Raw genomic sequence first — 48,031 nt, 5'->3', positions numbered from 1 at the left:
CGATGTCGGCTCATCGCATCCTGGGGCTGTAGTCGGTCCCAAGGGTTGGGCTGTTCGCCCATTAAAGCGGTACGCGAGCTGGGTTCAGAACGTCGTGAGACAGTTCGGTCCCTATCCGTCGTGGGCGCTGGAAGTTTGAGAGGAGCTGTCCTTAGTACGAGAGGACCGGGATGGACACACCGCTGGTGCACCAGTTGTTCCGCCAGGAGCATGGCTGGGTAGCTACGTGTGGAAGGGATAAGTGCTGAAAGCATCTAAGCATGAAGCCCACCTCTAGATGAGACTTCCCATCATTTTAAATGAGTAAGATCCCTCAGAGACGATGAGGTTGATAGGTCCGAGGTGGAAGCGTGGTGACACGTGCAGCTGACGGATACTAATAGATCGAGGATTTAACTATATTGTTTAGGAAGCGGAGACGACCGGTTAGGTCCGACTGGATAAGTAAGGCGCCGTAATGTGTCATGATCTTGGACACATGAAGGTGAATTGCTTATAGCAGCGAGGACCTGGGAGTCGGAGCTAGACTGTTTTTAAATGTTTGATTGTCTTGAGACTTTCTTATCTAGTTTTGAAGGTACATATCTAATTAAATACACCATTGTTTAGTGGCAATAGCGAAGAGGTCACACCTGTTCCCATGCCGAACACAGTAGTTAAGCTCTTCAGCGCCGATGGTAGTTGGGGCTTTGCCCCTGCGAGAGTAGGACGCCGCTAAGCAAAAAAAACCTTAAAGATATTAATATCTTTAAGGTTTTTTTTGTGTAAAAAGTCAAATTCACAAAAATAAAAAAATTATGTTAGAGATAGGCAAATTTTTAAGAACTTGGATGAGTAAATAGGATAAATAACGTCCCACTAAATGGTTAGTTTTTGTTCTGTTTCTTGATTTTTTTCTATTTTGAAGTTTACTTTTTTATTATCACAAATAAGTTCGTATTCCCCTAGGAAGCCATCGAAAGTGACCATACCATCGGCATCTGTTTGACAGGTGATTGTTGTATTCCAGTCATCATTTATTAGTTTATTAAGTACGTCATAGGCAGGTTTAGGGCTATTATCTTCTCTTAAAAATCCAGCAGGAGCACCCAGCCATGCACCGTCATCGCTAAATGTCCAGGCTGTAATAGCCTCAACCTGAGGGTGTTTAAACAAAATTGAATACATTTCTTCCACTTCTCTTGCTTGACGTTCTTCAAATTCCGGCGTTGACGGCCAGTCTTCCACTTGATAATCATTTAAGTCTTCAATTTCAGGTGGCATTAGATGTCCGGAAGTCAGTGTGTTTTCTGAAAAGTGAAGAGGAAGGCCGAAGTGTGAGAAACGATCTAGTACTTCTTCCAATTTTTCACGCCCCCAATAGCCTTGGTGCTGATGGGACTGAATTCCAATTGCATCAATTGGAACACCTGCCTGCAAACAACCATCAATTAAAATTTCATAGTTAACCGATGTATTAAAATCATTGATTAATAAGGTTGAATTAGGATTAATTTCACGTGCTTTGGCAAACATTTCTTTGACGATCCCAACACGCCCTAGATCCTTCGCAATTCGGGTGATTCCATTATCATACTTATCAAAGATTGGCATGATCACAACTTCATTGATGACATCCCACATATCGATGATTCCTTTGAAATCTGTTAATTCGCGCTCAATTCTAGCAAACTGTGCGTCTAAGATTTCTTTATTGCTTAGATCCAATAGCCATGGAGCGGTTTCTGTGTGCCAGCAAAGCGGATGCCCTTTCACTTCTATATTTCTTTCTTTCAACCATTGTGCTGCGGTCAACAGTTCTTTTGTTTGAGGTTTACCTCGTTCAGGCTCGAAACCTCCCCAATAGAAGGGTAGTGTTCCAAAGTTAAATACATCTAAGAACTTATTTAGTTTATCTTCTAAATATGCAAGTCTATCTGATGATGATCCATTTTTGTTTGCGAGTTCGATGACATCAAAAATACCGCAACCAAATAAAAACTCATGGTTTATCTGTTTCAATGTAATGTTCTTTCCTGCAAGTGGATTTCCAGTTGCATCCACAAGTTTGATCGTTTTACAAGCCATACGATGAGCAAGTTCATTTGTTTGTCCCATTACAACAACCTCCATTAAGATTAGATTCACAACCAACAACTTAATCAGAAAGCGATTTCACGCTTTAAATAAATTTTAACAAACTTTGTTCATGCAGTAAACTATGTTGTGTCGGACAGTGTCCCCTTTCCCACTATTTCTCTTGTCTAGTTTTTCGTTTATAATAGGGGGAGAAGAAAGGTGGAACGATTGTATGAGTAATAAGAGTTTGGAAGAAATGATGATGAGAGCGATCAACGGATTAAAGGATTTAAAATATGAACAGGAGGAAAAGCTGTATCAAAAGCATTGGGCGGAAATAAGCGTTCCCTTTACTCTACAAGAGGGACTTAATAGATTTCCAAAATATGATCTTGATTTTATAAGGAAAAGGTTAGACGTGAAAAGGGCAAGTAATTTGAAAAAAGCAGACCTGATCATGGTGTTGCAGGATAGTATAATGAATCATGTTAAGAATATCCATCGTTTATGGGACAGTGAGCGATTTGAAATACTAACCAAGATTGCTAGTAATGGTGGACAGATGAAGGCATCAACTATCGATGATGGTCAAGTGACATATTTTCGTACGCAAGGGTTGATTTTTTCTGGAAAAATTGATGGGGAAAAGGTATTGACTATACCTACAGAACTTATTGAGCCAATCATGGAGCTAAATAATGATGTGAATGTCCGAGCTAAAATAAACAGAAATACAGAATGGATCAAACTGACGAACGGTCTATTGTATTATTATGGAACGCTAAAAAAATCGCAACTAATTCAAATGATAGAGAAGTATACCGAAGAAACGATCGACGAAATGGAATATTTTTCTGTCCTATATGATGCAAATACATACCATGAATTTTTTTATAAAGATGAAAATGGCTTCTCAAATAAGCGAGTGTTTGATCCAAAAAGGGTCATTCAAGAACAACAGTCACGAAGTAGTCTCGCCTATTATCCTTTTACAAAACAACAATTGCTTACAGCTGGTGCACATGATTATGTAGAAAAGAATGACAGCTATAAACAATTAGTGAGCTTCCTTACACAAAATTATGAAATAAACGAGCTAGATGCGGAAAGTCTTGTGGAAGAATGTGTCTATGCCACTAGGATTGGTCAGGGGCCTAATGAAGTGATGCAGTTTTTAAGTTATCAATTTGAATTTAATAATGCTGCGACGGTACAAGCTTTAATGGATCACGTTGTCCAATTGATGAATAACACGAGAGAATGGTTTCTTAAAGGATATATGTCAACAGAATTAAGAGAAAAGGAGACGAAACATTTACAACCATTATCAACTGCACAATCCAACCGCAATCTTAATGAACCAACAAAGGCTGTTAAAATTGGTAGAAATGAACCATGTCCGTGTGGAAGTGGGAAAAAATACAAAAAATGCTGTGGTAAATAAAGGATGCATGGGGGTGGTTCTTTTTTAGAGAAAAGAACTTGTTTCAGGTTTTTTCCTACGCGGTTGAGCGCTTTACCGATTCAACCGCGTAGAGAAGCCCCCCTATACTTCCAAGTAGGTTCAATTAATTTGCTTCTTGCCACTTATTATAATAGTCAACCCCAAATTGAGACCCCTCTGAAACCATTTTTGCATTTTCACTATGATCGATTTCTGGTACTCCTGCTTTTTTAATAGGTAGAGTGCTCACCGTTCTATCTGCTTTGTTTTCTTTGTTCTTGGGATTCAATGCTAGGAATGTAAGCGTACCAAAACCAACTGCACTTATTGTCGAAATAAAAAGCTCTTTCTTTTTTCGCATGTTATCTCTCCTTATTAGCTTGTCTTACTAGTTGCCTTCCCACTGTGAAGAAAAAGTAAACATATAATGGGACATGGGGACAGGTTTTCTGTCCCACCACTGGGACAAGTGCCCTGTCCCCATGTCCCGTGCGTATAGGTGATACAACCGCAACAATCCATTGTTTTACAGGCATTCTCACCCCTTCCCAACTACGTCACCGTATTAACCCTTTCCGAAACATTTCAGCGATTGCTTGGGGACGGTTGTTGACATTTAGTTTTTGTAGTGCGTATTTAACATATTGTTTAACAGTTACTTCACTAATTTTAAGTTGTGCGCTTATTGCTTTTGTTGTCTCACCCTCCGCAATTTTTTTCATAACTTGTAATTCACGTTTACTTAAGGTTGATGGATTGGTCATTCCATCTGACTGTCTTAACAGATCACCACATTCTTGACCAAACTGTGTCATGGCTAATAGTTTACTGGATGGAATGGTTTTTTCCATTTTTGTGCTATACATATAACCTAGCGTGTGGGATGAATAGGCGATTGGAACAATTAGAAACGAGTGAATGTCAGGATCAACCACGTAGAGACTACTTGTTTTTTCAAAAATCTCTCTTGTTTCATAAAATTTAGCCTCTCCCTTTTGAATAGCTGAATGAATCGTGGGTAGGGAACGAACATCATGCCGATCATTTATGTAATGAAGCTGGTGGTGCTCATTAATGGAAATAATTCCTTCTCCAAGGGAACCGATATGCGAGTAACGAAAAAGGAAGATATCAAGTACAGGGAAATGGGTTAAGAAGGTATCAAGAATGGCAATCTGCTGTTTTTCTTGAGATTGTAAAGACTTAATATGTTCGATTTGCTCTTGTACGGTATAGGTTAAGGCCATGTATATTACCTCCTTTTGGATATAGTATATCGAACTAAAAAAGGAATTATCACAATTTTATAAATAGTATAAAATTTAATCACAAGAAAGATTATTTGCAACTTTGTAACCGCTTTCCTTGTTTTTGTCTAAAATAAGAAAGAGGAGATGGTACTATGAAAGCATTGGTATTTGAAGGTGTTAAAAAGACGGTAGTAAAGAATGTTCCAGACCCAACCATTGATTATGACGGTATTATTATTAAAAATATGGCAAATGGCGTTTGTCGCAGTGACTGGCATATGTGGGCAGGAGACCAGGCGATACCACAGCCGATCATTGGTCATGAATTTGCTGGAATTGTTGAAGAGGTGGGGAGTAATGTCAAAAACTTCAAAAAGGGAGATCGAGTGATTGTTCCCTTTTCTGGAAGTGACGGAACTTGTCCACATTGTTTAAAAGGGGAGACTCATCTATGTGATTCCTTCTTAGTACCTGGAGTAGCGTATGAAGGTGGATATGGAGAGTATGTTGGGATTCCTCAGGGTGATCGAAATGTGGTCCATATTTCTGATTCAATTAGTTTTCGCGATGCAGCAGCGATGGGATGTCGGTTTATGACAAGTTATCACGGTGTCATTGATCGTGCACAAGTGTTGCCTGGTGAAAACGTGGTGGTATATGGTTGTGGTGGTGTTGGTCTGTCCGCCGTTCACATCGCTTCCTCAATGGGAGCCCGTGTGATAGGCGTGGATATCAATGATGCGAATTTAAAACTAGCAAAAGAAATGGGAGCAAGTGACATTATTAATAGTAAAAACATAGATCCTGTTGAGGCAGTGAAAGAATTAACGGATGGTGGTGCAGATGTATCTGTTGATGCATTGGGCATTGCTCAAACTTGTTTAAGCGGGATTAATAGCTTAAAGAAAGGTGGACGTCATTTACAAATTGGTGTGACAACGAAGAAAGAAGCTGGCTTTATCAGCGTTCCAGTTGATGAAATGGTCATGGCGGAGAAATCATTCATCACTACTTTAGGCATGCCAGCTCACCGTTTCTCCTCGATGTTAAGTATGGTAGGTCAAGGAAAGCTAAATCCAGGCAATATGGTCACAGGGGAGATTGCTTTATCAGAGGTGGAAGGTATCTTTCATGATATGAGTAATTTTAAAACAACAGGAACCTATGTCGTCACCGATTTTACTAACTAATCAAAAGGAAGCATGGGGATGATTCTCATGCTTCCTTCTTTTGCATGCATGGCATGGTGAAGTTTAGGCACCAGATAGATAGTCAATCGGTTGACCATAATAGAAAATTTGATTGTATTCAGGATAAATGGAATGGTAAAAAATATAAATGGGTTTATAGAGAAGAGAAGGATACATATATATAAATGTACGATCTCCGTTCATAATTCCTTTAAGAGCGGTAGCCATTTCTTTTTGGAAGATTTGAAAGCGGTATGTTGCTTCCTCTTTACTGTATTCCCCACTGTCAACATAAGCATACTCTACTAAAGAAATTTGATTGGTTGGATTGATTGACCACTCCGCTATCACTTCATCACGCATTTTCCAATTGATTGCTTGATCGTTATACCTATAACCAACGTCAAGAAATAATTCCCCGGTTTCATCAGAGTGGGTAAGTGTATATTTTCTGCCAATGACCGGTTTTGTGTGAGTGGCTGGAGTGATCAGATTTACGTATAACTTTTTGGGATCAAATGACATAAAATCCTCCTTATATAATCGGAAAACAATAATATAATGTACTATATGTAGGAAGCATGCTTTAGTGCTAAATTAAAATTCTTGCTTACCAGAATTCGAATAGGTATGATCAACGGAGTGACTTTAATAGGGAAAGGGACAGGTCATAAAAAAAGAATAGGTAGGTGGTTTGTATCATGAGAATACGTGATGCGAAGAAAGAAGAAATCCCATTGATACGCGATCAGCGTGTTGACGCTTATCGTGTATATGAAAATGTGATTAACGAGGAGCATTGGCAAGCACTTAAAGCCTCTATTTCATCGGATGCTGATAGTGAGCCAGGGGTAGAATTGATGGTTGCTGAAATCGAAGGGAAGATTGCCGGAAGTGTTGCTTTATTCCCAGCTCATGCAGTTGCGTACGATGGACTTGAGGAAGAAATTACATATCCAGAAATCAGAGTGTTAGCTGTAGATCCATATTCGCGCGGAAAAGGTGTTGCTACAGCCTTAATGGAAGAATGCTGTCGTCGAGCGAAAGCAAAGGGGTATAATTCAGTTGGATTACATACAGGAAGTTTTATGACAGGCGCCATCAAACTTTATGAACGACTAGGATTTCAACGATTGCCACAATATGATTTTAAACCAATAGATGACGATATTATTGTAAAAGCATTTCAACGAAACTTGTAATGGGAAGCACAGGGACTGATAAGCTCAGGGAGCGGTTCTTGTGCTTCCAATTTTATGAAAGGAGCAACAGAACCGACCCTGTACTTCGAGATATGTTAGTATATAGGCATTGAAGGTATTGGGGAGATTTTATGGGGATTAATGACGTTATTATTTTCATTGTGGTTGGCTTTTTGTGTTTGGGAGCCGTTGATAAATGTATCGGAAATAAATGGGGGGTAGGGCAACGTTTTACAGAGGGGTTTCAAACAATGGGATCCCTTACACTCTCGATGGTCGGGATAATTTCTTTAGCACCAGTGATTGCATCGATGTTGACGCCTGTCATTGCCCCTATTTATGGATTAATTGGAGCGGATCCAGCTGCATTTGCTAATACAATCTTAGCACTTGATATGGGTGGACATGCGTTAGCGACAGAAATGTCTGAAAGTAGAGAAGCAGAGTTATTTGCATGGGTCTTCTTAGGTACTATGATGGGACCAACAATTGCCTTTACGATCCCTGTTGGATTAGGCATCATTACCAAGGAAGATCACCCATATTTTGCTAAAGGGATTTTGTTAGGATTAATTACGGTTCCTGTTGGGTGTTTCGTTGGTGGGCTTGTAGCTAGTTTAGATATCATTATGATTATAAAAAACTTAATTCCATCCACTCTCTTGTCTGTTTTCATTGCATTCGGACTATGGAAATATACCGACAAAATGATTGCAGGCTTTTCTATTTTTGCAAAAGGGATAGAAATCATCGCGATTATTGGTCTAGCAGCAATAAGTGTTCAAACTCTCACAGGTTTCACCATTATCCCAAATTTAACCCCACTCATGGAGGGGATAGAAATTGTTGCAATGATCGCTTTGTTCCTTGCGGGTGCATTTCCAATGGTTGCTTTTCTATCATTTGCTTTTAAGAGCCCCTTGAAGAAACTAGGGGGACTTCTTGGAATTAGCGAAATGTCAACAGCTGGATTAACGGCAGCAATAGCACATGCCATTCCAATGTTTTCTCTTCTTAAAGAGATGGAACCAAGGGGAAAAACTATAAATGTAGCTTTTGCTGTAAGTGGTGCCTTTGTGTTTGGGGGGCATTTAGGTTTCGTTGCTGGTATCAACAAAGAGATTGTGATTGCGATGATCATCGGAAAACTTGTTGGTGGGATGAGTGCCATCCTATTAGCCATCATTGCAACCAAAACAGCTTAGGGAGGAAGCATGAGGACGTTTTTCTGCTTCCTTATGCATGGAAAGAAGCAGAAGAACCGTCCTCGCGCTTCCCATGTTAGAGAAGGGAGTAGTGGTAGTATGAAACTAAAAGGGATTGTGTTGGTGTTGCTAGGCGCTGCATGTTTTGGCTTTACACCAATTTTTGTTAAAACTGGATTTCAGTATGGCTATTCTCTGGGGCAATTGAATATTACTCAAATGGTGGTGGCTGTCTTATTTCTATGGGTATTGTGTCTTTTTAAAGGCTTACGTGTAAAAGGTTTAACAAAGCAGTCTTTGTTGAAGATTATGATGACAGGCACTTTTGTTGGTTTAACTAGCATTCTATACTATGCATCGATGCAATATCTATCAGCCTCTTTAGCTATTATTCTTCTTTTTCAATTTGTATGGATTGGGATGATCTATGAATGGGTTTTTAACAAGAGTAAACCTACAAAAGTGAACATCGTTGCTTTGGTCGTTACTTTAGCTGGTGTTGTGTTTGCATCCAATATCATTGGGCGAGATGTTTCTGAATTTTCAATTGCAGGATTAGTGCTAGGTTTTTTTGCTGGTGTTTCTTATGCTGGTTTTATCTTTTTTAGTGGCAAGGTAGAAACCGACACCCATCCTTTAGTCAGAAGTTCGATCATGGTAAGTGGTTCGTTGATTTTAGTAATGATTCTTTTTATCCAAGATGTTCCAACCATTGACTTGACTGATGGTCGATTATGGAGTATTGGTGCTGGTGTTGCATTAGTTGGAGCAGTCATTCCGCCTATGTTTTTCGCTGGGGGAGCACCGCTCATTTCATCCCGCCTCTCCAATGTGTTAACATCGATTGAATTACCTGTGACCATCATCGCAGCAATGATTTTTCTATCAGAACCTGTCAGTATTTCACAGTGGATAGGTATCCTATTGATTATTACAGCAATCATGATCAACCAACTCTATGGGAATACCGAAGAAGAGAAACAAAGGGACGATTCTCAAGCTTCCTTTGACATAGAAAAAGAAGTAATATGATGGGACATGGGGACAGGTTTACTGTCCCACCACTGGGACAAGTGCCCTGTCCCCATGTCCCACAGTTGATGGTATGCGTGTTTGCAAATTAAGAGAAAAGGAATGTTTTACTTGAACAACTTTCATGATTTAGAAGATGTTTATAAAAATGCTGAAAATCTGTTTAATCGTATTTCACAGGATAACGAGGTTTTACGTGTTTTTAAGTATCATTCCATACGAGTGATGCAGTTTTCAATTTTGTTGGCTAAATCCGTTAATTGTAATGATGCAGATATGAAAGTAGCAAGCTTATTACACGATATTGGCAAAATGGGGCTTTCTAAAGATATACTTTTAAAACCATCTAAATTAAATGCATTGAAGTTTCAAATCATACAGGCTCATAGCACCATTGGAAATAATATTTTAAGAAAAACACTCCATTCTCCACGAGCGGCTGTGTTTGTACGTGACCATCATGAACGGTGGGATGGGAATGGATATCCCAGAGGGTTAAAGGGAGAAGAAATTTCTGTCCAAGGTCGTATCATTTCCATTTGTGATGCTTTTGATACAATGACAATTGATCGGCGAAATTATAATAAAAGTCTACTTACCTATCGAGGTGCCTTTGCAGAACTAAAGCGATGTTCTTGGCCCCAATTTGATGGAGATCTAGTTGAAAGGTTTGAGAAACTGGTTGAAAAGATAAATTTTCCACCAATTGAAGAATGGGCTGAGAACAAAGAAATGATAGAAATAATATTTTCGGATAATTGAAAAAATGGGACATAGGGACAGGGCCACTGTCCCATCACTGGGACAAGCGCCCTGTCCCCATGTCCCACAAATTATGGTTTTCTTCTTCTTATGCGTCCGATTCCGAGTTGTCTTGCTTCTTGTCGTAAGGCTTTCATTAAACTTATGGCCATCATTGCGATAATGACGGAAAATGGTAAAGCGGCTATAATCATCATATTTTCTAAGGCTTGAAGACCGCCCGTGTATAAGAGGACGAGGGCTATTGTAGACAGCAAGATCCCCCATGTGAATTTTACTGCATTGCCAGGAGAGTGAGATCCATTTGTTGTCATCATACCTAATACATAGGTTCCTGAATCGGCAGATGTAATGAAAAAGGACCCAATAAGCACCATGGCAGTAATGGATGTTACTAGCGAAAATGGATAGTTCGAAAAGACACCAAATAACGATTCTTCTGCAGTTAACGTTGATATTTCAGCAATCCCATTATGTTCAAGTGAAATGGCAGCCCCTCCGAATATAGAGAACCATAAAAAGATCACGACAGAAGGTATTAATAGTACAAAAAACACAAATTCCCTAATACTTCTGCCCTTAGAAACTCGAGCAATAAAAATACCGACAAATGGTGACCAAGCAATCCACCATGCCCAATAAAAAATGGTCCACCCATTAATCCAACCACGAATATCTTCATTTAAAGGTGCAATTCTGAAACTCATCTCTGGTAGCGTTTGAATATAGGACCCCACCGTATCCGTAAATAAATTTAAAAGAAACAAGGTTGGCCCGGCTACAAACATTAGTAAAAATAGAGCACCGGCTAAAAACATATTCGCATTACTTAATATTTTTATCCCTTTACCTAATCCAGACCATGCTGATATTAAAAAAAGAACGGTAACGATGGCAATAATGATAAATTGCATCCAAACAGTTTTTGGTAGTTCAAATAGATAGGAAAGACCACCATTGATTTGAACTGCGCCAAAACCGAGAGATGTTGCAACACCAAGGACAGTTGCCAAAACAGAAAAGACGTCAATCGCTTTTCCTGTTTTGCCTTTCACTTTATCACCGAAAATGGGGTACAACGTTGCACTAATTAACCCTAATTTGTTATGTCTAAAGTGAAAATAGGCAATCGCAAGTGCAACGATCGCATAGACCCCCCAAGCGTGAATCCCCCAATGTAAAAACGTAAACCGAAGTGCATCCTTGATAGCTTGATCGGTACCAACTTCACCAGTAGGAGAGCTAATGGCATAATGACTGATGGGTTCTGACGTTCCGTAAAAGACAAGCCCTATCCCCATTCCAGCACTAAACAACATCGCAATCCAAGTAGGTCTGGAAAATTCCGGCTTTTCATCTTGATTTCCTAGTTTAATTCGACCAATAGGTGAAATGAGTAAATAGATACAGACCACAAGTATAATCGTGACGAGGAATAAATAATACCATCCAAATGCGTCAGAAAATATTGCCTGAATATTAGAAGTAATCGCCTCTAATGTATCAGGAATAATAATCCCAGTAATAACGAGCAAAGAAAGTATAAATAGTGAAATGTAAAATACTATATATCGTTGTTTCATCCCATTACCTCCAATACGTACTAACCTAGGTACTAGTATTTTCATTTTTTGTCCATTTCATGCACCGAAGCACAGGCACGGTTCTACTGCTTTCTAGGCATAGGGTTGCATAGGTTTTAGAAAACAAACTGTCACAAATAGTCCATAATCTAAATAGCCCGTCTACAAACCAAGCCTTTTTTTGCTTTATTACATGTATAATAGAAATGAATTGTCTCAAATGGCAAATAGCAAAAGTCTGTTGCAGTAAGGAGGATTGCCGATGGAATCAAGTAGTCGGAGAAAATTAAATGAAGGAATAGTAGAAGGCCATAAAATCAGAGAACAGTTTCTAAATGCAATTCAACTATGTGATAGGTCAATGTTGGACAAATACAAAGGTCAAATCTTAAACATAATGAAACACGATACACTAAATCTTTTTAAAAGAATCCCAGAGAATAGACTCCGGTCCTATAAAAATTTTCTTTTATCACATAACACTCTCTATAGTTATAGCGCAGAAAAAGGGGGACTACATGCTACAACATCTCATTTCATGTCTGAAAAATATGCGATTATGATCGAACATACGGATACAATAGCCAATCTGGACACGATTCATTCCAATATGATTGAAGAATATATGGATCCATCGATTCGATATAACCAAATCAATGATCCAACCATTGTCGATAAGGCTGTTGCTTATATTGAAATGAACTTTGCGGAAGAGTTTACCATCGAACAGATCGCTCATGACTTACATGTACATCCATCACATCTCATGCGTTCCTTTAAAAAGGAAAAAGGAATAACCATAAGCCATTATCGTAATCAAAAACGTGTGAAGGAAGCCAAAGAACTTATTATTCACACCAACCTTTCCATGACAGAAATAGCCGTTATGGTTGGATTTAATAACTCTCAATACTTTTCGAAAATTTTCAAAGGTGTAGAAGGGATGTCACCGGTAAAATTAAAGAAGAAGTATATGGAGCAGAATGAGCAAGAAAAATATAGGTAGTAGGCTGATTGATCGTGGTTGTGTTCCCTGTTTTAGGAAAATGCAATTTTAGTGTAAAAAATTGTAATATAATTAGAAAACAAGTGTAAGCGCTTGCGTTATGATAGAAGCAGAAGTCATAAACCATTTAAAAACTTATTGTTAATTTGTATAGTCAACAAATGGGTGGTTTGTTGTACTAGGAACAAAAGGTGGTTTATACACTTCTAAAACACTAAAGCGGCAGAAACAGGGGGAATCCAAATGGAACAAAGAAAATTTGGAGTTAGAGACCAATTTGGTTATATGTTAGGTGATGTTGGGGGAAGTTTCGTTAACCTTTATATTGGAAGTTTCTTTTTAGTATTTGCTACCTATGTCTTAGGCGTAAGCCCTTATTTTATGGGGACGTTGTTTCTAGTATCGAGGATATTTGATGCATTTACCGATGTGGCAATGGGAAGTATTCCAGACCGTTGGAAACTTGGAAAAAGTGGAGATAAATTCCTTCCATATATTAACGTTTCGAAATGGTTATTAGCAGGTTCTGTTTTGTTAGCGTTTGCAGATGTGTCGAGTTGGGGATCAACCGCGACACATGTTTGGGTAGTTGTGGTGTATTTATTCTACGGTATTGCATATACAGCAGATTCCATTCCTTACGGGTCGCTTGCGGCGGTTATTACACAAGATCCGATAGAACGTACTAAGCTATCTCGTGCACGTGCCATCGGCGGAATGATTGTTGGGATTGGCGCAATGTCAATCGTTCCGATGTTTATTTATGATAATACTGGTGCAGTTGTACCTGATGCGTTCTTTATCGTAGCCACTATTTTTGCTATTGGATCGTTACTCGCCTATACGGGTCTCGTTAGACTGACAACAGAACGTGTTCGAGATGATCAGCAACCTGGTGAAAAATCAGATTATAAGTTTAAAGATGCATTAATTGCCACATTTAAAAACAGACAGTTAATAGGTATGATGGTTGCTTCGGTCGGATCTTTAATTATGATTAATGGGGTAACACAATTAGCCTCAATTGTATTTGCTGAATATTATAATAATCCAGGTGCGTTTGCGATTAACTCATTTGTACAAATTGGTGTTAGCTTGGCGTTATTCCTGTTCGTACCGAAACTAGTGGCGAAGTTTGGCAAGCGTAATATCGTAATTGTGACATCATCATTTAGTATTATCGGCTCAGCACTTTTGACCATTTTTATTGTTGAAAATGTTTATGTATATATCGCCTTATACAATATTGCAACAATAGCTAATATGACGTTTGTCATGATTGTATGGGCATTAGTAACAGATTGTTTGGATTACACAGAACTTCAAACAGGAAAGCGTTATGATGGAACACTTTATTCGATTTATTCGTTCTCACGTAAAGTTGGAATGGGAATTGGATCCGCTTTAGGTAGTTATGCACTTGGTTGGGTTGGATTCCAGTCAGGTGTTGAATCACAATCGAAAGAGGTTGCTACTGGTGTATTACGTATGTATAACGGACTTCCGATTGTAGCATTTGCTCTAATGTTAATCGGATTATTATTTATTTTTAATTTAAATAATGATCGAACAAATGAAATGTATCAAGTATTAGAATCCAAACGAACAGCTTAATTTGAACATATTGAGAAAAATATTATTCATTAGATAGGAGAATGTAATATGCGTACAAGATTTTTATCAAAATTAACTAATGGTGAAGTAGAAGAGTATTTAGATAGAAACGATCTTATTTTTGTACCAGTAGGAGTAACTGAAACACATGGGGCGCTACCACTTGATTCAGAAACCGTACTTGCAGAAGCATTTGCTTTAAAAATGGCTGAAAAAACAGAAGGATTAGTACTCCATAATTTACCATATTTCTTTGCGGGAGCTACTCCTGTTGGTAGAGGTACTGTTCAGATGAGTACCAGAGATGGTGCTGCCTATTTAGACCGAATTGCTCAATCTTTACTAAATCAAGGATTCAGACGTCAAGTATATGTGACAATGCACGGTCCAGCCTATTTAACGGTCAGCCCAATGATCAGAGACTTTTTTGATCGAACGAAAGCTCCTATCCTCTATATGGATATGATCATGGCAATCAACTCTATCAAGAATTTATCGTTTGATTTCTTAGAGAAATTTAATGATATGGCTATCGGGGCATATTCCGTATTAGGTCGGTTAGAAGACGTTCCTTTAAACGTACCAGAATCTAACTCAGTTAGCTATGATCTAGAAAAGGTGATGAAAGCAAATGCAGACAATCCAGCAAGTCCACTGGGAAAATTTGCATATCAATCCGGTGCGGTGGGATATTATTTCGATCAACCTTCAGATCATTTATATACCCCGTTACTAAAAACGCCAGAAGAACGTGACCAATATGCTAAATCTGGTGTGGAAGCGATTGGTGAAATTGTTGCCAAATTAGAAATGTCAAGTGTAGTAAAGTCGCTGCGCGAGGTTGATGAATACACCAAAAGCAATAGCTTGAAAAAATATGGACAATGGCTTCCTAAATAAGGAAGCACAGGGGCGGTTTTCTGATTCTTAGACATGAAAAAGAAGCGCATGAACCGTCCCTTCGCTTCATGATAAAACAATTTTATTGGATATATTATTAATTAAATCTCCTCTGCTTAGAACCCCAATAACGCGTCCGACCCCGTTGACGACAGGGAGTTTTTTATAACGATGTTGCGACAATAATTGAATCGTCCTTTCAAACTCTTCATCAGGAGACACAGACAGGACTCTTCTTTTTGTCATGATGTCTTTTACCTGTGTATCAAGTTTTTCTCGTAAAACTTGCGTAAATTCTCCTCCCTCTAAAACATAAACAAGCCCAGCAAAACCAATTGGCTTAGGGGATAAGTAGCGTAGTACATCACCATCTGATACCATGCCGATTAAATGATCTTGATCGTCAACAACTGGCACACCACCAATCTGATTGGAATTAAGGATGTTGACTAATTCTTTCACAGTATTGGAAGGTTTTACTGTGTAAACCTTTGTAATCATGAAATCGCGTACTTTCATTTATTCTCCCACTCCCACTTATGAAACCGCATACATATTTATCTGTTTTATTTTAACATAAATCATCCCCCGTATCTAAGAAAAAGAGCGGAAGTTCGGGACGATCTACTGCTTCCTGGATTTTCCACGGTTGGAGAAGTGGGACAAGTGCCCTGTCCCCATGTCCCATAAAAGTTTATTGATTTACGATAAATTTATTGTTAGAATCAATAAGAAACTAAAAGGATGAGGTGCTTTTTATGAAACGTGGATCAACGTTGTTTTTAAAGATAGCTGTTTTTCTAATCGGTGCTCCAGTGCTTGGTTTGTGTCTGTTTTTGTTGCCTCAAATAGCAATGGAAGCAATCGAGCAAGCCCAAAAGGGGGGAGAGTTGGCTTATGTAGTATTTGGCATTTTAATTATTTTATATGGATCGGCGGTACCTTTTTACGTTGCATTGTACCAAGCGTTAAAGCTTTTAAGTTATATTGATAAAAGTGAAGCTTTCTCTCAAAATTCTGTTATAGCACTTAAAAAAATCAAACTCTGTGCGATCACAATTAGTGGTTTATATCTGGTGGCTCTACCATTGATCTATATTATAGCCGAATGGGATGACGCACCAGGCTTAATATTGATTGGATTGGTTGTGATGGGCGCTTCGATAGTAATTGCGGTCTTTGCTGCTGTTCTCCAAAGACTTCTGCAGGAAGCAATCCATATAAAATCTGAAAATGATTTAACGGTTTGAGGTGATTACAATGGCAATTATAATTAATATTGATGTAATGCTAGCTAAGAGGAAAATGAGTGTAACTGAACTTTCACAGAAAGTTGGAATCACAATGGCAAATCTCTCTATACTGAAAAATGGGAAGGCCAAAGCAGTTCGATTTTCAACTTTAGAAGCAATTTGTAAAGCATTGGATTGCCAACCAGGTGATATTTTGGAGTACAAAAATGATGATCATCCAATAGATTAGAAGCAGCGGGCAGGGGGGGTTCTTTTGCTTCCACGGATACGAAAAAGGAAGCAAAAGAACTGTCTCTGCGCTTTTTTCCTTTAATTATCTAAATAACTACAGGTTACATGTCCTACTGCTTTTGCTGCGACAAGTATGGCATCTTCATCAATATCAAATTTTGGATGGTGATTGAAGTATGGATCATCCACGTCTTTAGGTGTGCAGCCGATATAGAAATAGGAACCAGGAATTTTTTCTAAATAATAGGCGAAATCCTCGGAAGGAGATAGTTTAGGGAATTCTTTCACCTCTTTAATGTCTTTATCCTCTGCAGTTTTTAACGTTTCGGCGACAAAATCTGTTAATTCTGGATCATTGTATAATGGTGGATAGTCTGGTGTGTAAGTTAATTCACAGGTAACACCAAATAATGCTTCAATTCCTTTCACAATCCGATGAAATTCTTTTTCAATGACTTCTTGGACTTCTTTATTGGAATAGCGAATATCTCCTTCGATTTCAATACTGTCTTTGATCACATTGAAGGATCCCTTCCCATCAAATGAACCTATCGTCACCACACCAGCATGCAATGGATTGATTCTACGGCTAACAATGGTTTGAACCGCTGTGACAAAATGGCTCCCCGCAACAATCGAATCATTTGCTTTATCTGGTGAAGAACCATGGCCACCTTGCCCTTTAATGACTAATTTAAAATACGTTCTCCCATTAAAAGAATACCCTGCATGATAGCCGACTGTACCAGCTGGACCAAGTGGTAAAACGTGGATTCCAAAAATGGCTTCTAAATCGTCAAGCTTACCAGTTTCCATAATACTTTTTGCACCACCTGGAGGTTGTTCTTCTGCGTGTTGGTGAATCAATTTTATGGTACCTTGTAGTTGATCTTTCAACTGTATAAGACAATCCCCAAGCACAAGCAGATAAGCGGTGTGGGCATCATGTCCACAAGCATGCATGACACCTTCATTTTTAGATTTAAAAGGAACATCAGCTTCTTCTTTAATAGGCAGTGCATCAAAATCTGCACGAAGTCCGATTGTTTTTCCTGGTTTTGCCCCTTTGATGGTTACAATGATGCCGGGACCATTCCCTACATTTGTTTCAATCTCTACATCTTTATCTTTATAAAAGTCAGCGATATAGTTCGCCGTCTTTTCTTCTTTAAATGAAAGTTCTGGATTTTCGTGTAAGTGGCGGCGAATCTTAATCATTTCCTCTTCACGTGATTCAAGCAATTCCATTAACTTTTCTCTCATTTGATTAATCTCCTTTCTTTTTTTTCGCGTCTAACTATTTGGTTTCGCCAACATTCTTAGGGACAAGAGTCATAATCGAAATCAATGAGAGAACAGCAAAGATCACATTAGTAATGATCCCTGCTGTCGCTGCAACATGGACAGAACTATATGCTACGATTGCACTATACACCGTTGCAGAAATGGCAACACCAAATGCATTCCCTAATGAACTAGCCATTTTATAAATACCAGAAGCTTCCCCAACCTTACTATCTGGTGCAGCAGATACTGCTGTATCCGTTGATGGTGTGGCATACATTCCAAGGCCTAACCCAAATAGAATAAATCCACCAAAAACAGTTACGGTGTATATAAAACCTGGTAAGAAGGTTAATCCCATGACAGCAACTCCAACTAATGTTAACAATGTGCCCCAAATCATCGGATTTCTTGCACCAACACGTTGCATAATTTTTTCCCCAACACGAATTAAAGCTAGAACGGCTACCAAATAGCCAATTGATAACATCCCTGATTGAAACGCCGTGAATCCACGTCCAACTTGGACATACGTATTAGCAACAATCAATGTACCTGCTACCGCATTTAGTAAAAAGTTTGAAATGGTAGCACCTGTATAAGGTTTATTTTCAAATAATTTAAAATCAATCAGTGGCGTTGTTTCAACTCTTTTTTCATAGCGAACGAAAAGTATAACTCCTACAATCGCGACAATTGATAATACAATAGTTGTGATGCTTGTCCATCCCAAATCAGCCCCTTGTGTAATCACAATGTTGATGGCTAACATGGTGACAATGAAAATAGCTAATCCACCAAAGTCAAATTTAAAATCACCAGATGTCTCGGCTTTACTCTCTGGAACTTCTTTTATTAACCACATTGAAAGTATAGCGAAGATAATGGAAAAGATAAAAATCCATTCCCACCCCATGTAGGTAGCGATCGCACCACCTGCAAAAGATGTCACACCAGAACCACCCCAAGAACCGATGGACCAGTAACTTAATGCACGTTGACGTTCTTCTCCTTCAAAATATGCTTTCATCAATGCAATCGTTGCAGGCATGATACATGCAGCAGATATACCTTGTAATACCCGTCCAATAATTAAAAGGATGGCCCCTTGTGCAAGGACAAGTGCTAACGATCCAATAATACTAAGAATCAATCCAAGATAGGTGATTTTCTTTCTACCAATTCGATCTGCTAAGCCCCCTGCTACGACAATAAACATCCCCGAGAACAAGGACGTTAGACTGATGGCAATATTTAACGTAGTTAGGTTCACCCCTAAATCTTCTTGTACGGCAGGGACGATGTTGACCATGGCTTGAGCGAACAGCCAGAATGTGATTACACCAAACACAATCCCTGCAATCATGGTATTTGTACCTTTATAAGTGGTTTTATCTGTAGTCATGGTACCTCCTCCTATAATCTATTTTTCGGGAAAACGTATTTTCCTTTTCACTTACTGTTTGTTTTAAACGAAATAGTATACAATGATACCCCCGTACTATTGTTCTAAATTTTTGGAAAATAAAAGATATGTATTAGGGGAGGAAAAACGATCATTGAAGGCACTGTGCGCTTGTTATGTCGTCGAGAAAGGAAGAAAATGAAGTAAAGGTAATGGTGATACGTGTTGATTAATTGCCTATACATAATTCAAGTCAAGACAAAGAGAAGAGGGAAGAAAGCAAAAAAAGGGCGGTTCTTGTACTTCCTTCGATACCGATAGGAAGAATACAGAACCGCCCTACACTTCATGGTTATGTTAAGAAATCTATTTCGATTTCATTTTTTCGTGGTTCACGTTTAAAAAGATAGTCGCCATGACGAATGGATGCAAGTACTTCGGCGCGTTCGCGAATTGCTTCATAGGAGTCCATAGCATCTAAAACGATAAAGTTCGCTGGTTTCCCAGCTTCAATGCCGTACTCATCGTTAACGCGCATAATGTTTGCACCATGATAGGTGATCAAATCGAATGCCTTATTGATTTCATCAATGTGCGTATAATGTGCTAAATGGATCCCATTGTCTAGAATGTTCATCATATTCCCATTCCCTAATGGGTACCAGTAATCTGCAATTGAATCCTGTGCAAATGCGACACTATTCCCATTATGCAACAGCTCTTTTACTCGTGTTAAGCCACGTCGTTTCGGATAAGTATCGCCACGTCCTTGTAAATGCGCGTTTTCCGTCGGACAGGAAATGAAGTTAATCTGTGATTGTTTAAATAAACCTAACATTTTATTGGCGTAACTGTTTTCGACGGATCCAAAGCTACATGTGTGACTTGCGGTGGTGTATGGCCCATAGTTTTCTTCCATTACAAGTGCATTTAACACCTCTAAAAATCGGCTATTCGGATCGTCATTTTCATCACAGTGTATGTCAATCATCACGTTATGTTTGATCGCCATGTTGACGATTCGTTTTAATGATTCGACACCGTGTTCATAGGAAATCTCAAAGTGTGGAATCCCACCAGCAACGTCAGCCCCCATTGCAAGTGCTTGTTCCATTAATTGTTCTGCACCTTCATAGCGAAAAAATCCTTCTTGAGGAAAGGCGACTAGTTGTAAGGTCACGACATCCTTTAATTCTTCACGTAGTTTAAGTAATGCTTTCATCCCTGTTAAATGGGGATCGGTAATATCAACATGGGTCCGAATATATTGAACCCCTTTATTTAACTCTTTTCGAATCCCTTTGATCGCACGCTCACGCACCATTTCTTCTGTTAGAGATTTCTTATTGTCACTCCAACGTTGGATCCCTTCAAATAGCGTTCCGGATACATTGGCATTTCCTTCGCCAAGCCCTGAAAAAATATAATCTAAATGTAAATGTGGATCAACATAAGGCGGTAACACCAGACGTCCTTGTAAATCAATCACTTCATCCGCGTCACCTAAATCATTTCCAATTGCTTGAAAACGACCATTTTTCACCAAAATTTCATGCGAACCTACATCATTGTATATCGTTGCATTGATAAACTTTTTCATATATACATCACTCCTATTTATATGTAACTGTACTCCATTGTATCAAAGATGGGACATGGGGACAGGTTTACTGTCCCACCTCCTCACTCGTCGCTTGCCGTCCACGTCAAACTGTTTGGTTTTACGGGGAAAGTGGTCGTTTACGGGATTATCGTGTTTTTACGGAATTAATCGACCTTTTCGCGGAATTACTGTCATTTTCACGAAATAATAATACGGACATAAATGGGACAAATGCCCTGTCCCCATGTCCCACGATAGTGGACGCTTGTTTGTATAAATTCATCTTCAAAAGTAAAAATAAAGGTGAAATGAGGTGATATGCTTGAATCATGAAGTAGACTACGATCGAGATTTTGATCGTGAAGATCAGCTAAGTATTGATCAATTAAGGCATATTTTACAAAGTTCTCACGATAGGGAAGTAAAGCTTATGAGGGAATATTTGATTGCTTCTGATCGAATTCATCATCATCCTGAATTAAAGCAGCGATTACAAAATTTTGCAGAAGGAAACGCCAAACGCACGGATCAACTGTTGGATGAGTTGAAAAAATTGCAATAAGGTGGGACACGGGGACAGGTTTACTGTCCCACACAACACTGGGACAAGTGCCCTGTCCCCTTGTCCCTAATTATTAGGTTCTAAATCTTCTATGGAATCGATGTCCATATAGTCTGGAACAACAAAGCCAATTTTCGCACCAGTTAAATTTTCCCCTAAGTCCACAAAGTCTTCTTTGTATCGCTCATAATAGGAAGCATGTGTAGCGGGTAACCAAGGTGAGAGTGTTGCATCTGCTTCACTGTTAGCGATTGCCTGGAACATGACAGCTGGATCAACCGGTGTTATTTTTACATTAAAACCCTGTTGTTCTAAGATTGCTTGCATGACATGACTGGATGATCGTTCGGTATCCCATGGTGTAGAAACTAACTCAATCGATTTTCCATCAACCTGATCGACACCTTCCGTCCACTCTGCTACTAGATCTTCATTTTCATTCACCCAATTATCTGCTGCTTCTTTAAAGGAAACATCTTGAGCGGCAAGCATTACTTCTTGCATTTGCTCTGGTTCCCAGTAGAAACGATCAAGAATGGTAAAGGCATTTGGCATGTCTTCTTCTAAGCCTTTTCTCGTGATCGTATTAATATTCTCGGAACCACCAAACGTTTCTTTTGGATTGTCTAAAAACTTAAGATCGTACTGAGCGAACTTCCAATGTGGTGTCCAACCAGTTACAATCACTGGTTCCTCGTTATCAATTGCTTCACCTAAAGTTGTTAACATCCCAACAGTTGCTCCATCTAAAAGATTCCAACCTTCCAAGTTGTCATATTCCTCTAACGTCTTATTTGCTAAATCCATTGTACCCGATCCAGGTTCAATACCTATAATCGAGTATTCTACTTCTTCACTATAATTTACAGTATCTTCTTCCTCTGGTGGTGGCGCATCTTCATTCCCGCATCCAGCAAGTAGAAAGGAAAAAGATAAGCCAAGTGTGAGACAGATTGATTTTGTATTTATCACTTGTCCAACCTCCTTCGAAATGGAATAGGATTTCAATTTTATTATGGCCAATTAGTTCCATTTTAGTTAGAAATCATGAAAATAGTGGGACATGGGGACAGGTTTACTGTCCCATCAGCCCTGGGACAAGTGCCCTGTCCCCGTGTCCCGTAATGGTAGAAGGATAGAAAGCTCAGAAGGTAAGAAAATTACATCCTATAATGCAAGTAATGGAGAAAACTTGCTGAATTTATTGATCCAAGTTATGAAGATGTTGATGCTGCAGTAGATGCAGCCCAAGAAGCTTTTAAAACTTGGAAAAATGTAGGAGTGGGAGAAAGAAGCCAACTTTTAAGCTTTAGCAACTTTAAGTTCCACATTAGAGTTAGGGGATAGAGCAGTGCTGGTGGGGACAAGGGGACAGGTTTACTGTCCCACCAACCACTGGGACAAGTGCCCTGTCCCCATGTCCCAGTTTTACTTTTCGGTGCGTTTAGCTTCTTCAGATAGTTGTTCAAATGATTTTACTTTTCCGTGGGGGTCTTGTGATCTTTTTCTTGTTTCCCATTGTCGTTCTCGTTGACTTTTGGATTTAGACATCTGGCATCATGCTCCTTTTTGCTGTTAGCTATCAAGTTTATTTTATCTCAACTCATTTATCACTTCGAAGTTCTCTCTTCTTCTTGGCCTTTTCTTTGTGTGCACGATTGGCAGCGGCACTACCAAGTTCTTTAGAGAACTCTGTATCAGTCTTGCTAGCATCAAATCCCTGCTTATTCTTTTGTTGAGGGTCATTTTTCTTCGTTCGTTTAGCCATCTTTTATCCTCCTCCTTTTGTTTTAGTATTCAGTTTCCGAAAATAAATATGCAACAAACAACCAGGTCGCTCCCTGTGCTCCTGCCCATCCTAACAAAAGAAGTAAGAGAACCGTTCTGCAGCTTCACTTTTCTTGAGCCTTCAAAGCAGTTTGATTTATTTGAAGTTTAAAATACCAAGATATATAGTAAAACTATTGTATTCACGTAATTTTCGAAATTTTTTTGCAGGTCTACATAATAGGGGGCAAAAAGATGAATCAATCCAAATTATGGACAAAAGATTTTATCATCATGTTCGTATCAACGTTGTTTGTCAGTTTAACATTTTTTTTATTAATGACGACGTTAACCGAGTATGCGGTGGAGGAATTTAATGCTTCGCAAAGCATGGCGGGTCTTGTGTCAAGTATATTTATAGTGGGAGCACTCGTTGCTCGTCTTTTTGCTGGAAAATATATTGAGATTGTTGGACGGAAAAAGATGCTTTATGGTGGATTGGGTTTATTTTTGGTGGTCATGTTATCCTATTTTATTGTAGAAAATATGAACATATTATTGCTAATTCGTTGTCTTCATGGAGTAGCGTTTGGGGTATTTACCACTGTTATCGTAACGGTTGTTGTAGATATTATTCCAAACGAACGTAAGGGAGAAGGAATAAGCTATTTTTCATTAAGTTTAATCCTTGCCATGGCGGTAGGACCTTTTTTAGGAATTTATCTCGGACAACAAGGAAACTATACGATGATTTTTGCAGTTTGTACACTTTTTTCTCTAATAGGTTCGCTTATTTTGTTATTGGTGCCAATTCCAAAAGCAGACATCACGAAAGAACAGATTGAAGCAATGAAAGAATTTAAGCTAAAAGAATTCTTTGAAATAAAGGCTATTCCTATTTCGGTTATGATGACCATTATGGCATTTGCTTACTCAGGTATTTTATCGTTTATTAATTCTTATGCTATTGCAATTAATATAGTAGATGCGGCAAGTTTCTTCTTTATTGTGTATGCCTTCTTCATTTTAATATCGAGACCATTCACTGGGCGCTTATTAGATAAAAAGGGAGATAACATTGTGATCTATCCAGCCTTGGTGTTGTTTGTGATTGGATTAGTTACACTTAGCCAAGCAAGTCAAGGCTTCACGCTCCTTTTAGCAGGAGCACTCATTGGTCTTGGGTATGGAACGCTAAATTCTTGTTTTCAAGCTATTGCCATTAAGGAGTCGCCGCGGCATCGAGTTGGCCTTGCTAATTCAACCTTTCTCGTATTTATGGATTCTGGAACAGGCTTTGGTCCTTTCCTGATAGGGTTTATCATTCCAATCGTTGGTTTTCGCGGATTGTACCTAACCCTGGCAACGCTCATATTTGCAAGCATCTTCTTGTACTATCTTCTTCACGGAAAAAAGAAACGAACAGAAAAAAATATCCTACAAGCGAGTTGAATTGGGACAAGGGGACAGGTTCACTGTCCCACGCACAAAGAGATTCTACTGGGACAACAACCCTGTCCCCATGTCCCACTCCTTTGCGCATCCAGTAGTAAGAAAGATATATTTGGGTAAAATGAAGACTGGATAGTTTAAATGGAGGTGAAAGTAATGAGCCTAACTCCTGAACAACGAAATCAAGTGGAGAAGGAATTAAGAGATAACTTCAAACTTTCTGGATTAACACCAGAAGTAATCCAAGCGGACCTCGCTTTTAATCATGAGCAGTTTGAAGAAACGATTAACCTTGGTCCTACTGCTGATGAAGCAGCAGTATCACGTTTGCGTAATTATTTAGTGGAAAAGCTAAATGAACAAGGAAAAGAACCTTCTTCTTATTCTGAATAAAAACGAACAATGTGGGACATCATAATGGATGTAGGAAGGAAACAAGAAATAAATGAGGTGTTGGTGAAAGACAACTTGGATGAACTTCAATGTGACAAGTCAAGGAAGCATCACAAACTTCATGCAAATGAGGTGTTGGTGATCCGACAACAAGCGTAAGTAGATAACCATTAGCAAAACCTTTAAATGAGGTGTTAGCAATGGATCATACTACAGAATGTTTGAAGTAACGCACCAAACGTATTTCAACCTTCCTGCAATGGACAGGGGCCAAACGCGCCCTTGTCCTTTTTTATTTGGAAAAGAACATACGTCTGTCCCACCAAGAGCCAAGACCCAATGATGCCAGTACGAAATTGAAAGCATGAAGCCAGGTGTTACAGTATAAATAAATTTTTCCACATGTAACTGGCAATCCTCCAACCTTAACCTAAGGGTAAAACCCTTAGGCCAAATCATTGAGGGTACTAACGATTAGTGGGATATGATAGCCTCGCTGATGGACGTTTCACTGTATATCGTGTGTGTATTTTTTTCTTGAAACAGAGTAGGATAGGAAAATGCTAACCATCGATAGTAAGGCTATCACGATCAATCCAATCCATGCCAATGTATAAGATCCCATCAAATCATATACGGTTGCAGTAACTACGCCGCCTAATGCCATACCTACTTGAAAGGAGCTATTTGTTAAGCCCATCATTACCCCGTAGTTGTTAGTGCCGAAAATATGACTAGCAAATAGTGGAGGGGACACACTTGCAACAGCATTTCCAAATGCAAAGAAGATGGTCATAAGAATGAGGGCGAATTTAAATTGTCCAAATAATAGGAGGGCGAATGAAATCGCCATGCTAATATAACCGATAGATCCAGCTTTAATAACACCTAATTTATCACTTAACCAACCAAGAAGTAATTTACCAAAAATGCCTAAAACAGAATATAAAGAAACGATCGTAGCCGCGTAAACCATTCCATGTATGTCAGAGACAAAAGGATTTATTTGTTGAATCGAACCAGTAGTTGTTAGTCCAAGGAAAAATATCCCTACCATATAGATATAGAAAAAAGGCTCTTTTTTGGCTTCATTTGGCGTGATATTTATTTCAACTTTCGCTTTCTTATCATTGGTGGACTGCTCTTCTTCATCAGCTCCGTATTTTTTTAATCCGACTTCTTCAGGAGTTTTCTTCATAATAAACAATGTAATTGGCAGACTTATCATTAAGATGATTAATCCCATAATAAAATAAGTTTGTCTCCATCCAAAGTGGATGATCAGATTTGCAATAATAGGGCTCATGATAAAACCGCCCAAACCAATCCCAGAAATGGCAATACTGATTACTAACCCTCTATATTTTTCAAACCAATTCACAATAATGATTTGTGTGACCAAGTTCCCACAGAATATAAAGGCAATGCCGAGAAAAGCTGCTGAAATATACAAGTGATAGACCGATTGTGCTAATCCATAAGACATATAGGAAAGAGAAAATACGATTACACCAACTGATAAAACTAATTTAACGCTATATTTCTCTACTGCTTTTCCAGCAAAAGGGGATAAAAAAATCCCACAAACAGCGATGATTGTAGTTGTGAGTGTATAAGCGCTTCGTGGAATGTTAAACTCTTCTGTTACAGGTATCATATATAGACTGACTAGTGCACTTGTAAATGGAACTGTTAGTGTTATTAATAAAAGGCCAGCTAATACAATCCACCAACCATAAAATATACCTTTTCTTTTTGACATTGTACCTACTCCGATCAATCGACAAATTATGCAATGTTCACATACGTTACCTTGCCCATCTTTAGTAATATTAAAACGATACGATTGAATTGAAATCTGATCTCCATGCGACAAATCATAACATATTTTGATTGATCCAACCTACTTTACATATTTTTTTGTAAAAAAGCCCTTACAATCTTGCTTATTTATGAAAGACTTTATATAATGCTTTTTGGAGTTTTTATTTAGTAGGAAAACTGGTTTTGTCAGACAATTTTCAAAAGGTTTAGGATTAATTACAACAACAAGAAGAGGAGAAAAATCATTCATACTTCAACGAAACAAATTCATACGTGCATTGATATTCTTATTATTATTTTTGGAGCATTCATTACAGCTTTTGCGGTGAACATGCTAATTATCCCATCAGGTATCTTGTCAGGGGGGTTGACGGGCACATCGCTTTTGCTACATCATTTTATACCGATTAATGTCGGTTATTTCTATTTTGGTTTAAATATTCCGTTGTTAATTATTGCTTATAAATTTCTAGGGAACAAATTTATTTTTTACACGATTGTATCCACAACTTTGCTATCGGCGTTTTTATTTATTATCCCAATTGAACCAATTTGGACAGAAAATACCTTACTTGCTGCTATTTTTGGTGGCGGATTGACAGGTCTTGGGAATGGTCTTGCTCTTCGAACAGGAGGATCTCAAGGTGGATTCGACATTTTGTCTCGTGCTATTGCCAAACGTAAAAATATCACGGTTGGAAAAATGAGCATGATCATTAATATGTGTATTGTTATTTTATCTGGATTCATTTTTGGAAGTGAAATTGCACTATTTACTATCCTTTCGATTCTATCATCTATGAAACTATATGAACTAGTTTTGGATCATGTCAATCGGATTTCGGTTTTAATTATTACCGAAAAAGGAGAAGAAGTGAACGACACGATCAACAAGGAGTTGTATCGTGGAACAACGATGTGGGATGCCAATGGCGGGTATACCCATGATAATAAAATTGTTTTATTCTGTGTAACAGCAAAAGGTGAATCCCGACAGCTTAAACAAATCGTTAAATCCGTCGATAAAAAAGCATTTGTTAGTATTATTTCTACCGATAATGTGATTGGGAAATTTCATTCGATATGGTAATGTAAGGCAGTGTCTGTCACCAAAGCGGTGGCAGGCACTATTTTATAACTGACAAAATGTCAAAAAGGTTATCCATTTTATTAACACTTTGATAAATGAAGTTCATTAGTAATTATTTTATAGTTACAATACATATATTTTTAAAATTTTCAGACAACTAACCCCGGTTAATAGGTGGTTCGCCATTTGAATCGCGCTTCTAATTGACTGAATATTCCTAAAAATAATTCGGTACCCAATTGCTGTTTGGAGACTCCATTTAAGGAGGTGATTGCATGTTTAATTTACCAACAGAAACCATTTTGGCGTTTTTTCCTTGGCCTATTTTGTTTATCGGGTCTGCGTTTATTATTTATTTTATCTTTAAAAAACAAGACGAACTGGAAGACCTAGAAGAACAAGTTGAATACAAGGAGGAATAAGAGCTATGAGTATGGATGCGATCGTATTTATTGTTTATTTGTTAGCGCTCATGTGTATTGGTATTTGGTTCACTCGTAAAGCTTCAAAATCATCTGAGCACTACTTATTGGGGAACCGTAGTGTCGGACCTGCAGCAACAGCGATGACGATGCAAAGTAGTTCGATGAGTGGGTATATGTTCATGGGGGGACCTGCTCTAGCTTTTCAACACGGTTGGTATGCGCTCTGGTATGCGATTGGTGATGCGGGCGGTGCCATTGTCAACTTATCCGTGCTTGGGAAAAGAATGAGACGTATGTCCGAAAAGCTAGGGGCGCTTTCTCCGATTGAATATTTAGAAAAACGTTATGAAAGTCCCTCCGTTAGAGTTGTCGGTTCGATTATTTCGATAATCTTTATCTTAGCATACGTATTTGCTCAGTTTATTGCTGCAGGTAAAGCTCTCACTCAATTGACTGGACTTCCATATGAGACAGCCTTAATTATTGGGGTTGGTGTTATTATCATCTATACAGCAGCGGGTGGTTATTTGGCTGTTGTGTATACGGATTTTATTCAAGGGATTATTATGGTGTTAGGTGTGCTAGGGATTAGTGTTCTAGCCTTTAATCACATATCCTTATCTGAACTAAATGCACAAATCGCAGCAATAGACCCTACTTATTTAAGTATGTGGGGCAAAGACCTCGCATATTATGGCCAATGGGGCGTTGTAATTGGGGCAATCCTTATTTATTTAGTTGGTTATATGGGGCTTCCACACGTTGTCGTACGTCATATGTCAATGAAAAGTACAAAAACAGTTAAAGGTGCGATTGTATGGGCGGCAACTTGGAACCAATTATTTATCTTTATTCCTTATTTATTAGGTTTAATTGGGATTGTGCTGTTGCCTAATCTAGGCGATCCAGAAATGATTATTCCAGAATTAACCTATCAATTTTTCCCCGGCTTTTTAGCTGCACTGCTATTGTCGGCAATTATGGCTGCGATAATGTCAACATCAGATTCACTACTTATGCAAGCGGGTACGATTTTATCTCGTGACGTGTACCAACGTTTTATTAATCCAAAAGCTAGTGAGAAAAAAGCTGTCCTTGTATCAAGACTTTGTATTTTAATAGGTGGAATCATCGGTGTCGTGATTGCGATTTATGAACCACCTGCAGTAGCTGCTCTCGTTCTTTTCTCGTTTGGTGTATTAGGGAATAGCTTTCTAGTCCCTTATGTGGCATCTGTCTATTCCAAAAAGGCCAACCATGTAGGCGCAGTCTGTGCCATGATTGGTGGGGCCGCAACCAATATATTGTGGACTGTTCTAGACCTCGCTGCTGTAACTAGTGTTGACCCATTCTTAGCAGGGCTCGTTGTTTCCATCATTGGTATGTTGATTGGGAGCAGGTTTGGGAAAAAGCCGTCAGATAAGATTAAGCAGTCGATTGAAGATGCGAAAGGGAAAAAAGTTCTACCATCCAAAGTGGAGAAAAACATTGCACACGACCTATCACCAGAAGCCAACAATATTTCTGACATTTTAGCAGATAACTCATTGTCAACCCCCAAAGTGTAAAAGGAGCAAAATAGATGGAAGCATACAATGTTTTACCAGAATCCATTAATCAAAAGGAAGCTGTAGAGATTCTGTCTAGATTAGATCCGAATCATAGCTATTCCGTTGATAAGAAAGTCTACTATCCCTATCAATTTATTGCCTATCATATGAAAATTAAAACATTATTGCTGAAAGAAGGAAATCTTGGTTGTACGATTGATTTAATTAGCAACCGAGAATCCATGATTGATGATAAACCGACTTTTGTAAAGAAAACTATTGATGATTCGGAATTACTCCATCCAGTTTACTCTGCTATTAAAGCTGAGGAAACAGCAATGCAGTTTTTCCGCCGACACGTATCGAAAAAATATAAGTTCCTAACAATACCAACCTATACATTAACAGATAGCGAACGATTCTACCGCCCTTATTGGGTCGTATCATCACCAAATAGCCGCTTTATCGTAGACGGTGTATCAGGTAAATATCATCCATTATAGGATGGCACTTAAAGTGGGACAGGGCGCTTGTCCCACTTTAATTTCTTAAACATGGCTCAACCCACGATTCACCAGTTCCAGGTTGAAATCTTGATAGCTTAATCCACTACTCCAAATTCTCATGTGGTTATAATCTGGATGGCTTTCATCTGCCAAAATTTCTAGAAAGTTCTCATATCCCGGTTCTCCACCTACATCCTCGGGCGGTGTTTTTCCTTCACCTTCCAAGCAAGTGGGATGGTTCTTATCATAATCTTCTATCACTCGCTCTATTTTTATATCATGGATCCAAGCATCACCAAAATCATATACATAGGTGACGTTAGTTGGGAGGTATTCCTTTAGCAGGACTTGGTTGTCCATTTTCATCGGAATATCATCGTTTCCATAATGAAATGCTTCTTGGTTACTCACTAGATTAAGGATCGGGTTGAATCCTTCCTTATCAGATGTAGGATCGTAATAAGAGAAAGGTTGATTCGTGTGATTGTTATCAAATACATAAAACTCATGTAAGTGATTATCCTTCCAATTAAAAGCAATCTGTAAGGTCTTATGTAATTGCAGGAAAGAAAAATTCATCGGGACGATCAACCTGCGGAACACATGAAAATTTTCAAGACGTAATGTGACCGTCATTTCAGCTGCTTTTGTTTGAATAATCGGTTTTCCAACTAGAGCCTGCAAATCCTTATACATCTCTTTATTTGGATGGAAATAATCATTGTTTCCGACACCAACTAAATCTCGGCTAACCTTAAGACTCAAGGTAGGTTGAAAAATCGTATCAGGATCCAGTAAATCCTGAAACCAATACACGGTTTCGCACGCTTTATTCATTCGTGCAACTAATGTTCTGTTTTTTGTTTTCGAAAAGGCTATCCCCTTGCTCGATTCGATATACTGATCGATGACTTCCTTCCTTATCCATTCTTGTTCGAACGTATTGTAAATAGCTTGAACGATGATGTCGTCGATGTTGTTAAAGTCTTTCGCCTTAAGCCCGTGTAACACAATGGTATATCGATTCTGATCGTTTACGAGTACAACTGTTTTTCTTCGATTCAGGGTTAAGAAATTGGCGTGCCAAGACACTAGTGGTTCCTCATCCTCAACCGTTTCTGGTTTCCTTTTTAATTGGTCTAACAACTTTTTGGTGCATTGAACGAGCATGCGTACACTCCTTTTTTAGAATTTAATTTATTTACTTAACGAATAGCTGATGTGATTAGTTTGTCAAAAAAGTATATATAAAAATCTATTCGTCATCTCAACATGGCGAAAATATTTCATTTTAAAGATTCTACTATAGATTTTGAACGGATTGAATGAATATTACAAGTAGGAAGAAGAAGACCTTATTTTTTAGTGCATCTTTAATTGGTCTGAGAAAACGAATTATTTTTGGTTATATTAAAATATCGTTCGTTAATTCAATTGTGTTAGAAATCGAATGTTTCCAGTGGTATGAGAGGATATACTGAAAAAATTAAATGAATTGTTTTAAAAAAGTTAAAAAAGAGTTGTTGAAACGACAGGATGTATCTGCTATATTTTAAATGTGTTGATAACAATTAAATATTACTCGTATATACTCGGTAATATGGTCTGAGTGTCTCTACCTAGTTCCCGTTAAAAGAACTGGACTACGAGTTGAAGTGTATAATGTTCGGTTTTTTGTGATCGTTCATCATATTAAGCGCTACAAGTATATACTTTAACTTTTAGGTCTGGAAGGTAGAATTCAATTATCTTTCCAGGCCTTTTTATGTTGGACCCAATGACTTGGCTATCAACAACAAACAACAAGGGGGAAACAAAATGAAATTATTTAAGGCACAGAAACAAAACGAGAGGTTATGGAAAATCGCTTTATTGGCGCTTCTTTCTCTCCTATCACTAACTGTTATCGTCGGTTGTAATGCTACTGCTAATTCTGAAACAGCACCAGAAGATACGCAAAGACCTATTTTAGTTGAAGGTCCGATGCCAATCGAGGCGGAAGAATTTGCGGAACGATTAGAAAATGTGGAGAAAGAAACATCGGGTATTTATGATTTTTATATTGGAACAGTAGATGATTATCCAGTCATCGTTGTGAAAACGAGTAAGGGGATGGAAAATGCGGCAGCAGCTACCGCAGTGGCTGTCGAGCGGTATAATCCAGTTGCGATTATCAGTCAAGGAACTTCAGGTGGCCATGATCCAAGCTTAGATGTGTTTGATATTGTGTTAGGGAAAAGAACGGTAAACATAGGGGCATTAAAAACAGGAGACAGAGATGAAAATGAAGGCATAGAACCGACAGAATGGATTCCGATGGACTTAATGGCATCGGAAGGAAGTGCAGGAGAAGATCCGGATGCTGAGAATATTCGTTACTACGAGGCGGATGAAGAGTTACTAGCAGCTGCCAATGCGGTAAAGGATAGCCATACCAAAGGAAAAGTAGTGGAGGGGACAATCGGTTCAGCAGATGTATGGAATAATGAAGTGGATCGAATTAATTGGTTCCACGAAAAATTCGGTACTTCTGTAGAAGAAATGGAAACAGCTTCTGCAGCACAAATTGCAAAAGCGTACGAGGTCCCATTCCTAGGTGTACGAATCCTATCTAATAATAAAACGAACGATGGAGAATATAACCCAAATACAGCAGAAGTAAATCAAGAATATGTCTATGAAATTGTGAAAGAATATATAGCTACTCATCTAGCAGAGTAGTGAAAAAGAGTATGGGGAGAAACTGTGGGTGGTTCGTGTGCTTCCTTTAGATTGTGTAGCACATCGTTGTACCTAGAGCTTGCCAATTACTAGTATGTACAAGAACAGAAATACGCGTAAACCTTGCCTAATTTACCAAGTGCTATGCAGGAGCGTTCATCCGTTGGGTGAATGCTCCTTTGTTTTTTATGTAGGAAGCAGGGGGTAGGTTTTCGTGCTTCCTTTGAATGAAGAGTGAAGCAAGGACCGTCCCTATGCATCTAAAGATGGATTTCATTTGATTTGATCAGGAATCCGTGATTATTATAAAATTAGGTAAGTTTGATAGAAGGAGGAAAATCTCATAAAAGTAAACTGGAAGATATGGTAGATGGAGAGATGGAAATGGTGGAGAGCCATTCGACCTTAATCTGTTAAAGTGGAACTAGACAAAAGGTTTGTGAATTATATAGTAAGTTTCAGTAAGTCATAGAACGGTTTCTGTACTGCTAGAGTATAAACTATAAAGAACTCAAAACCAAGTGTACGCAACCATGACTAGAGTTAAACAACCGAGTGACACTGGAGATTGTCACTTTTTTTGTTATAATATAGGCTCAAGATTAAATGGTGCAAAGGAGATTATTGCATAAGTATGCTTCACTAATGTAGGATGGTCGCACCTAATTAGGGCAATGAATTTAATAGATAGAAGGACTGATAGAAATTGAGCAAAACTAGAAAAAATGCGGAGGCATGGAAACAGGCGAAAAAACGATGTCGGTTAAATACAGCTGATATTCAAATGGCAAAAGAGCTAGGAATGAATCCTAAGAGCCTCATAAAAAATATCCCAACTCGAGATCAAAAGTGGAAAGCACCAGTAAAGGTGTGGATTCGTGATTTATACGAGAAAAAGTTTGGTCAAGTATTAACTGTTAGTCCCACTCCGAGTAAACGACCAAAGAAAAAGAAAAAGCCACAGACAGAAACTGTAGACAAAGAAACGTTAGACTTTGACGATTGGGAAGATTTGCCGTTTTAAAGCATTGCTGATTCAGTCACTCCTATTTAGAGTGCCTGCTCCCATATCCCAAGAAAGAAGGTTATGTAAATGGATACGATTATTTTTGATGTTGATGATACGCTATACGATCAGGCTCAATCTTTTCATAAAACGGTGAGGAAACTGTTTCAAGAGCCATTATCAGATGAAGATATTGACCAATTGTACAAAGCAAATCGAAAATATAGTGAGATTTTATTCGATCAAAGTGAAGCGGGAGAAATATCACAGTTTGAATGGCAGACGGGACGAATAATTGCTGCCTGTAAAGACTTCAATCTTCCTATCGATCAGGAGAAAGCAGCTACGTTTCATGAAACATATGTTGCCGAACAACAAAACATTGCATTGTTTCCAGAAGTAGAAGAACTGCTAAACAAGCTTTATCAAGAAGGGAAACAGCTTGGAATTCTTACTAATGGGGAGGAGAAACATCAAGCAATGAAAATTAAACAACTTGGCCTTAGTCGTTGGATTCCAGCTGAGAAAACATTTATTTCTGGAACGATCGGTCATGCCAAACCGAAAAGGGAAGTGTTTGATTTTATTGAAAAGAAAATGAACATAGATCCACCCCAAACGGTTTATGTTGGAGACAATTTTGAAAAAGATATAGTCGGAGCAAAACAAGCTGGCTGGCAAGCGGTCTGGATGAATCATCGTAAGAAAGAAATACCAGTTGATTCTGCCTATAACCCAGATAATGAAGTGCATAGTGCGAAAGAGTTACTGGATTTGTTTAGTTGAAGGAAGCACGGGGGGACGTTCTCGTGCTTCCCTAAAACTAAATAAATATGGTTGTTCAGTAAATTTAAACATTGACTTTTATGAATATTCTGACATACTATGTATTGTAAAAAGAACTATGTTAGAAATATTGGAAATTGGTATGCTCAACTGATATTCTATTTTAACATAACTTCCTCTCTATTATATTGCGTATGCCTTACGAGGAATACTTACTTGGAATAGGACTTTTGACGAGAGGCCTCACGTTTTTCCACAGATTGATTAACTTTCTATTGAAGAGAAGAGAACTCCACGATTATCCAAGACGACAAGAAAACCCTTATTATTTTCATATATTAAGTAAAGTATAAGAGACTTTGTTTAAACTTTCGATCACGATTGCATTTAGTGTAGTGCAATTGTAACGAAAATTTACACCCCAGATGTAGACGTAACAGAATTAAACGTATATACCTAGCTAAAAATTCACCCTAAATGTCTACAAAAACTCATTAAACGTCTATATTTGAAAGGAATATCACTTGAACTCTATAAATAAACGCCGCAACCTTTATTCGCTAGATTGTCTAATCGAAAGTGGGTATTGAATTGTTTATTTTTTGCGTATTATTTAACCAATCCGCCTCTAAATCCGAAAAACTGAATTGTTTGAATATTAAGATACCTGTCGATCCAATAAAATGAGGAGGTAGACTATATGGGGAAACAAAATGCACTATTGGCCGAAATTGAAAACCATCTTCGCCTAACTGCTAGACATTTGTTAAAGTTTGATACCGAAGAGGAAGTCTTACAATATCTTGCAGATTCCTTCCAATCGCGCCTAAATTGCTATTTTGTTGGCGTTATTTTGAAAGAAGAGAATTATATCCAACCAAAAGCATGGAGTGGTGGGGATACATCTTTAAGACAATCTTTACCACTTGAAGTAGATCATTGTTCCACAACACTTTTTACACAAAGTATTACATATGAGGATGCCTCTTCTGGTGAGCATTGTCAGTTTCTTCAATTATTGAAGAATAGCCATGTGAAAACATGGTTTACAGTACCCATATATGATGAAAAGCAAACCTATGGCTTCATTACAATCGGTTATAACAAATATATCACGTTGTTAGAGTTGGAAAGGACATTTGATGAATTTGGACAAGATGTTGCCTCAGCGATTTCTCTAACAAAACGGAAAAAACAAGAACAAAAGCGAAGACTTAGTATCGAATTTATTAGTAAAAATTTATCCCTAAACGAATCCATGGAAAAATTAGTAGAAAAAATTGTTGGACAAGCAAGGAAAGGAACAAGCGCTTCCTTTGTGGGGCTTTATCTATATGATGAAGAAAACAATTACTTTAAACTTCAGCCACCTTCTTATGGCAAACTAATCAAACCAGAGAAAATATTAGTTGGAGAAAATTATGTGTTAAAAGAATATTTTCCTTACTTAGAAATAACAAACGGGCATGAGCTAACCGTCCCTTTAACCATGGACCTTAAAACGTTTGGGGTATTACATGTTGAGAAAGAGAATGGAGAATATTTCACAGAGGAAGATTTAGAAACCTTGACAGTCATGGCGGAGCACGTTTCCTCCTTATTACGAAATGCTTTTTTATTTAAAAAAGAGAAGGACCAAATGAAACGCCTCCATACCTTATTAGATTATCAACAAGTATTAATTAAGAAGACGATAAATGAAGAAGATTTTAAAGGTATTACATCTGTTGTTGGCAAGATGTTTAATCGGCACATTGTGTTATTCGATCGTTTCTTACGCCCTATTACGTACCAACACGAACAAAAGAGAAGAAATAGTACATCACAACTCGAAATGATGTCCGAATTAAACGATATGAACAGCATAACGGAAAGGCGAGCAATTGATCTTACGATTGATGGAGATCGAAAACAGTTCCTTCTTTGGCCTGTGAATGGCGGACGAGATATATTAGGCTATTTAGCTTTGGAAAATAGAAATGATGAACTCGATCCGTTTGAACGTTTGGGCATTGATTTAATCCGCAATATTTATTCGGTTCAATTTATTAAGCAGAAGCTCGTGATGGATACGAAAACTCAAGTAAAAGACTCTTTTATCGAAAAACTATTGACGGTACCTATTGAAGATAAGGAAACGATTATTGAATATGCGAACCTTTTTCAATGGAATGTTTTCAGTCCTCACCGTGTTGCAGTCCTTTCAATCGAATTGGAATCTAGAGAAATAACCACTGGTGATATTGTCGAACTACAAGCGAAAAAAACGGCTGCATTCGAACATGTGAAAAATAAAATGTCCAAGTTTGATCCAAATATTCTATTTGCGAAAAAAAGTGATGGTTATGTTTTAATTGTTCCAACTGAAAAAGAGTATCCCGATGAGAAAACATATTGGTCAAACCTTTCTGGCAAGTTGTTAGAGTGGCTTGATACCGGTTCTATCTGCAGTAAGGGGAAAATCGGTATAGGCGGTAAAGCAAGTCAAATGGAAGATTACCATAAATGTTATAAACAAGCGTTACAAACCTTAAATGTTGTCATGCACCAAGATATTGGTAGTTCTTATGCATTCTTTGAAGACTTAGGCTCCTACACGTTACTCCACTTATTAAAAGACACATCAGAAGCAAAATATTTCATGCAAAATTATTTAAAAAAATTAATGAATCATTCAACAGATAAAAATATTAATTTATTTAAGACATTACGGGTTTATTTAGAACAGAACGGTAGTATAAAGAAAACATCAGAAAAGCTATTTATTCATCGAAGCACGTTATTATATCGATTAGAAAAAATTAAAGAGATCCTAGATCTAAATATTGATGATTCAGAAAATCGGTTTAATTTAATGATGACATTTAAATTATATGATTTATCTCACTTTAACAGGCAGTAAGCCCCACAAGGTTTAAGAGAAACCAAATTAGATAAGTAGCGGATCAGCCGGATCAGCTCCCTATAGGGCTGATATGTTCAAGCGAACCATAAGTGGGTGAAAAAACCCCCACTTATGGAAGTTTCACTTTATGACGCATTCCTAACACCTTCCATATGACACATTCAACAAAGCTATATCGCGCCTCCTACATTTTATAGGAAACAACAGATATCTTTCATACTCTATGAATGTATCAATCTGTTAGCCCTTTTCCTATAATGAAACATGTAATACATACCAATTATGAGGAGGGGTTAACATGACCATTCGCACAGTAGGAGTCGTTGGGGCAGGAGCAATGGGAAGTGGCATTGCAAACTTGGCGGCCTTATCCGAATTTAATGTTATTTTAGTGGACGTTGAACAAAAAGTTCTTGATAATGGATTAACTAGAATTGATAAGTTTATGGAAAAAAGCGTGAAAAAGGAAAAGCTAACACCAGAGCAGAAAGCACAAACCCTAGAGCGGATTCAAGCAACAACGGATATGTCAGAGTTGAAAGCAGCAGATCTTGTTGTGGAAGCTGTCATTGAAGATCTAGATGTAAAGAAGAAAGTCTTTCAGAATTTAGATGAGATCGTGCCAGAGGGTGTCATGCTGACGACGAATACGTCATCGATGTCCATTACAGAAATCGCTAGTGCAACGAACAGACCAGAACTCGTAGCGGGCATGCACTTTTTCAATCCAGCACAGTTAATGAAGTTAGTGGAGGTAGTAAAAGGGTACCATACCAAGGATGAAACTGTAGAGGAGTTAAAAACCTTCTCAGAAAGTCTTGGAAAGGTACCAGTAGTGGTGCAAAAGGATACACCTGGCTTTATCGTCAATCGCATTATGGTCCCTCAATTTATTGAAGCAATTAAATTGTTAGAAGAAGGCGTAGCGACACCAGAGGATATTGACAAGGCAGTCACTCTAGGCTTGAATTATCCGATGGGACCATTTACATTGCAAGATTACGCTGGTGTAGATATTGGATATTACGTGATGGATTATATGGCAGAGGAATTCAATGACACCCGGTTTGCTCCACCAATGTTACTAAAGCAAATGCTAAGAGCAGGCACAGTTGGTAAAAAGTCTGGTGCTGGCTTCTATAACTACGAATAAACGAAAATGAGGAGGATCTAACATGGATTTCAAACATTTTATATGTGAAATTGCCAATCATGTAGCTCTTGTAACGATTAACCGTCCACCGGTAAATGCCTTAAACTCAGAAGTATTTTCTGAATTATCAGAATTAACAGACGAGTTAGAGGAAAACGAAGAGGTAAGAGCAATTGTACTAACTGGAAGTGGGGAAAAAGCATTTATTGCTGGTGCTGACGTAAAAGAAATGGCGACCAAAGATTTAAATGGATTAAATCTGATGAACAAAAAGTCAAGAACCGTATTTTCCAAAATTGAAAACGCTAACAAACCAGTGATTGCTGCCATTAATGGCATGGCTTTAGGTGGTGGATTTGAATTAGCGCTAGCATGTGATTTACGAATTTGTTCCGATCGAGCAAAGTTTAGTTTTCCAGAAGTAGGTTTGGGCATTATTCCTGGCGGAGGTGGTACACAACGCCTACAAAAGATCGTTGGTCAAGGAATTGCCAAAGAATTAATCTACTTTGGAGATATGATTGATGCAAACCGAGCTCTTGATCTTCAGCTAGTAAATAAAGTAGTGGCACATGATGCTATTCGTGATGAAGCACTTGCTTGGGCAAATAAGCTAGCTAAAAAGCCTGCCATTGCCTTGCAAATGGCCAAAGTAGCGATTAATTATGGGAAAAATGTTGATACCGAATCAGGGCTAATGATGGAAACAACGGCATTTTCTACTTCATTTTCTTCTGAAGATGCAAAAGAAGGGTTAACTGCTTTTACCGAGAAGCGAAAGCCTCAATATGTTGGCAAGTAAATCGGAAAGGAGGAACATGGATTGGGACATAAAGACATTGTACTTTTAGAAGGGGCACGGACGCCATTTATCAATATGGCCGACGCATTTAAACATGTGAAAGCGACAGAATTAGGAGTACATGCCGCAAAAGAAGCGGTGAGACGGTCGGGAATTACTGCAGATGATATTGACCAAGTTGTCTTTGGGAATGTGCAGCAATCTAGTAAAGATGCGCATTTACTAGCGAGACATGTAGGATTGGGAGTTGGCACACCACTTGATGTGCCAGCTGTCACCATTAATCGTGTTTGTGGAACAGGAATTGAAGCCATCCTTACTGGGGCTCGCTATATTATGTCGGGCGAAGCAGAAGTTGTGTTAGCTGGTGGGACAGAAAGTATGAGTCAAGTCCCTCACGTCATTCCGGGAATGAGATGGGGAAGTCCACTTGGTGGGCCTAAGATTGAAGATTGGTTATGGGATGGGCTAGAAGATACGAATGTTGGTTGTACGATGGCCCAAACCGCAGAAAACCTTGCGAAAAGGTATAACATCCAACGTCATGAAGTGGATGAACATGCCTTGTCCAGTCATCAACGAGCCATCGCGGCAAGAGACAAAGGCTATTTAAAGGAAGAAATCATTCCAGTTACGGTTAAGGGCCGAAAAGGAAACCGTGTGATCGAGGAAGATAACCATATTCGGGAAACAAGCATGGAACAACTTGGTAAATTAAAGCCACGTTTTGTTGAGAATGGTGTCGTAACCCCTGGAAACGCTAGTGGAATGGTAGATGGTGCTGCCTCCGTCGTGATTGCATCAAGTGAGTATGCAGAGAGAAATGGACTTAAGCCAATTGCCAGACTTGCCTCATGGGATGTTGTTGGGGTAGAACCAGAATATATGGGAATCGGACCAGTCCCAGCGATCAATGGTGCAGTGAAGAAAGCCTCCTTAACACTTGGAGATTTAGATTTAATTGAAATCAATGAAGCATTTTCCTCCCAATATATCGCCTGTCAAAGAGAGTTAGGCATTGACTTTGACAAAGGCAATGTCAATGGTGGAGCAATTGCTATTGGCCATCCGTTGGCAGCGACAGGAACGAGAATTTCCTTATCGCTCATTTATGAGTTAAGACGTCGTAACAAGAAATACGGTACTTCTTCGGTTTGTATCGGAGGCGGGCAAGGGATTGCTGCGGTATGGGAAGCGTTGTAATTAGGATGTATCATTCCATTTGAACGAGGGGGGATCAACATGGAAAATATTTATTCGCTGAAGGTGCGTTTTGGAGATACCGATGCAGCAGGAATTGTTTTCTATCCTAACTATTATAGATGGATGGACCAAGCGTCAGCAGAATTACTAGGAAACAAATATATCCCTGTTTCGGAACTAATCGCAAGAGGAGATCTTATCCCATTGTTAGAAACATTTTGTCAATATAAAGGGCCGTTGTTTTTTGAAGACGAATTTGATGTGTATTCAAAAGTAATTGAAATGCATAACAAGACATTTAAAATCGAACATGTTTTTAAACGCGGTGAAACCCTAATTGCTACTGGCTATGAGGTGCGAGCATGGACACGAAAAATAGATGGAAAGATGAAAGCCGTTTCTATTCCTGAAGATGTTAGAGCTGTGTTTGGATTTAGCGAATTAACCAAGAAATCGTGAAGGAGGCTTTTGATGGTTACCAGTAAAAGGTCAGTAGATAAGCGGTCATTATCTGTCGGTGAGTTATTAGAAACACAAGTGGAAGCATTTGGTGATCAGGAGTTCCTCTATGATCTACAAACAAGACTAACGTATAAGGAATTCAATCAAGAGGTCAATAAGCTAGTCACTGGCCTCCAGAATCTAGGGGTGAAAAAGGGAGATAAAATTGGGGTTTGTTTGCCAAACTGGTATGAAAACGTCATGATTTTCTTTGCTAGTGCCAAAATCGGTGCAATCCTTGTTCCTTTTAACCCAATGTATCGTTCCAAAGAAATCGAGTATATCTTAAAGAACTCGGAACCGAAAGTGTTATTTATTAAAGATACTTTTTCAACCAATGTTGGAATCGACTTGGCAGCTTCGATCGTTGACACGATTATATCGGTAAGATTTGATCAAGATGATTTACTATCATTTCAGCAATTAGTCGACAATGCCACCCCTACCGACCCTGTCATCCCCTCTCTGAATGTGGATGAAGATTTATATTGTATTCTATATACATCTGGTACGACAGGATTGCCAAAAGGTGTGATGACGACACATCGAAGTGTTGTTCATTCGGCCAATACATTGGTACAAGAGATGAAAATAACGGAACAAGACGTCTTTGTAACTCCTGCACCAATCTTCCATATTTTTGGGATTGTCTGCAATTTGATGGCAGCATTAGCTTCTGGTGGAAGAATGATTTTAATGGAAAGATTTCATCCTCAAAAAATACTCGAACTTATTGAACAAGAGAAAGTGACCGTTCATCAAGGGGTGCCGACCATGTTTCTTAAAGAATTAGAACAAGGTAACCCTGAAAATTACGATTTATCCACCTTAAGAGTTGGCGTTACTGGTGGAGCACCAATCACCTCTAGTCAGATGAAACGGGTACGCGAGGAATTAGGGTTCAATTTACTCCAATCTTTTGGAACATCTGAAACGGGTTCTCTAACGTTATCGGATGATAAAGGGGAGGAACAAGCAATTTTAGAATCACTTGGCAAGCCAATTGACGGGGTAAAGGTGAAAATCGTAGATCAAAGTCGTACACCGGTGCCAATTGGGTTTGTTGGTGAAATAGCCGTTCATAGTGTCGGGAATATGAAGGGGTATTATAAGCTACCAGAGGAGACTGCTAAGGTATTAGATGAGGATGGTTTCTATTATACTGGTGATCTTGGAAAGCTAGATGATCAATTAAACCTGTATTTCGTTGGCAGGGAAAAGGAATTAATCATTCGAGGTGGATTTAATATTTACCCACAGGAAATTGAAACAGTACTCAAGTTACATCAAGCAGTATCGGAAGTTGCTGTCTTTGGAGAGCCTGATCAGGTATTAGGTGAAATTTCCATTGCAGCGGTGAAACTAGTAGAAGGGGCAACCTTGACAGAAGAGGAAATGAAGAACTTTATTGCGGAACATTTAGCAAAATACAAGGTCCCATCAAGAATTATCTTTGTTGATGAGTTTCCTGTAACAGCTAGTGGAAAAATACAGAAAGCAGCACTGAAGAAGCAGTTAGACAAACAAGCTTAAGTCTCTATAAAAGGAGTGATTGGGAGATGGGGAAAAAGGTATATACGGAAAAAGAGTTAGAACAGTATTATGACGGGATGAAGAAACAGCATCTTGGCCCACTTTGGTACGATCTTGGACATATGGTGACAAAAGAACCAGTGCATGATGTGGAACCGTATTTATGGAAATGGAAAGATATTAGAGAATATGCACTGACTGCCGGCGAAATTTTGGAACCAGGTAAAGATGCAGAGCGGCGTGTCGTTTATTTACAAAATCCTAGTTTACTAGAACGAGGTCTAGTAGGATACGGCACCCATACGTTGTATGCAGGCATTCAATTGTTATTGCCTGGAGAGTTTGCGCCTGCACACCAACATTCCCAAACAGCAATTCGCTTTATTATTGAAGGAGAAGGGGCCTACACTGCTGTTAACGGTCAAAAGGTGTATATGGAAAGAGGGGACCTTGTTCTCACACCTGCTTGGACATGGCATGAGCACAAGCATGAAGGAACAGAACCTGTCTTTTGGTTAGATGGACTTGATGTCGGGTTAGTAAAAACAATGGCAGCATCGTTCTTTAAACCTTATGAAGATAAATTCTATCCATTAAAACCGGAAGAGAACTACTCCAATGAAGCGTTTGCCAATGGGTCGTTTAAGAAGCTGAATGAGACGGTCGAACCAGGCTATCCTTCACCGATCTTCGGCTATAAATTTGATCGGGTTGAATACCTTCTAAATCACATGAAGGAAGAGGAACAGGATCCGTATGATGGGCATGCTGTGGAGTATACCAACCCAACGACAGGAAAATCAGCCGATTCACGGGTAGGAACGATGATGCAAAAACTGACTCCCAACCAACATACGCAAGCACATCGACACGTTCATAGCGCGATTTATCATGTGCTTGAAGGAGAAGGCTATACCGTGATTGACGGTCAGAAATTTGAATGGGAAAAGGGCGACTTCTTCATTCTCCCTCCTTGGAGTTACCATGAGCATGTTAACACAGGAGATACGGATGCTTTCTTATTCTCATTTAACGATAAACCCGTTATGGAAAAACTAGAGTTAGAATTTAGTGAGGCATTGAATGAAAATAACGGCTATCAAAAAGTCACCTCGACGTTTTTGCCAGAATCATTAAATGTATAGGACAATAGAAAAGTTGTATTCACTTAGATGGTAAAGGACGGATTGTATGAAAATAACCATTTTTAATGATGATCAGTTAGGAATCATAAAAAACGATAGAGTAATCGATGTTTCTCAGGTTGCGAATTGGGATTCCAATGATACGACAGCTTCTTTTCACTATTTGGTTGAATACTTTGAGACGCTGAAGCCAAGTATAGAGCAGGAAACACAAACTGGAGAATCATATTCGCTTGCCGAAGTCGATCTAAGGCTACCAGTTCCGACTACCGGTAAAATCTGGGCAGCGCCTGTTAATTATAAAAAGCATCAGGAAGAGATGAATAAGCAATTTAATAATGCGCCTAGAACAGTTGAGGATTTAGCATTGTTTTTAAAATCACCTGATTCTCTGTCAGGCCCATCGGATCCAATTCGTCTTCCGTTTCAAAATAGGCGTACCGATCATGAAGCAGAGCTTGGTTATGTCGTAGGTAAGGCTGCGAAAAATGTAGCTGCAGCCGATGCGAAAGACTATATTTTCGGCTACTTTGCTTTACTTGATATTTCAATACGTGGAAATGAGGAGCGCACATGGCGGAAGTCGTTTGATACATTTACGCCAATTGGTCCGTGGATTGTTACCGCTGATGAGATAGAAGATCCAAATGATCTATCTATTAAACTATGGGTGAATGACGAGCTAAGACAAGATGGCAATACCAAACATCTTATCTATGATTGCTATAAATGCTTCGAGGTTGCTTGTGATCATATGACGCTTCAGCCGGGCGATGTGATCGCAACTGGAACACCTGAAGGCGTAGGTCCGATTGAATCAGGTGATGTCGTTCGCATTGAAGTTGAACAAGTTGGAGGATTTTCGGTGCCTGTAGAGGGTTCCGAGTAATCAAGAAGTACGTCAAATTAATTCTGAATAATCAAAAAATATTAAATGGGCTCCCCATGACGAAATAGGAATCAACCAAAAAATGTTGTGTGAAAGGAGAATGGAAATGAGTAAAAAACAATATGACGTCATTGTTGTCGGTGCAGGGCCAGTTGGTTTAACAGCTGGCTTGGCACTACAGAACAAAGGGATTTCCTGTGCAGTGATTGAGGCAAAAGCAAAAGATGAACCACGTCCTGGCAGTCGTGCCATCTTTATTCATAATGCCACGATGAAATTGTTAGAACAAACATCGGCAGGACTCGGTTTCAGATTGGCACGAAATGGTGTGATTTGGCCGATTAAACGTACCTTGTATAAGGGAAAGGAAATCTATGTTCGTAATTATGGGGTTACAGATAATACGGATTCAGAAAAGCTGCCCCATTTCAGTTCCTTGCATCAACACGAAATCGAAAAATATATTTATGAAGCATGCGAACAAGCGGGAGTCGATTTTGTTTGGGAAAATCCTGTCGATCAGCTTTCTATATCAGACGATGGGGTTAATATCACCACCGCAACAGGCGATGAATATAGCGCAAACTATGTTATTGGGGCGGATGGCGCTAGGTCAATTGTTAGGAAAGAAGCAGGGCTTCAATTTGAGGGGCCGCGCACGAAAGATACCTTCTTAGTACTTGATTTAGAAGAAGATGAAAACGACCCATTACCGATTGAACGTGTGTTCCACTACAAACATCCAGCAATGGGTGGGCGAAACGTATTGAAAGTACCATTTAAAGGTGGATGGCGAGTGGATTTGCAACTATTTGAAGAGGATGACGTCGACGCATATACGTGTGAAGAAGGAGTCAAACAATGGCTGCCAAAGGTAATGGATGAAAAGTATAACGATAGGATCAAATGGGTGTCCTCGTATCAATTCCACCAAGTGGTAGCAAATAATTTCACAGATGAATCACATCGCGTGCTATTGGCAGGAGAAGCGGCCCACTTATTTGCTCCATTTGGTGCTAGAGGATTGAACTCAGGTGTTCCCGACGCGCTAATTGCCATTCAAGGTATTGAAAAGGCGCTAGCGGCAGATAGTGAAGAAGCAAGACGTAAAGCAATTGCGGATGCTGCCAAAGAACGCAGGATTGCAGCGAAGTGGAATCGTGATGCATCGACAACAGCACTTAAGCATATTCAAGGCGAATCGGAAGAAATGAATATGAAGCGGGACCTTGCTGCATCGTTAGTATCGGTTGTTCCGCGATTGGGACGTTGGTTGGATGAGGGGCCATATGGTCCGAAGTTTGGACCTCCGGAATTAACAACCAAATATTAATTTTGGAACAGAGAAGGGAGTGAAAAGAGTGACAGTTTCCCAACAAACAGTAAACATAAACCGATTAGAACAAATGATAGAAACATACAGTTCCATTGATTGGTTCTCTAATGTCGGTAAAAAAGAAGAGATGACAGAACAACAATTACAACAGTGTTTAAACCAGTTAGGAGTTTCCGATTTTCAGATAGAATGGGTGACGATACAGGAAAGTGCTGATGTTTATCAACGACTTACCTTTCAAGATAGCAGGATTTGGGAGGCGATACGTGATTTGCCAGACCGATGGACGGAAAAAATAACAGAGAATAGTCATGATGCAGCATTAAAACAGGTTGTCGAATTTCTTCCAGAAGCGGTCTTCCAATATGCATTCGATGGGGCTTACAAGCAATTTGATGAACAAAAGTTAATTAACTATATGACAGGCATGGCCATGTATCTTACGTTAATGATCGCTGTTTCAGACCTTGCAGAGGAAGGGGAACAGTTTGAGCCTATTCGCCAAATGATTGCCAGTGGCCACATACCATTTGGGATAGAAGGTAACACGATCTATCTTATGTAAAGCTGCTTACTGGAAGAGGTTAATTTAGTGTCAGACTAAGTTAACCTTTCGATTTTTTCCTTCATCATGTATGAAAACTTCCGTATGTATTCCTTCATTGTGACGGTATATCAACTCTGGGTATTTTTGTATAATAAGAATCAACATCTGAAAGGTCCTTTTTTATTAGGTTATCAGAAAGCGTTTACAACAAGTAAGGAGAAGCGATGTTATGTATGCGGTGGAACAGTTTGTTTGGTCAAATGAATGAAGTTATCAAAATTTCGCATGGAATGTAAGGGGGAGGTTTAAAAATGAATAGAAGAATGAAATATGTATTTTTCATCATAGCTATAGTCTTTTCAATGGTATTAGTGGGTTGTGCGGGTGATAATGACGATGCGAGTACTACTGGTGATGATACAAATAACTCATCCGATACACAGTCCACAGAAACAGAAGGATCGGGAACGAGTGAGGAGCAAACAATGGAACCAGTTACCCTTAGTTTAGCTGACTTCGCACCCGCTCCCCATCCTGTTCAACAAGAAATTTTTCCAGAGTGGGCTGCTGCAATTGAGGATGCTACGGATGGATTAGTAAAGCTGGAGATGTATCCTGGTGGTTCATTATTAGGTAGTGGCGATATTTATCCAGGTATTGAATCAGGGCTTGCAGACATCGGGCATGATGTGTCTGGATATAATCCTGGAAGATTACCAGTCTTGAATTCTATGTATACTGGTGGTCTTGAGTATAAAAACTCTGCGGTTTCCAGTCATGTAGCAAAAGATGCCGTCGAACAGTTAGAACCTGACGAGTTACAAGATACGGAGGTCATGTTTATTTACGGTATTGCTCCAGGGTTATTAATGACGCAAGAACCAGTAGAAAGCCTAGAAGATTTAGAGGGGAT

General features: G+C 38.8%; 49 protein-coding genes, 2 rRNA genes and 1 riboswitch (1 of these 52 running past the window's edge). Of the genes, 36 read left to right on the top strand and 15 right to left on the bottom strand.

Going from position 1 to position 48,031, the window contains the following annotated elements; translation table 11 throughout:
* Positions 1 to 400: ribosomal RNA gene (locus FCI53_RS13730) — 23S ribosomal RNA — on the top strand; the annotation flags it as partial.
* Positions 401 to 604: 204 nt separating this feature from the next.
* Positions 605 to 720, top strand: a 5S ribosomal RNA gene (rrf, locus tag FCI53_RS13725).
* Between the two features lie 138 nt (positions 721 to 858).
* Here the strand turns inward: rrf and FCI53_RS13720 are convergent.
* Positions 859 to 2,097 (bottom strand): endo-1,4-beta-xylanase, encoded by a 1,239-nt coding sequence (locus FCI53_RS13720; protein ID WP_138419640.1) that lies wholly within the window; start codon positions 2,095 to 2,097, stop codon positions 859 to 861.
* Positions 2,098 to 2,290: 193 nt separating this feature from the next.
* On the opposite strand from FCI53_RS13720, the gene FCI53_RS13715 reads away from it, so the two are divergent.
* Complete coding sequence (locus FCI53_RS13715) at positions 2,291 to 3,502, top strand: YecA family protein (RefSeq protein WP_138419639.1); 1,212 nt, start codon at positions 2,291 to 2,293, stop codon at positions 3,500 to 3,502.
* A gap of 124 nt (positions 3,503 to 3,626) precedes the next feature.
* On the opposite strand, the gene FCI53_RS13710 is transcribed toward FCI53_RS13715, so the two are convergent.
* From FCI53_RS13710 to FCI53_RS13705, 3 genes are read right to left on the bottom strand one after another with little or no spacing between them, the layout of a single operon-like run.
* Complete coding sequence (locus FCI53_RS13710) at positions 3,627 to 3,863, bottom strand: hypothetical protein (protein ID WP_138419638.1); 237 nt, start codon at positions 3,861 to 3,863, stop codon at positions 3,627 to 3,629.
* A 1-nt stretch (position 3,864) separates the two neighbouring features.
* A complete protein-coding gene (locus tag FCI53_RS21510; RefSeq protein ID WP_171038182.1) occupies positions 3,865 to 4,038 on the bottom strand; it encodes a hypothetical protein in 174 nt (57 codons plus the stop codon).
* Between the two features lie 21 nt (positions 4,039 to 4,059).
* Complete coding sequence (locus FCI53_RS13705; protein WP_138419637.1) at positions 4,060 to 4,749, bottom strand: helix-turn-helix transcriptional regulator; 690 nt, start codon at positions 4,747 to 4,749, stop codon at positions 4,060 to 4,062.
* A 155-nt stretch (positions 4,750 to 4,904) separates the two neighbouring features.
* Here FCI53_RS13705 and FCI53_RS13700 point away from each other — a divergent pair, with 155 nt between their 5' ends.
* On the top strand, positions 4,905 to 5,942 hold the full coding sequence (locus FCI53_RS13700; protein WP_138419636.1) for a zinc-binding dehydrogenase: 1,038 nt from the start codon (positions 4,905 to 4,907) through the stop codon (positions 5,940 to 5,942).
* A 63-nt stretch (positions 5,943 to 6,005) separates the two neighbouring features.
* On the opposite strand, the gene FCI53_RS13695 is transcribed toward FCI53_RS13700, so the two are convergent.
* The gene (locus FCI53_RS13695; protein WP_138419635.1) at positions 6,006 to 6,467 is read right to left on the bottom strand and encodes a staygreen family protein; all 462 of its coding nucleotides are present in this window, start codon (positions 6,465 to 6,467) and stop codon (positions 6,006 to 6,008) included.
* Between the two features lie 176 nt (positions 6,468 to 6,643).
* Between FCI53_RS13695 and FCI53_RS13690 the strand changes: the two genes are divergently transcribed.
* The 4 genes from FCI53_RS13690 (at position 6,644) to FCI53_RS13675 (ending at position 10,143) form a co-directional block, all read left to right on the top strand.
* Complete coding sequence (locus FCI53_RS13690; protein ID WP_138419634.1) at positions 6,644 to 7,144, top strand: GNAT family N-acetyltransferase; 501 nt, start codon at positions 6,644 to 6,646, stop codon at positions 7,142 to 7,144.
* A 131-nt stretch (positions 7,145 to 7,275) separates the two neighbouring features.
* Positions 7,276 to 8,349: an ethanolamine utilization protein EutH gene (gene eutH / locus FCI53_RS13685; RefSeq protein WP_138419633.1), complete on the top strand. Its 1,074-nt coding sequence runs from the start codon at positions 7,276 to 7,278 to the stop codon at positions 8,347 to 8,349.
* Between the two features lie 99 nt (positions 8,350 to 8,448).
* The gene (locus FCI53_RS13680; protein WP_138419632.1) at positions 8,449 to 9,381 is read left to right on the top strand and encodes an EamA family transporter; all 933 of its coding nucleotides are present in this window, start codon (positions 8,449 to 8,451) and stop codon (positions 9,379 to 9,381) included.
* A 102-nt stretch (positions 9,382 to 9,483) separates the two neighbouring features.
* Positions 9,484 to 10,143, top strand: coding sequence for an HD-GYP domain-containing protein (locus FCI53_RS13675; RefSeq protein WP_138419631.1), 660 nt, complete (start codon positions 9,484 to 9,486; stop codon positions 10,141 to 10,143).
* Positions 10,144 to 10,214: 71 nt separating this feature from the next.
* Here FCI53_RS13675 and FCI53_RS13670 read toward each other — a convergent pair whose 3' ends face one another.
* On the bottom strand, positions 10,215 to 11,726 hold the full coding sequence (locus FCI53_RS13670; RefSeq protein ID WP_138419630.1) for a glycine betaine uptake BCCT transporter: 1,512 nt from the start codon (positions 11,724 to 11,726) through the stop codon (positions 10,215 to 10,217).
* A gap of 262 nt (positions 11,727 to 11,988) precedes the next feature.
* Between FCI53_RS13670 and FCI53_RS13665 the strand changes: the two genes are divergently transcribed.
* The 3 genes from FCI53_RS13665 (at position 11,989) to FCI53_RS13655 (ending at position 15,246) form a co-directional block, all read left to right on the top strand.
* Entirely contained in the window at positions 11,989 to 12,732 is a 744-nt protein-coding gene (locus FCI53_RS13665) for a helix-turn-helix transcriptional regulator (RefSeq protein WP_138419629.1), read from the top strand.
* A gap of 243 nt (positions 12,733 to 12,975) precedes the next feature.
* On the top strand, positions 12,976 to 14,346 hold the full coding sequence (locus FCI53_RS13660) for an MFS transporter (RefSeq protein WP_138419628.1): 1,371 nt from the start codon (positions 12,976 to 12,978) through the stop codon (positions 14,344 to 14,346).
* Positions 14,347 to 14,394: 48 nt separating this feature from the next.
* Positions 14,395 to 15,246 carry a creatininase family protein gene (locus tag FCI53_RS13655; RefSeq protein ID WP_138419627.1) on the top strand — a complete coding sequence of 284 codons (852 nt, stop codon included), beginning with the start codon at positions 14,395 to 14,397 and terminating at the stop codon, positions 15,244 to 15,246.
* A gap of 66 nt (positions 15,247 to 15,312) precedes the next feature.
* Here FCI53_RS13655 and FCI53_RS13650 read toward each other — a convergent pair whose 3' ends face one another.
* A complete protein-coding gene (locus tag FCI53_RS13650) occupies positions 15,313 to 15,765 on the bottom strand; it encodes a CBS domain-containing protein (RefSeq protein ID WP_138419626.1) in 453 nt (150 codons plus the stop codon).
* A gap of 239 nt (positions 15,766 to 16,004) precedes the next feature.
* Here FCI53_RS13650 and FCI53_RS13645 point away from each other — a divergent pair, with 239 nt between their 5' ends.
* Positions 16,005 to 16,496, top strand: coding sequence for a DUF2975 domain-containing protein (locus FCI53_RS13645; RefSeq protein WP_138419625.1), 492 nt, complete (start codon positions 16,005 to 16,007; stop codon positions 16,494 to 16,496).
* Between the two features lie 10 nt (positions 16,497 to 16,506).
* Entirely contained in the window at positions 16,507 to 16,728 is a 222-nt protein-coding gene (locus FCI53_RS13640; protein ID WP_138419624.1) for a helix-turn-helix domain-containing protein, read from the top strand.
* An 80-nt stretch (positions 16,729 to 16,808) separates the two neighbouring features.
* Here FCI53_RS13640 and FCI53_RS13635 read toward each other — a convergent pair whose 3' ends face one another.
* The 3 genes from FCI53_RS13635 to FCI53_RS13625 all read right to left on the bottom strand — a co-directional run bounded on the left by FCI53_RS13635 (position 16,809) and on the right by FCI53_RS13625 (position 21,019).
* Positions 16,809 to 17,993 carry an amidohydrolase gene (locus FCI53_RS13635; protein WP_138419623.1) on the bottom strand — a complete coding sequence of 395 codons (1,185 nt, stop codon included), beginning with the start codon at positions 17,991 to 17,993 and terminating at the stop codon, positions 16,809 to 16,811.
* A gap of 34 nt (positions 17,994 to 18,027) precedes the next feature.
* Positions 18,028 to 19,419: an MFS transporter gene (locus FCI53_RS13630; RefSeq protein ID WP_138419622.1), complete on the bottom strand. Its 1,392-nt coding sequence runs from the start codon at positions 19,417 to 19,419 to the stop codon at positions 18,028 to 18,030.
* Positions 19,420 to 19,771: 352 nt separating this feature from the next.
* Positions 19,772 to 21,019: an amidohydrolase family protein gene (locus tag FCI53_RS13625; protein ID WP_138419621.1), complete on the bottom strand. Its 1,248-nt coding sequence runs from the start codon at positions 21,017 to 21,019 to the stop codon at positions 19,772 to 19,774.
* Positions 21,020 to 21,344: 325 nt separating this feature from the next.
* Between FCI53_RS13625 and FCI53_RS13620 the strand changes: the two genes are divergently transcribed.
* On the top strand, positions 21,345 to 21,584 hold the full coding sequence (locus FCI53_RS13620) for a hypothetical protein (RefSeq protein WP_171038181.1): 240 nt from the start codon (positions 21,345 to 21,347) through the stop codon (positions 21,582 to 21,584).
* A 66-nt stretch (positions 21,585 to 21,650) separates the two neighbouring features.
* On the opposite strand, the gene FCI53_RS13615 is transcribed toward FCI53_RS13620, so the two are convergent.
* Positions 21,651 to 22,556, bottom strand: coding sequence for a glycine betaine ABC transporter substrate-binding protein (locus FCI53_RS13615; RefSeq protein WP_138419620.1), 906 nt, complete (start codon positions 22,554 to 22,556; stop codon positions 21,651 to 21,653).
* A gap of 231 nt (positions 22,557 to 22,787) precedes the next feature.
* On the opposite strand from FCI53_RS13615, the gene FCI53_RS22225 reads away from it, so the two are divergent.
* The gene (locus tag FCI53_RS22225) at positions 22,788 to 22,931 is read left to right on the top strand and encodes an aldehyde dehydrogenase family protein (protein ID WP_425457182.1); all 144 of its coding nucleotides are present in this window, start codon (positions 22,788 to 22,790) and stop codon (positions 22,929 to 22,931) included.
* An 81-nt stretch (positions 22,932 to 23,012) separates the two neighbouring features.
* Here FCI53_RS22225 and FCI53_RS21920 read toward each other — a convergent pair whose 3' ends face one another.
* Both FCI53_RS21920 and FCI53_RS21505 read right to left on the bottom strand, forming a co-directional pair.
* A complete protein-coding gene (locus tag FCI53_RS21920) occupies positions 23,013 to 23,135 on the bottom strand; it encodes a DUF6254 family protein (RefSeq protein WP_246050111.1) in 123 nt (40 codons plus the stop codon).
* Positions 23,136 to 23,187: 52 nt separating this feature from the next.
* A complete protein-coding gene (locus FCI53_RS21505; RefSeq protein ID WP_171038180.1) occupies positions 23,188 to 23,352 on the bottom strand; it encodes a hypothetical protein in 165 nt (54 codons plus the stop codon).
* A gap of 254 nt (positions 23,353 to 23,606) precedes the next feature.
* Here FCI53_RS21505 and FCI53_RS13605 point away from each other — a divergent pair, with 254 nt between their 5' ends.
* From FCI53_RS13605 to FCI53_RS22060, 3 genes are all read left to right on the top strand, one after another.
* Positions 23,607 to 24,803 (top strand): MFS transporter, encoded by a 1,197-nt coding sequence (locus FCI53_RS13605; protein ID WP_138419619.1) that lies wholly within the window; start codon positions 23,607 to 23,609, stop codon positions 24,801 to 24,803.
* Positions 24,804 to 24,959: 156 nt separating this feature from the next.
* Positions 24,960 to 25,196: a DUF2316 family protein gene (locus FCI53_RS13600; RefSeq protein ID WP_138419618.1), complete on the top strand. Its 237-nt coding sequence runs from the start codon at positions 24,960 to 24,962 to the stop codon at positions 25,194 to 25,196.
* Positions 25,197 to 25,220: 24 nt separating this feature from the next.
* The gene (locus tag FCI53_RS22060; RefSeq protein WP_281279537.1) at positions 25,221 to 25,355 is read left to right on the top strand and encodes a hypothetical protein; all 135 of its coding nucleotides are present in this window, start codon (positions 25,221 to 25,223) and stop codon (positions 25,353 to 25,355) included.
* A 349-nt stretch (positions 25,356 to 25,704) separates the two neighbouring features.
* Here the strand turns inward: FCI53_RS22060 and FCI53_RS13595 are convergent, their stop codons facing one another.
* On the bottom strand, positions 25,705 to 26,958 hold the full coding sequence (locus tag FCI53_RS13595) for an MFS transporter (RefSeq protein ID WP_138419617.1): 1,254 nt from the start codon (positions 26,956 to 26,958) through the stop codon (positions 25,705 to 25,707).
* 255 nt (positions 26,959 to 27,213) lie between these two features.
* Here FCI53_RS13595 and FCI53_RS13590 point away from each other — a divergent pair, with 255 nt between their 5' ends.
* From FCI53_RS13590 to FCI53_RS13580, 4 genes are all read left to right on the top strand, one after another.
* Complete coding sequence (locus FCI53_RS13590; RefSeq protein ID WP_342774216.1) at positions 27,214 to 28,110, top strand: YitT family protein; 897 nt, start codon at positions 27,214 to 27,216, stop codon at positions 28,108 to 28,110.
* Between the two features lie 275 nt (positions 28,111 to 28,385).
* Positions 28,386 to 28,532 carry a hypothetical protein gene (locus FCI53_RS21500; RefSeq protein ID WP_171038179.1) on the top strand — a complete coding sequence of 49 codons (147 nt, stop codon included), beginning with the start codon at positions 28,386 to 28,388 and terminating at the stop codon, positions 28,530 to 28,532.
* A gap of 5 nt (positions 28,533 to 28,537) precedes the next feature.
* Positions 28,538 to 30,103, top strand: coding sequence for a sodium/proline symporter (locus FCI53_RS13585; RefSeq protein ID WP_138419615.1), 1,566 nt, complete (start codon positions 28,538 to 28,540; stop codon positions 30,101 to 30,103).
* A 14-nt stretch (positions 30,104 to 30,117) separates the two neighbouring features.
* A complete protein-coding gene (locus tag FCI53_RS13580) occupies positions 30,118 to 30,588 on the top strand; it encodes a hypothetical protein (RefSeq protein ID WP_138419614.1) in 471 nt (156 codons plus the stop codon).
* A gap of 45 nt (positions 30,589 to 30,633) precedes the next feature.
* Here the strand turns inward: FCI53_RS13580 and FCI53_RS13575 are convergent, their stop codons facing one another.
* Positions 30,634 to 31,761, bottom strand: coding sequence for a plasmid pRiA4b ORF-3 family protein (locus FCI53_RS13575; protein WP_138419613.1), 1,128 nt, complete (start codon positions 31,759 to 31,761; stop codon positions 30,634 to 30,636).
* A gap of 392 nt (positions 31,762 to 32,153) precedes the next feature.
* Positions 32,154 to 32,257: riboswitch (purine riboswitch) on the top strand.
* Between the two features lie 152 nt (positions 32,258 to 32,409).
* On the opposite strand from FCI53_RS13575, the gene FCI53_RS13570 reads away from it, so the two are divergent.
* From FCI53_RS13570 to FCI53_RS13505, 14 genes are all read left to right on the top strand, one after another.
* Positions 32,410 to 33,312, top strand: coding sequence for a 5'-methylthioadenosine/S-adenosylhomocysteine nucleosidase (locus FCI53_RS13570; protein WP_138419612.1), 903 nt, complete (start codon positions 32,410 to 32,412; stop codon positions 33,310 to 33,312).
* 706 nt (positions 33,313 to 34,018) lie between these two features.
* Positions 34,019 to 34,336 (top strand): hypothetical protein, encoded by a 318-nt coding sequence (locus FCI53_RS13565; protein WP_138419611.1) that lies wholly within the window; start codon positions 34,019 to 34,021, stop codon positions 34,334 to 34,336.
* Between the two features lie 69 nt (positions 34,337 to 34,405).
* On the top strand, positions 34,406 to 35,104 hold the full coding sequence (locus tag FCI53_RS13560) for an HAD family hydrolase (RefSeq protein WP_138419610.1): 699 nt from the start codon (positions 34,406 to 34,408) through the stop codon (positions 35,102 to 35,104).
* A 700-nt stretch (positions 35,105 to 35,804) separates the two neighbouring features.
* Positions 35,805 to 38,006 carry a helix-turn-helix domain-containing protein gene (locus tag FCI53_RS13555; protein WP_138419609.1) on the top strand — a complete coding sequence of 734 codons (2,202 nt, stop codon included), beginning with the start codon at positions 35,805 to 35,807 and terminating at the stop codon, positions 38,004 to 38,006.
* Positions 38,007 to 38,307: 301 nt separating this feature from the next.
* Positions 38,308 to 39,162: a 3-hydroxyacyl-CoA dehydrogenase family protein gene (locus FCI53_RS13550; RefSeq protein WP_138419608.1), complete on the top strand. Its 855-nt coding sequence runs from the start codon at positions 38,308 to 38,310 to the stop codon at positions 39,160 to 39,162.
* Between the two features lie 22 nt (positions 39,163 to 39,184).
* Positions 39,185 to 39,964, top strand: coding sequence for an enoyl-CoA hydratase/isomerase family protein (locus tag FCI53_RS13545; protein WP_138419607.1), 780 nt, complete (start codon positions 39,185 to 39,187; stop codon positions 39,962 to 39,964).
* A 21-nt stretch (positions 39,965 to 39,985) separates the two neighbouring features.
* Positions 39,986 to 41,167, top strand: coding sequence for an acetyl-CoA C-acetyltransferase (locus FCI53_RS13540; RefSeq protein WP_138419606.1), 1,182 nt, complete (start codon positions 39,986 to 39,988; stop codon positions 41,165 to 41,167).
* Positions 41,168 to 41,206: 39 nt separating this feature from the next.
* Entirely contained in the window at positions 41,207 to 41,626 is a 420-nt protein-coding gene (locus tag FCI53_RS13535; RefSeq protein ID WP_138419605.1) for an acyl-CoA thioesterase, read from the top strand.
* A 12-nt stretch (positions 41,627 to 41,638) separates the two neighbouring features.
* Complete coding sequence (locus FCI53_RS13530; RefSeq protein ID WP_138419604.1) at positions 41,639 to 43,201, top strand: class I adenylate-forming enzyme family protein; 1,563 nt, start codon at positions 41,639 to 41,641, stop codon at positions 43,199 to 43,201.
* 26 nt (positions 43,202 to 43,227) lie between these two features.
* Positions 43,228 to 44,346: a cupin domain-containing protein gene (locus tag FCI53_RS13525; protein ID WP_138419603.1), complete on the top strand. Its 1,119-nt coding sequence runs from the start codon at positions 43,228 to 43,230 to the stop codon at positions 44,344 to 44,346.
* Positions 44,347 to 44,392: 46 nt separating this feature from the next.
* Positions 44,393 to 45,235: a fumarylacetoacetate hydrolase family protein gene (locus FCI53_RS13520; protein ID WP_138419602.1), complete on the top strand. Its 843-nt coding sequence runs from the start codon at positions 44,393 to 44,395 to the stop codon at positions 45,233 to 45,235.
* Positions 45,236 to 45,341: 106 nt separating this feature from the next.
* Positions 45,342 to 46,568 (top strand): FAD-dependent oxidoreductase, encoded by a 1,227-nt coding sequence (locus tag FCI53_RS13515; protein WP_138419601.1) that lies wholly within the window; start codon positions 45,342 to 45,344, stop codon positions 46,566 to 46,568.
* Positions 46,569 to 46,596: 28 nt separating this feature from the next.
* Entirely contained in the window at positions 46,597 to 47,136 is a 540-nt protein-coding gene (locus FCI53_RS13510; RefSeq protein ID WP_138419600.1) for a hypothetical protein, read from the top strand.
* Positions 47,137 to 47,429: 293 nt separating this feature from the next.
* On the top strand, positions 47,430 to 48,031 hold the 5' portion of the coding sequence (locus tag FCI53_RS13505; protein ID WP_138419599.1) for a TRAP transporter substrate-binding protein. 532 nt of this gene lie beyond the right edge of the window; only the first 602 of its 1,134 coding nucleotides appear in the window; its start codon is at positions 47,430 to 47,432; its stop codon lies beyond the right edge, outside the window.

Source organism: Aquibacillus sediminis (assembly GCF_005870085.1).
Taxonomy (GTDB): Bacteria; Bacillota; Bacilli; order Bacillales; family Amphibacillaceae; genus Aquibacillus_E; species Aquibacillus_E sediminis.
Note: the sequence above shows the minus strand (reverse complement) of the source record. Positions and strands in the feature narration are given on the sequence as shown.

Coding starts and splice junctions, on each gene's coding strand:
- FCI53_RS13575 (WP_138419613.1), bottom strand. CDS start 31,761: ATGCTCGTTCAATGCACCAAAAAGTTGTTAGACCAATTAAAAAGGAAA.
- FCI53_RS13545 (WP_138419607.1), top strand. CDS start 39,185: ATGGATTTCAAACATTTTATATGTGAAATTGCCAATCATGTAGCTCTT.
- FCI53_RS13530 (WP_138419604.1), top strand. CDS start 41,639: ATGGTTACCAGTAAAAGGTCAGTAGATAAGCGGTCATTATCTGTCGGT.
- FCI53_RS21510 (WP_171038182.1), bottom strand. CDS start 4,038: ATGCCTGTAAAACAATGGATTGTTGCGGTTGTATCACCTATACGCACG.
- FCI53_RS13550 (WP_138419608.1), top strand. CDS start 38,308: ATGACCATTCGCACAGTAGGAGTCGTTGGGGCAGGAGCAATGGGAAGT.
- FCI53_RS13595 (WP_138419617.1), bottom strand. CDS start 26,958: ATGTCAAAAAGAAAAGGTATATTTTATGGTTGGTGGATTGTATTAGCT.
- FCI53_RS13680 (WP_138419632.1), top strand. CDS start 8,449: ATGAAACTAAAAGGGATTGTGTTGGTGTTGCTAGGCGCTGCATGTTTT.
- FCI53_RS13515 (WP_138419601.1), top strand. CDS start 45,342: ATGAGTAAAAAACAATATGACGTCATTGTTGTCGGTGCAGGGCCAGTT.
- FCI53_RS13670 (WP_138419630.1), bottom strand. CDS start 11,726: ATGAAACAACGATATATAGTATTTTACATTTCACTATTTATACTTTCT.
- FCI53_RS13710 (WP_138419638.1), bottom strand. CDS start 3,863: ATGCGAAAAAAGAAAGAGCTTTTTATTTCGACAATAAGTGCAGTTGGT.
- FCI53_RS13655 (WP_138419627.1), top strand. CDS start 14,395: ATGCGTACAAGATTTTTATCAAAATTAACTAATGGTGAAGTAGAAGAG.
- FCI53_RS13570 (WP_138419612.1), top strand. CDS start 32,410: ATGAAATTATTTAAGGCACAGAAACAAAACGAGAGGTTATGGAAAATC.
- FCI53_RS13605 (WP_138419619.1), top strand. CDS start 23,607: ATGAATCAATCCAAATTATGGACAAAAGATTTTATCATCATGTTCGTA.
- FCI53_RS13650 (WP_138419626.1), bottom strand. CDS start 15,765: ATGAAAGTACGCGATTTCATGATTACAAAGGTTTACACAGTAAAACCT.
- FCI53_RS13600 (WP_138419618.1), top strand. CDS start 24,960: ATGAGCCTAACTCCTGAACAACGAAATCAAGTGGAGAAGGAATTAAGA.
- FCI53_RS13675 (WP_138419631.1), top strand. CDS start 9,484: ATGTTTTACTTGAACAACTTTCATGATTTAGAAGATGTTTATAAAAAT.
- FCI53_RS13635 (WP_138419623.1), bottom strand. CDS start 17,993: ATGAGAGAAAAGTTAATGGAATTGCTTGAATCACGTGAAGAGGAAATG.
- FCI53_RS13720 (WP_138419640.1), bottom strand. CDS start 2,097: ATGGGACAAACAAATGAACTTGCTCATCGTATGGCTTGTAAAACGATC.
- FCI53_RS13640 (WP_138419624.1), top strand. CDS start 16,507: ATGGCAATTATAATTAATATTGATGTAATGCTAGCTAAGAGGAAAATG.
- FCI53_RS13705 (WP_138419637.1), bottom strand. CDS start 4,749: ATGGCCTTAACCTATACCGTACAAGAGCAAATCGAACATATTAAGTCT.
- FCI53_RS21505 (WP_171038180.1), bottom strand. CDS start 23,352: ATGGCTAAACGAACGAAGAAAAATGACCCTCAACAAAAGAATAAGCAG.
- FCI53_RS21500 (WP_171038179.1), top strand. CDS start 28,386: ATGTTTAATTTACCAACAGAAACCATTTTGGCGTTTTTTCCTTGGCCT.
- FCI53_RS13630 (WP_138419622.1), bottom strand. CDS start 19,419: ATGACTACAGATAAAACCACTTATAAAGGTACAAATACCATGATTGCA.
- FCI53_RS13585 (WP_138419615.1), top strand. CDS start 28,538: ATGAGTATGGATGCGATCGTATTTATTGTTTATTTGTTAGCGCTCATG.
- eutH (WP_138419633.1), top strand. CDS start 7,276: ATGGGGATTAATGACGTTATTATTTTCATTGTGGTTGGCTTTTTGTGT.
- FCI53_RS13520 (WP_138419602.1), top strand. CDS start 44,393: ATGAAAATAACCATTTTTAATGATGATCAGTTAGGAATCATAAAAAAC.
- FCI53_RS13665 (WP_138419629.1), top strand. CDS start 11,989: ATGGAATCAAGTAGTCGGAGAAAATTAAATGAAGGAATAGTAGAAGGC.
- FCI53_RS13645 (WP_138419625.1), top strand. CDS start 16,005: ATGAAACGTGGATCAACGTTGTTTTTAAAGATAGCTGTTTTTCTAATC.
- FCI53_RS13555 (WP_138419609.1), top strand. CDS start 35,805: ATGGGGAAACAAAATGCACTATTGGCCGAAATTGAAAACCATCTTCGC.
- FCI53_RS13560 (WP_138419610.1), top strand. CDS start 34,406: ATGGATACGATTATTTTTGATGTTGATGATACGCTATACGATCAGGCT.
- FCI53_RS13580 (WP_138419614.1), top strand. CDS start 30,118: ATGGAAGCATACAATGTTTTACCAGAATCCATTAATCAAAAGGAAGCT.
- FCI53_RS13525 (WP_138419603.1), top strand. CDS start 43,228: ATGGGGAAAAAGGTATATACGGAAAAAGAGTTAGAACAGTATTATGAC.
- FCI53_RS13690 (WP_138419634.1), top strand. CDS start 6,644: ATGAGAATACGTGATGCGAAGAAAGAAGAAATCCCATTGATACGCGAT.
- FCI53_RS13660 (WP_138419628.1), top strand. CDS start 12,976: ATGGAACAAAGAAAATTTGGAGTTAGAGACCAATTTGGTTATATGTTA.
- FCI53_RS21920 (WP_246050111.1), bottom strand. CDS start 23,135: ATGTCTAAATCCAAAAGTCAACGAGAACGACAATGGGAAACAAGAAAA.
- FCI53_RS13625 (WP_138419621.1), bottom strand. CDS start 21,019: ATGAAAAAGTTTATCAATGCAACGATATACAATGATGTAGGTTCGCAT.
- FCI53_RS13695 (WP_138419635.1), bottom strand. CDS start 6,467: ATGTCATTTGATCCCAAAAAGTTATACGTAAATCTGATCACTCCAGCC.
- FCI53_RS13535 (WP_138419605.1), top strand. CDS start 41,207: ATGGAAAATATTTATTCGCTGAAGGTGCGTTTTGGAGATACCGATGCA.
- FCI53_RS13700 (WP_138419636.1), top strand. CDS start 4,905: ATGAAAGCATTGGTATTTGAAGGTGTTAAAAAGACGGTAGTAAAGAAT.
- FCI53_RS13715 (WP_138419639.1), top strand. CDS start 2,291: ATGAGTAATAAGAGTTTGGAAGAAATGATGATGAGAGCGATCAACGGA.
- FCI53_RS22060 (WP_281279537.1), top strand. CDS start 25,221: ATGGATGTAGGAAGGAAACAAGAAATAAATGAGGTGTTGGTGAAAGAC.